Annotated in this window: 46 protein-coding genes; 25 read left to right on the forward strand and 21 right to left on the reverse strand. The window is 49.3% G+C overall.

Annotation, left to right across the window (positions count from 1 at the left end):
• Positions 1–246 precede the first annotated feature (246 nt).
• From BZG14_RS04430 to BZG14_RS04445, 4 genes are all read right to left on the reverse strand, one after another.
• The gene (locus BZG14_RS04430) at positions 247–1,143 is read right to left on the reverse strand and encodes a DMT family transporter (protein WP_077608108.1); all 897 of its coding nucleotides are present in this window, start codon (positions 1,141–1,143) and stop codon (positions 247–249) included.
• Between the two features lie 119 nt (positions 1,144–1,262).
• Positions 1,263–1,748, reverse strand: a complete 486-nt coding sequence (locus BZG14_RS04435) for a DUF2780 domain-containing protein (RefSeq protein ID WP_077487162.1) — start codon at positions 1,746–1,748, stop codon at positions 1,263–1,265.
• Between the two features lie 101 nt (positions 1,749–1,849).
• Complete coding sequence (locus BZG14_RS04440; protein ID WP_077608076.1) at positions 1,850–3,454, reverse strand: ABC-F family ATPase; 1,605 nt, start codon at positions 3,452–3,454, stop codon at positions 1,850–1,852.
• A 215-nt stretch (positions 3,455–3,669) separates the two neighbouring features.
• Positions 3,670–4,305, reverse strand: a complete 636-nt coding sequence (locus tag BZG14_RS04445; protein ID WP_077608077.1) for a GGDEF domain-containing protein — start codon at positions 4,303–4,305, stop codon at positions 3,670–3,672.
• A gap of 224 nt (positions 4,306–4,529) precedes the next feature.
• Here BZG14_RS04445 and BZG14_RS04450 point away from each other — a divergent pair, with 224 nt between their 5' ends.
• Genes BZG14_RS04450 through BZG14_RS04480 form a run of 7 tightly spaced genes read left to right on the forward strand, consistent with a single transcriptional unit; the run spans position 4,530 to position 13,951 of the window.
• The gene (locus BZG14_RS04450) at positions 4,530–5,507 is read left to right on the forward strand and encodes a helix-turn-helix transcriptional regulator (RefSeq protein ID WP_077608078.1); all 978 of its coding nucleotides are present in this window, start codon (positions 4,530–4,532) and stop codon (positions 5,505–5,507) included.
• A gap of 60 nt (positions 5,508–5,567) precedes the next feature.
• A complete protein-coding gene (locus BZG14_RS04455) occupies positions 5,568–8,336 on the forward strand; it encodes a molecular chaperone DnaK (protein ID WP_077608079.1) in 2,769 nt (922 codons plus the stop codon).
• Between the two features lie 11 nt (positions 8,337–8,347).
• Positions 8,348–8,995 carry a YqfQ family protein gene (locus BZG14_RS15860; protein ID WP_241824617.1) on the forward strand — a complete coding sequence of 216 codons (648 nt, stop codon included), beginning with the start codon at positions 8,348–8,350 and terminating at the stop codon, positions 8,993–8,995.
• 8 nt (positions 8,996–9,003) lie between these two features.
• Entirely contained in the window at positions 9,004–11,976 is a 2,973-nt protein-coding gene (locus BZG14_RS04465; protein ID WP_077608080.1) for an ATP-binding protein, read from the forward strand.
• Positions 11,977–11,984: 8 nt separating this feature from the next.
• The gene (locus BZG14_RS04470) at positions 11,985–12,647 is read left to right on the forward strand and encodes a hypothetical protein (protein ID WP_077608081.1); all 663 of its coding nucleotides are present in this window, start codon (positions 11,985–11,987) and stop codon (positions 12,645–12,647) included.
• A complete protein-coding gene (locus BZG14_RS04475; RefSeq protein WP_077608082.1) occupies positions 12,648–13,124 on the forward strand; it encodes a hypothetical protein in 477 nt (158 codons plus the stop codon).
• Complete coding sequence (locus BZG14_RS04480; protein ID WP_077608083.1) at positions 13,124–13,951, forward strand: coiled-coil domain-containing protein; 828 nt, start codon at positions 13,124–13,126, stop codon at positions 13,949–13,951. The genes BZG14_RS04475 and BZG14_RS04480 overlap by 1 nt, the downstream gene beginning before the upstream one ends.
• A 408-nt stretch (positions 13,952–14,359) precedes the next feature.
• On the opposite strand, the gene BZG14_RS04485 is transcribed toward BZG14_RS04480, so the two are convergent.
• Positions 14,360–15,007: a HEPN domain-containing protein gene (locus BZG14_RS04485; RefSeq protein WP_077608084.1), complete on the reverse strand. Its 648-nt coding sequence runs from the start codon at positions 15,005–15,007 to the stop codon at positions 14,360–14,362.
• Between the two features lie 61 nt (positions 15,008–15,068).
• Complete coding sequence (locus tag BZG14_RS04490) at positions 15,069–16,556, reverse strand: carboxypeptidase M32 (RefSeq protein WP_077608085.1); 1,488 nt, start codon at positions 16,554–16,556, stop codon at positions 15,069–15,071.
• A 111-nt stretch (positions 16,557–16,667) separates the two neighbouring features.
• On the opposite strand from BZG14_RS04490, the gene BZG14_RS04495 reads away from it, so the two are divergent.
• On the forward strand, positions 16,668–17,237 hold the full coding sequence (locus tag BZG14_RS04495) for a gamma-glutamylcyclotransferase family protein (protein ID WP_077608086.1): 570 nt from the start codon (positions 16,668–16,670) through the stop codon (positions 17,235–17,237).
• Positions 17,238–17,323: 86 nt separating this feature from the next.
• Here BZG14_RS04495 and BZG14_RS04500 read toward each other — a convergent pair whose 3' ends face one another.
• Both BZG14_RS04500 and BZG14_RS04505 read right to left on the reverse strand, forming a co-directional pair.
• Positions 17,324–18,346 (reverse strand): outer membrane beta-barrel protein, encoded by a 1,023-nt coding sequence (locus BZG14_RS04500; protein ID WP_077608087.1) that lies wholly within the window; start codon positions 18,344–18,346, stop codon positions 17,324–17,326.
• A gap of 274 nt (positions 18,347–18,620) precedes the next feature.
• The gene (locus BZG14_RS04505; RefSeq protein WP_069362462.1) at positions 18,621–19,322 is read right to left on the reverse strand and encodes a DUF2786 domain-containing protein; all 702 of its coding nucleotides are present in this window, start codon (positions 19,320–19,322) and stop codon (positions 18,621–18,623) included.
• Between the two features lie 124 nt (positions 19,323–19,446).
• Between BZG14_RS04505 and BZG14_RS04510 the strand changes: the two genes are divergently transcribed.
• The 3 genes from BZG14_RS04510 (at position 19,447) to BZG14_RS04520 (ending at position 23,157) form a co-directional block, all read left to right on the forward strand.
• Positions 19,447–20,334: a hypothetical protein gene (locus BZG14_RS04510; RefSeq protein ID WP_077608088.1), complete on the forward strand. Its 888-nt coding sequence runs from the start codon at positions 19,447–19,449 to the stop codon at positions 20,332–20,334.
• A 111-nt stretch (positions 20,335–20,445) separates the two neighbouring features.
• Positions 20,446–22,812, forward strand: coding sequence for a DNA polymerase II (locus BZG14_RS04515; protein WP_077608089.1), 2,367 nt, complete (start codon positions 20,446–20,448; stop codon positions 22,810–22,812).
• 60 nt (positions 22,813–22,872) lie between these two features.
• Positions 22,873–23,157, forward strand: coding sequence for a DUF1289 domain-containing protein (locus BZG14_RS04520; protein WP_077523038.1), 285 nt, complete (start codon positions 22,873–22,875; stop codon positions 23,155–23,157).
• A 166-nt stretch (positions 23,158–23,323) separates the two neighbouring features.
• Here the strand turns inward: BZG14_RS04520 and rplY are convergent, their stop codons facing one another.
• The 3 genes from rplY to BZG14_RS04535 all read right to left on the reverse strand — a co-directional run bounded on the left by rplY (position 23,324) and on the right by BZG14_RS04535 (position 26,125).
• The gene (rplY, locus tag BZG14_RS04525) at positions 23,324–23,605 is read right to left on the reverse strand and encodes a 50S ribosomal protein L25 (RefSeq protein WP_046073181.1); all 282 of its coding nucleotides are present in this window, start codon (positions 23,603–23,605) and stop codon (positions 23,324–23,326) included.
• Between the two features lie 191 nt (positions 23,606–23,796).
• On the reverse strand, positions 23,797–25,602 hold the full coding sequence (locus BZG14_RS04530) for a DEAD/DEAH box helicase (protein ID WP_077608090.1): 1,806 nt from the start codon (positions 25,600–25,602) through the stop codon (positions 23,797–23,799).
• A 61-nt stretch (positions 25,603–25,663) separates the two neighbouring features.
• Complete coding sequence (locus BZG14_RS04535; RefSeq protein WP_069362456.1) at positions 25,664–26,125, reverse strand: GNAT family N-acetyltransferase; 462 nt, start codon at positions 26,123–26,125, stop codon at positions 25,664–25,666.
• Between the two features lie 288 nt (positions 26,126–26,413).
• Between BZG14_RS04535 and rsuA the strand changes: the two genes are divergently transcribed.
• From rsuA to BZG14_RS04570, 7 genes are all read left to right on the forward strand, one after another.
• Positions 26,414–27,106 carry a 16S rRNA pseudouridine(516) synthase RsuA gene (rsuA, locus tag BZG14_RS04540; RefSeq protein ID WP_077608091.1) on the forward strand — a complete coding sequence of 231 codons (693 nt, stop codon included), beginning with the start codon at positions 26,414–26,416 and terminating at the stop codon, positions 27,104–27,106.
• Positions 27,107–27,324: 218 nt separating this feature from the next.
• Complete coding sequence (locus BZG14_RS04545) at positions 27,325–28,533, forward strand: Bcr/CflA family multidrug efflux MFS transporter (RefSeq protein WP_077459511.1); 1,209 nt, start codon at positions 27,325–27,327, stop codon at positions 28,531–28,533.
• Complete coding sequence (locus tag BZG14_RS04550) at positions 28,530–29,171, forward strand: DUF2913 family protein (RefSeq protein WP_077459510.1); 642 nt, start codon at positions 28,530–28,532, stop codon at positions 29,169–29,171. The genes BZG14_RS04545 and BZG14_RS04550 overlap by 4 nt, the downstream gene beginning before the upstream one ends.
• A 97-nt stretch (positions 29,172–29,268) precedes the next feature.
• Positions 29,269–30,642 (forward strand): MATE family efflux transporter, encoded by a 1,374-nt coding sequence (locus BZG14_RS04555; protein WP_241824618.1) that lies wholly within the window; start codon positions 29,269–29,271, stop codon positions 30,640–30,642.
• A gap of 150 nt (positions 30,643–30,792) precedes the next feature.
• On the forward strand, positions 30,793–31,464 hold the full coding sequence (locus BZG14_RS04560; protein WP_069362451.1) for an ABC transporter ATP-binding protein: 672 nt from the start codon (positions 30,793–30,795) through the stop codon (positions 31,462–31,464).
• On the forward strand, positions 31,445–33,910 hold the full coding sequence (locus BZG14_RS04565; RefSeq protein WP_077608093.1) for an ABC transporter permease: 2,466 nt from the start codon (positions 31,445–31,447) through the stop codon (positions 33,908–33,910). Before BZG14_RS04560 ends, BZG14_RS04565 begins: the two co-directional genes overlap by 20 nt.
• Positions 33,911–33,949: 39 nt before the next feature.
• Positions 33,950–35,038, forward strand: a complete 1,089-nt coding sequence (locus BZG14_RS04570) for a lipocalin-like domain-containing protein (RefSeq protein WP_077608094.1) — start codon at positions 33,950–33,952, stop codon at positions 35,036–35,038.
• Here BZG14_RS04570 and cra read toward each other — a convergent pair.
• A complete protein-coding gene (cra, locus tag BZG14_RS04575) occupies positions 35,035–36,048 on the reverse strand; it encodes a catabolite repressor/activator (protein ID WP_077608095.1) in 1,014 nt (337 codons plus the stop codon). The two genes, BZG14_RS04570 and cra, sit on opposite strands and share 4 nt — an antisense overlap.
• A 428-nt stretch (positions 36,049–36,476) precedes the next feature.
• On the opposite strand from cra, the gene fruB reads away from it, so the two are divergent.
• The 3 genes from fruB to fruA are packed head-to-tail and all read left to right on the forward strand — an operon-like array spanning position 36,477 to position 40,354.
• On the forward strand, positions 36,477–37,646 hold the full coding sequence (fruB, locus tag BZG14_RS04580) for a fused PTS fructose transporter subunit IIA/HPr protein (protein WP_077608096.1): 1,170 nt from the start codon (positions 36,477–36,479) through the stop codon (positions 37,644–37,646).
• Entirely contained in the window at positions 37,643–38,599 is a 957-nt protein-coding gene (pfkB, locus tag BZG14_RS04585; protein ID WP_077608097.1) for a 1-phosphofructokinase, read from the forward strand. The genes fruB and pfkB overlap by 4 nt, the downstream gene beginning before the upstream one ends.
• Before the next feature lie 27 nt (positions 38,600–38,626).
• Positions 38,627–40,354 (forward strand): PTS fructose transporter subunit IIBC, encoded by a 1,728-nt coding sequence (fruA, locus tag BZG14_RS04590; RefSeq protein ID WP_077608098.1) that lies wholly within the window; start codon positions 38,627–38,629, stop codon positions 40,352–40,354.
• A gap of 64 nt (positions 40,355–40,418) precedes the next feature.
• On the opposite strand, the gene BZG14_RS04595 is transcribed toward fruA, so the two are convergent.
• The 3 genes from BZG14_RS04595 to BZG14_RS04605 form a co-directional block, all read right to left on the reverse strand.
• Positions 40,419–41,867, reverse strand: a complete 1,449-nt coding sequence (locus BZG14_RS04595) for a glyceraldehyde-3-phosphate dehydrogenase (RefSeq protein ID WP_077608099.1) — start codon at positions 41,865–41,867, stop codon at positions 40,419–40,421.
• 405 nt (positions 41,868–42,272) lie between these two features.
• A complete protein-coding gene (locus tag BZG14_RS04600; RefSeq protein ID WP_069362443.1) occupies positions 42,273–42,959 on the reverse strand; it encodes a DUF3334 family protein in 687 nt (228 codons plus the stop codon).
• 128 nt (positions 42,960–43,087) lie between these two features.
• A complete protein-coding gene (locus BZG14_RS04605; protein ID WP_198532016.1) occupies positions 43,088–46,231 on the reverse strand; it encodes an ATP-binding protein in 3,144 nt (1,047 codons plus the stop codon).
• Between the two features lie 350 nt (positions 46,232–46,581).
• Here BZG14_RS04605 and BZG14_RS04610 point away from each other — a divergent pair, with 350 nt between their 5' ends.
• The 3 genes from BZG14_RS04610 (at position 46,582) to nagK (ending at position 48,807) form a co-directional block, all read left to right on the forward strand.
• The gene (locus BZG14_RS04610) at positions 46,582–46,926 is read left to right on the forward strand and encodes a DUF3802 family protein (RefSeq protein ID WP_069362441.1); all 345 of its coding nucleotides are present in this window, start codon (positions 46,582–46,584) and stop codon (positions 46,924–46,926) included.
• Between the two features lie 121 nt (positions 46,927–47,047).
• Positions 47,048–47,797, forward strand: a complete 750-nt coding sequence (locus BZG14_RS04615) for a tRNA-uridine aminocarboxypropyltransferase (protein WP_077608101.1) — start codon at positions 47,048–47,050, stop codon at positions 47,795–47,797.
• A 107-nt stretch (positions 47,798–47,904) separates the two neighbouring features.
• Positions 47,905–48,807 (forward strand): N-acetylglucosamine kinase, encoded by a 903-nt coding sequence (gene nagK, locus BZG14_RS04620; RefSeq protein WP_077608102.1) that lies wholly within the window; start codon positions 47,905–47,907, stop codon positions 48,805–48,807.
• A 44-nt stretch (positions 48,808–48,851) separates the two neighbouring features.
• Here the strand turns inward: nagK and BZG14_RS04625 are convergent, their stop codons facing one another.
• From BZG14_RS04625 to BZG14_RS04640, 4 genes are all read right to left on the reverse strand, one after another.
• A complete protein-coding gene (locus BZG14_RS04625) occupies positions 48,852–49,934 on the reverse strand; it encodes a ketoacyl-ACP synthase III (RefSeq protein WP_077608103.1) in 1,083 nt (360 codons plus the stop codon).
• A 123-nt stretch (positions 49,935–50,057) separates the two neighbouring features.
• Positions 50,058–51,428: an SLC13 family permease gene (locus BZG14_RS04630; RefSeq protein WP_077608104.1), complete on the reverse strand. Its 1,371-nt coding sequence runs from the start codon at positions 51,426–51,428 to the stop codon at positions 50,058–50,060.
• Between the two features lie 230 nt (positions 51,429–51,658).
• Positions 51,659–52,330, reverse strand: coding sequence for a SanA/YdcF family protein (locus BZG14_RS04635; protein ID WP_077608105.1), 672 nt, complete (start codon positions 52,328–52,330; stop codon positions 51,659–51,661).
• A gap of 119 nt (positions 52,331–52,449) precedes the next feature.
• Entirely contained in the window at positions 52,450–54,141 is a 1,692-nt protein-coding gene (locus BZG14_RS04640) for an NAD-dependent malic enzyme (RefSeq protein ID WP_077608106.1), read from the reverse strand.
• A gap of 480 nt (positions 54,142–54,621) precedes the next feature.
• Here BZG14_RS04640 and BZG14_RS04645 point away from each other — a divergent pair, with 480 nt between their 5' ends.
• Positions 54,622–55,359 (forward strand): substrate-binding periplasmic protein, encoded by a 738-nt coding sequence (locus BZG14_RS04645; RefSeq protein ID WP_077458728.1) that lies wholly within the window; start codon positions 54,622–54,624, stop codon positions 55,357–55,359.
• Between the two features lie 112 nt (positions 55,360–55,471).
• Here BZG14_RS04645 and BZG14_RS04650 read toward each other — a convergent pair whose 3' ends face one another.
• Positions 55,472–55,954, reverse strand: coding sequence for a YajQ family cyclic di-GMP-binding protein (locus tag BZG14_RS04650; RefSeq protein ID WP_069362433.1), 483 nt, complete (start codon positions 55,952–55,954; stop codon positions 55,472–55,474).
• A 52-nt stretch (positions 55,955–56,006) separates the two neighbouring features.
• A partial coding sequence (locus BZG14_RS04655) for a 3-deoxy-7-phosphoheptulonate synthase (protein ID WP_077608107.1) occupies positions 56,007–56,876 on the reverse strand: 870 nt, incomplete at its 5' end.

Here is a 56,876-nt window from a genome sequence, read left to right on the forward strand (position 1 = left end):
CCCCAGCACGGTGTTGGATATGTGGAAATTGCCAACGGGCGCCTGTCACGATCGAGGTTAATCGTTGGCCTCAATGTCGGATGGCGCAGTGCAACTGGCGCCAGTTGCACTGCGCGCGGTGCAAATCATACCAAGTTTGCACTATCGAGTTGGCGCTTATGCCATTGGTGAAGGAGACTTCGCAAACCAAAACTGGCCTCAAATGAGGCCAGTTTTGCTCGTATTAAACCTTTGAATGTGCGAGTGTTATACGATACGTCGCCGAAAGATGCGATGACCAACGGCATTGAATAATGCGCCTGCCACAATTAACCCACCACCGAGATAGGTCCAAATTGAGGGCACTTCATTAAATATCCATACCCCAATTAATGTCGAGAACACGATTTGCACATACGCATAGGCTGACGCTTCGCCAGCTTGTTGTGTTTGCATGGCTTTGGTGAGCCCATACTGGCCGATTTGAGTAAACACACCCACTAACACCAATAAGAATGTGAGCGGCAAACTTGGCATCACAAACTCTGGCCACATCAACACCACCGAGACCGGCAGGGCGACCATCGGGAAGTATAGGATGATTACCGAGCTGTCTTCGCTGCGGCTGAGTTTTCGGACAATTACGTAGGCCACAGAGCTCCCTAAAGCCCCCAGTAATGCGATAGCGACACTAAAGGGCGGAAGTGCGCTATCGATCGATGTATTGAGGTTGGGTTGAACCATCAGATAGAGGCCGCCCAAACACAGGGCAATGGATACTAAGGTGGCGCCTTGTAAGCGCTCTTTAAGCAGCACGAGCCCAAGGATAGCGGTAAATACCGGGTGGGTGTATTGCAGCACTGTGGCTTCGGCGAGCGGCAGTGTCGTAACCGCATAATACACACACATTAATGCCATGGTGCCCAATACGCCGCGCAATAAAAGTAGCGGTTTGTTGTTGCCCAAAGGCGATAGACCTTTGCGCCTGACATCGGTGTAGCTGATGATGAGTGAGACCAAGGCCCGCGATGCCACGATCTCAAACACTGGGATACCGTTGAGGCTCACATATTTTACACAGGCGGACATCAGCGCGAACCCGAATGCAGAGAGCAGCATATAGCGGATCCCAATGGGGATCGCAGAGAAAGATAAGGCAGGCATAATCACACGGCGTTGAACAACAAGGCGAACATGATAACGCGTCTCGCTATTTTTTGCTTGAGGATAGGGCAAATAAATACGCGGCCTTGATAGCCGCGTGTGATTACAAGGTTAGAAGGTTAAGGCCAAAGCTGGGTGAGTGAGCCGAGTAATTCCTGGCTAGCGCCCTGTTGTCCGAGGTATTTAAGAATAATCGGAACAAATTGCTGCAAGGTTGCCGCATTGACCCCTAGCTTTTCTGCCACGCTATACAGGCTATTGAGTGAGCTGATGTTGTTACTAACACCAGTGTCACCGAGTAACGAAGACAGCGAGCCTAAATCAGGGCGGAGACTAGCAAGCTCTTGCTGTTTAGTCCCCGTCAGACGATCGGCTGCCATTGCCAGCAACGCGCTGGCACCACCGGCGGCTTGTGTTGAACTCACATCCACTTTCTCGGTAATGGATTGGACAAGGGGAGATTGACTGGCTTGGTCATCCGCAAATTGGGTCGCCATTTGCGTCATCGTATCAGTGGTTTTATCGCCTTGGCCGAACAGAGCGTAGCTTGGTGTTGCGAACACAAGGCTTGAGAGCGAGAGCAAAGTCGCTACGTATTTAATCATCGATTATCCGTTAAACAGAAAAATGCGCCGTGCTCTAGGTATAGCGGGGATTGCCGCGGAAAGAAAGCCTTTCAGCGGCAAAGTTTTGGCGAGTCTCAGCGTTAAGCCACGGCACGCACTTTTTCTAAGTGGGCGAGGTACTCATCGTAGCTGCCGTTAAAGTGGATCAATTGCTGATCTTTTATCTCAATAATGTCGGTCGCCAATGAGGAAACAAATTCACGGTCGTGGCTGACAAAAATCAAAGTGCCAGGGAATTGCTCTAGGCCTTTATTGAGTGATTCGATGGCTTCCATATCCATGTGGTTGGTCGGCTCGTCCATCACAATCACATTGATATCTTGCATCATCAGCTTGCCGAACATCAGGCGGTTTTTCTCGCCCCCTGAGCAGCTTTTGGCCTTTTTGTTCACATCATCTGCTGAGAACAACAAGCGACCCAAAATGCCACGAACAATCAAATCATCATGCTTGGCCGTACGCCATTGCGACATCCAGTCAAACACGGTGAGATCGTTATCAAACTCGGCACTGTTATCTTGTGCACAGTAACCAATTGCGGCGTTTTCTGACCATTTGATTGTGCCTTCGCTTTGCGCAAGCTCGCCGACTAAACAACGCAACAGGGTGGTTTTACCCACACCATTTTCGCCAATGATCGCCAGGCGCGAGCCCGCTTCAAGCAAAAAGTGACCGTTTTTAAATAAAGCTGTCTCGTCAAAGGTATGGCCAACTTCGCGTAATTCGACCGCTTGACGGTGGAGTTTTTTGCTTTCGGTAAATTGAATGTAAGGATGCACACGGCTAGACGCTTTGACTTCATCAAGCTGGATCTTTTCCATGCGTTTGGCGCGTGAACTGGCTTGTTTGGCCTTAGAGGCGTTGGCACCAAAGCGGTTCACAAAGTCTTGCAGCTCACTAAGTTCAGCTTCTTTTTTAGCGTTGCTGGCGAGCAATTGTTCACGTGCCAAGCTAGATGCAGCGACGAAATCATCATAGTTACCGGGGTAAACACGAAGCTCACCAAAATCAATATCCGCCATATGGGTGCAGGTGGCGTTCAAGAAGTGGCGATCGTGGGAAATAATAATCATGGTGCACTGGCGCTGTTGCAGCTCACCGGCCAACCAATTGATGGTATGAATATCCAAGTTGTTGGTTGGCTCGTCCAGCAGCAAAATATCAGGATTGGCGAACAGGGCTTGAGCAAGTAGCACTCGTAATTTCCAGCCCGGCGCGACTTGTGACATCAAGCCAAAGTGCAGCTCTTCTTCAATCCCCGCTTGCAAAAGAATATCGCCGGCACGGCTCTCGGCGGTATAACCGTCCATTTCGGCAAACTGGCTTTCTAGCTCTGCGACGGCCATGCCATCTTCTTCGCTCATTTCCGGCAGGGAATAAATGCGCTCACGCTCTTGTTTGATTTCCCACAGCTTGCGATCGCCCATCATCACCGCATCAATCACTGAGTATTGCTCATAGGCAAATTGATCTTGGCTAAGCTCGCCCAAGGTTTGTCCTGGCGTGATGGACACATTGCCTGCGGTAGGCGTGAGCGCGCCACTCATGATTTTCATCAAGGTGGATTTGCCACAGCCGTTGGCTCCGATCAATCCGTAGCGGTTACCGTTACCAAATTTGGCAGAGATGTTTTCGAATAGCGGCTCGGCACCAAACTGCATGGTGATATTGGCGATTGAAATCAAAAGACGTTCCTAGCGAATGTGCTCAACCAGGGCGTGTAGTCATGCCAACAAGGCATCTGACTCACGGCCAAGCGAGAGGGTGTAAAGATAAATATGACTGAGCGCGCATTGTACAGAAGTGTGATTGAATTAACAGATTAATGGTGAAGAATCACAAGGCGATGCTGGTTATCACCTTGTGATGTAATGGCTTTTATCTTGTGATGTCTATGGTGTTAGGCCTTGCGAGTGAGCATACGTGTATCCGCTTGACGAATTAACTGATCCAACGCGGTTTTACTGCTGGTTAACTGAGGGGCATTATCCGCACGCATGTCGCTCACACCAAAACTAAAGCTCAAATAATGCGGGCGTTGATCAATCAGGAGTGGTGAATGAGCCAGTTGCATTACCAGTGACTGGGCCCAATCAGTGGCAGCCGCGTGTGTGGTGTTGGGCAATAACACCGCAAACTCATCCCCGCCAAAGCGCGCCGCGATCCCCTCGTGCGTATTATCGGCGAGCAGTGTAGCAAGGTGACAAATAGCCTGGTCACCCATCAGGTGGCCGTATTGATCATTCACCGCCTTCAACTTATTCATATCGATAAACACCAGTGCCAACTGGTGGCATTGAGGTTGGCTTAGCAGTGTATTGAAGCTGGTTTCGAGATGATACCGATTGGCAAGGCCTGTCATGTCATCGGTATTGAGCTTTTGTACCAAATGCCCCAACTGATCGACCAAGCGCTGGTTTTCGGTTTCTAACGCGGCAATTAATTGTTCACACTGACCCACCTGATAACGCAGTTGTTTAATGGTTTTGGTGTCATCGTTTATCAGCGTTTTGACTTGTTCTAGCACATCGTTCATGACTATATTCCTTTACGCACCCTAACCAGGTATGACGCCACTTTATCGGTACGGTGCGACAGAATGTGTCTGATTAAATCGGTTTAACTGATTGTTTTATATGCGACGCATTTTGCCTTTTTGTGATGGTAGGCTCAGTTATGAAATGGAACCGCGATCGCGGCTTGTTTGTGAAAATAGGCAGGTAAATAATAGTGGAAACATCATTAGACAGCGAAACATTTATGACAACCCGTCCGCCTAAAAGTGACTCGCTAAGGCTCGCATTCTTGTTGTTGCGCCACCTTTCACACCGGATCAAACAAACCGCAGGCGACCTACAAAAAGCCGTTGCCAGCGATGGGATAGAACGCAACATCCGTACCATTCAACGTAACTTAGAGATGCTTTGCGAGGAAGGGTTTGCCGAGTGTGATGATGCTAGCAAGCCTTATGGCTATCGGTTATCGCGCTATGCCCCAGAGCTGAGCAACGGCAAGTTATCCACGCAAGAGGCGTTATTGTTGTCGCTGGCTGAAAACTACCTCACCAACTTGTTGCCGGCTAATGTTACCGAATCACTCAGTACCATGTTTGCGGCAGCGCGCTGTGAATTGAACCCGACGGGTGATGCCGAAAAAGCCCGCGCCTGGACCAAGAAAGTGCGTGTGGTCAGCGAGACTCAGCCGTTACTTCCCCCCAAGATGAGTGACGAGGTTTTTAAAAATGTTACTGACGCACTCTACAACGACTATCCGCTAACCCTCGATTACTACAATGCCAAACAGCAACAAAAAACCGGCCAACGGGTTTATCCACTCGGCCTCGCGCAACAAGGCCCACGCTTATATTTAGTATGTCGGTTCGAAGGCTACGACAACGAGCGCAGCATAGCGGTTCACCGCATTAACCGTGCCAATGTGTCTAAATTCCCATTTACGCCGCCACCAGATTTTGATCTGAAAAAATACGACGACGATGGCCGGTTTGGTTTTGGAGAAGGCGAGCGCTGCTCACTGATCTTTAACATTAAAAAAAGCGCCGGCCACTATTTACAAGAAACGCCACTGTCTTCCGATCAAACCATGACCGAGCACGATGATCATTATCAAGTCACCGCCACGGTCATCCGCTCACAACAACTTACCCACTGGCTTGATGGATTTGGAGAGTTGGTGTGGGGCGTCGCGATGAAAGACACGATCGCTGTCTGTGAAGAATAAGCCTTGCATTGAATTGTATCGGAGAACACATTTCTCAGTATTAACAGAATCGAGGAAACGATGAATACAAAATTAGTATCGGAATGGAAGCTACCTAAAGCACTCGCTACGAAATTAAATATTACTAATAATCAACAAGAGAACTATGATGCACTCTTAATCGACGCTGTTGATTGTTTCTTAAGTAATCGAAAAGCAACCAACTCCATTGCCTCTTTACTTTATACCGGATTCTCCAAGGTAGAGAGTTTACTGGCCGCCGAACGGTGGGTGTGCCTTGATCGTGATATCTTCTTTGATAAAAAAGCCAAAGGTTTTTGGATGCTGACCTCTGAGCTCGACGATTTAGATCGTATTGACTCTGGGACTGAGTTAAGTTTCGTAGAAGAAGAAATACAAAAAAATTTTAGTGACCCATTAAATGAATGGTCAATACCGGATAAAGAAGAGTTGTTATGTCTAACTCGCTTGAGCCATGTGCCCTTTAAGGTACTTAAAGGTCGACCTCGAGTTACTGGGGATATTTGTCTTTATGGCAATATGGATAAATGCCAAGCTTTCGATACTGATGATGACCAATTAAGAGAGGGGGGTGCGGGTAAAATAGTCCCCTTTCTAGCTTACGAGAAAAGCGATGTATCAGCGCGGTCACTATTTATCACCCTAATTGAAAACGGCTTTATCCTTAACCGGTATAAAGATGATGTGGCATTAAGGGCTTTGATTAAAATCTTTCATTACAACAACGATGATGTCTATCCTTCTTATAAAAAAGATGCGATTGATAGTCTTGCGCGAGCAGTTAATGAAAAGGTTACAACTCCGTTACTCTTTGAAGAAAAAATTAGAGCCGATCTTAGCCCTTATCATCAAAAAATCATCGAAGATACTGACTTGGGGCATTGGAGTTTATGGCAAGATGAGCTCGATACCAGTGAAATGGAGGCAGTACCATTACCTAAAAAGCTAGTCGCGCGTGATCCTAAAAGCAGAATTAATGAAGGGGTCGTAGCGATTGATTTTGGTACCAAAAGCACGGTTGTGGCGTATCAAAAAGATAACGTTAACATTCATCCGATGCGGATTGGGACCGGAGATCTCAGCAAAGATATTGCGGCACATCACTATGAAAACCCAACCATTATGGAGTTTGTTAATCTCAACGCATTTTTAACCGCTTACCATCAAAAAGAGAACAAGCCCGATACGCGTTGGTGTGATCTGACGATTTCTCACACAGCGCAAAATTCGTTACAAGGCAGCGAGTCGAGCAAGTTTAATACCTTTCTTGATGCATTAAAGCAGTGGGCTGGTGATAAAAACCGAAACTTAAAGGTTGTCGGCCAGCATGGCAAGATCATCGATCTTCCGCCTTTCTTATCTCTTGAAGATGGAGATTTTAATCCCATTGAAATTTATGCCTATTACTTAGGGTTATATATCAATAACCTGAATAACGGTATTTTTATGGACTACATTTTGTCTTTCCCTGTCACCTATGAAGTGGCCATTCGCGACAAAATTATCCATAGCTTTAGAAATGGACTTAAAAAATCGCTGCCGGCCGAGCTGGGTAAAGAGACGATTAATACCATATCGGTGAAGAAAGGTGCCAGCGAGCCAGCGGCTTATGCACTGACGGCATTACAAGCTTACCATATCGAGCCAGAAGGCGATGAACGTGTTTTTTATAGCGTGTTCGATTTTGGTGGCGGTACAACAGATTTTGACTTTGGCATTTATCGTGAGCCAACAGATAAGAAGGACCGGCGTCGCTTTGACTATGTGATTGAGCACTTTGGCGCCGGCGGTGATAAGTTTTTAGGCGGTGAGAATTTACTCGAACTCCTTGCCTTTGAAGTGTTTAAGAAAAACAAAAATAGCTTATTAGAGCAGGGGATTCAATTTGAGAAACATCCAGAACGAGATGCGTTTGCGGGCAGTGAGCAACTGTTAAGCCGTTCGCAAGAGGCACGTACAAATACTAAACAGCTGTGCATTGCCTTGCGACCCTACTGGGAAGAGCATGACGACTTTTCGTTTGATGCATCAGGCGAATTGCAAGTGACACTCACAGATGTCAATGGTGTACAGCACTCTGCTTTTGGATTACAAATTGATGACCAAGAATTAAACGCCATTTTATCAAGCCGTATCGAGCGTGGTGTCGAAAACTTTTTCGATGCACTGCGACTAGCATTTAGTAATCGCCAACATATGCTATCGGATATTTCTAATGTGAAGATATTCCTGGCCGGTAATGCGAGTCAGTCGAGCTTCGTAAGGACACTTTTTGATAAACATATTGCGTTGCAACATCAAGAAATGGGGCTCGCTGAAGGTGAAAGCCGGTTTGAGCTTTTTCAGCCACTCGGTGTTGATAGCCAGGATCTTGAGAAGCCAACCGGTAAAACTGGGGTGGCTTTTGGGTTGATCGAATCGCGTGAAGGTGGCCGAATTAAAGTAATTGATCACAATGTGAATGACGATGATATTCGCTTTAAATATTACCTTGGCGAGAATAGAAAGAAAAAATTTAAGCCGCTTATCGAACGCGACGTTAGCTTTAATCAATGGATTGACTTTACTTTCGCGGATTACCAAACTTTTGAGATTTTTTATACAGATCAACCCAGTACCAGTACCGGCCAAGTGGCGATTTCTGATACGAGTATCAAAAAGAAAGTGATAAAGCTAGACACGACGGATGATGACGCCTTGGTGTTCATTCGTGTTGTCTCGCCCACTGCCATTGAGTACGTCATTGCGAACGAAGACGATATTCACAATGACATATACCTCAATGAAATTAACCGTATCGAACTTTAAGGAGAACGACGATGATTGCTTTATTACCTACGTTGATCCCATCAATCATGAGTGCAATAGCAAAAGTCGCGGCAACGGTCGGGCCTATGGTTGCTAAATACGGACCTATGGTGATTAAAACCGTGGGAGAAAATTTACCGAAAGTAATGAATGCTGTCGAGGCAGTTAATGTTGTCACTGGGGTATTTAACCCCAGTGATAGTGTCAGTAACCTGGGTGAAAAAGCACTGGCCGCAGATAAAAAGCCTGAAGATTTCGATAAAATCAATGATTATATTGACTATCTTAAACACGATGTTCAGGTTGAAGAGCAGAACTTGAATGAATCGTCAGTTGATACTGCCGTTCGCGATGTTGTTGGAACAACGATTGCCATTAAAGCCATTGCAGAAAATATAGACATGCAGATGTCAAACATATCACTGCCGCTGTTAAATACGGTTAGCAAACTAGATATTGGTCCGGCGCTGACACTTGCAATAATGAAGGCTTATGCGCAAACTGAATTAGAACCTGCTCATCTTGAGAAATACTTGGCGGATAAATTAAGTCTACAAGAAGCGCATCAACACAGTGATGTATTAGTAAGAGCACACCAGATCGCCAATCCCGACATGGACACGACACAAGCTGGAAATGCGGTCATGAATTTACGATAGGATCAACAATGAAAAAGTCACTGATTGAGCTGCTTGAAGAACATGCAGGTATTACACAAAAAAAGTTCTGGCTTGAAAAGCCCATTCATATTCTTGAACATGAGTTTTCCCTCTATCACATCAAAGAAGTGACATTTGATGAAGACTCACCACGAAAAGAAGCGTTCGAAAATGTACTGAATGCATTAACGGTTCAAGGTATTGTTTTTACCTATCTATTGCTGGGTACCAAAGACAGTGTTTATTTTTATTTTGGTATTGCTAAAAACAAACAGTATCAAGGTGATACTGTCTTAGATGTTGATGATATTGGTGAAAAAATACTCAAACCCTCCCTCGAAGGTAACTTTAGAGGCAGTGTTGTAGAAAAACTGGATAAAAATCAACGATCAGCAGTGAAAGATGCATTAGGAAGTTTTCCTCATATGTATCGACTGCAAGGGGTCCCCAGTGTGCATGAGGATAATGAGGAGTTCCAAGGTGTAGACCGACTCGTTGATATCATGTCTGGGGATGAGTTCTGCTTTGCCGTATTAGCTGATCCCTTGTCATTATTAGAAATTAATACAATTGAGTCAGAGCTTTATACCATTTATAACAAGCTGTTACCCCTAGCGAAAAAAACCGTTCAAGATGGAAAAAATGAGGCAAAGACAACTGGTGAAACCGAGGGAAGATCGGAGACAACATCAACCGGAAAAAATGATGGAATCACGATTACTCAAAATACAGGAAAGACTCACTCTATAACAGAAGGCACATCAACAACAGGCGGAGAAAAGCAGTCCTCCAATAGCTATACCACAAACGATCATGATAAATACAAAAGTGGTTCAGAAGCTAAAAATAAAGGAACGACGACTTCTACATCTGTAGCTAAAAACATAGGCAGTAATACATCAGAACAAAAAGGCACTTCATCGAGTGAGTCTCGAGAGTTTACCGATAAAGCCATTCAAGAATGGCTTAATTACATTGATGATGTGCTATTGCATCGCGTGCAAGTTGGCAAAAACAAAGGGCTTTATCTGTCGAATATCTATATGCTGGCCAAAAACAAGGCCAGTGCGATTAAATTAGGGAACACGGCTCGGTCGATATTTTCTGGCGAAGAAGCAAATAAGTCACCGCTCACAGTAACGCGTGTGACAAACAAAAAAGAGGTTTATGCTTTTAGAAACCTACAACTGCCGATATTAAAGAAAAATAATAACAGAGAAAACCCCGAAGCTTATAGGCAGTTAAACCTGTTACATGCTAAAAACCCATTAAACAGTTACGATTGCAATTGGCTTTCAACTAATGAGTTAAGTGTGGTGGCARGTCTACCACAAAAGGAAGTCGTTGGGTTAACCCTAAAAGAAGAAGTTGAGTTTGGTTTGAATATAGCGAAAGCGATTAGGGAACCTAACCAGCTTTATCTTGGTAATTTGGTTAAAAGTGGCTTAATTCAAGGTGTTGATGTTCATTTAGATAAAAATGAGTTAGATAAACATATCTTTATCGCGGGGGTAACAGGTAGCGGAAAAACCACCACCTGTCAGCGATTACTGGATTCTGCGGATATGCCTTTTTTGGTGATTGAACCGGCAAAAACTGAATACAGGGTGCTTGCTAAGAACAATGACGATATTCTTATTTTCACCTTAGGGAATAATAATATCGCACCATTTAAACTCAATCCATTTGAGTTCTTCCCACATGAGAATATCACCTCTCGTGTTGATATGATAAAAGCCAGTATTGAATCTTCATTCGATATGGAAGCAGCGATCCCTCAATTAATAGAAGCGGCAATTTATCAGTGCTATGAAGATAAAGGCTGGGATATTACTACCTCGAAGAACCGATTTTATGATGATCCTTTTTCTGATGGCGTCTATGCGTTCCCTACTTTAAGTGACTTGGTGTTGAAGACCGAAGAAGTGGTCGCTAGCCAAGGTTTTGATGACCGACTTAAGCAAGATTATATTGGATCCATCAAAGCCAGATTACAAGGCTTATTGATTGGGGCGAAAGGCATCATGCTCGATACCCCACGCTCGATTAACTTTAATGAACTGGTAAAAAGAAATGTCATTCTTGAGTTGGAAGAAATACGCAATCCGAATGAAAAATCATTGATCATGGGCTTCGTTTTATCGAATCTAAATGAAGCGATTAGATCTAATCATCGAGCCTATCAAAAAGAAGGGAAAAAATTTCGCCATATCACCTTAATTGAAGAAGCGCACCGTTTGTTGTCTAAGTTTGAAGTTGGTGATAGTCAGAATAAAAAGCAGGGTGTTGAAACCTTTGCGGATATGTTAGCTGAAGTGAGAAAGTACGGCGAATCTTTGATTATTGTCGATCAGATTCCTAATAAACTCACTCCCGAAGTACTTAAAAACACCAACACAAAAATTATCCATAAGCTATTTGCTAAAGACGATAAAGAGGCCGTAGGGAACACTATGGCGCTTACGGATGAACAAAAAGATTTCTTATCTAACTTAGAACCGGGGCGGGTGTTACTATCGAGCTCTGGGATGAGTAAACCACTGCAAGTACAAATAAAAGAGTATATCAGCACTACCAATGAAGAAGAGATTGATGAAGATGAAATTAGAAAGTTAGCACTTAACTTTTATATCAATAACTATCGCTCAGGCTTCATTCCTGGGCTAGAATTTCTCAATGTACCACCCAACGAGGACGATATTATTGATTTTTTACATGGTAAGGTGGCAATGGCGTGGTACCAGGCCGTAGGTCAAGACAAGAAAAAGGATGATTTAGTATATTATATCGACCGTTTTGGATGGGAGTTTATGTGTCATTTTATTAATGAAAATTGTTACAATACGGGTGATAACGCGGATGAACAGGAAAGACAATCATTGCTAAATGATTTTTTACACAGTTTGTATATAGATCGTGATGTACTTATTACATTGCGACATCATAATACTTTTAGAAAAGATCTAAAAGATAAAGTTTAGGAGGCGTTATGGGTTTTTTTAGTAGCTTGGGTTCAGCGTTATCTAGCATAGCGTCTAGCGCATGCAACGTAATCAGTAGTGTGGCGAGTAAAATTACAGATGCGGTTAGCACGACCGCGACGAAGATCGCTGAAATGGGAGTGGAACTAGCAGCAAAAGTCGGTGATACCATCAAGGCGATTGGTGTTAGTCTAGGTATTATTAACCCTAACTCCGATATGGCAGAGCTTGGCGAAAAAGCCATGATGGCTGATATGAAGCCAGATGACTTTGATACCATTAATGAATACATTAACTATCTTCAAGATGACGTGACCATTGATCGGGAAAAGTTTGATAATTTGGACGAGAAAGATCTATTGGCTCGCTCGTCGATTGGTGCATCGATTACATTAAAAGGCATTAATGAAAAGCTAGATACTGTTGTTACGCCTGATTTTCTGGCGGTAGTTGCGCAACAGGGTGTCGAATCAAAAGAAATTATCGAAACCATAAAAGTATATAAAGAAAAGCAGTTAGAAACGGGTGGCTATGGTCTTTACATCAAGGATGAGTTAAGTGTTAGTGAAAGTGGAAAACACGCGGATGCATTGGTCGCAGCCTACCAGAGGGTCGATCCCGATCTATCGGTGGAACAAATAGAAGACAAAGTGATGAGGTTAAAGTCTTAAATGACAGATTATATCGTTTCTGTAAAAGGTGACCAAGCGCAAGCCTATCGACTAATTTTGGGCCAGAGAGAAATTATTCGGTTTGAGGGAGAAGAGTATGTTTCGAAGGCTGATTTTTGGCACACCTTTAAGAAAAAAATTGAGTATGTCGAGGGCGAAAAAATCGCGATTGTCATGATTAGGGATGATCCAGAATTCAGTATCGACCCTGATGTGACCATCGCTGATCGCTTTAATAATGACTTAGAAGATGTCCGGGGTGTGATCGATGAATTTTGCTTACGGAACCGTGAAGCTTTGTGCTTCCCAAATTCGATCGATAAAGTGGATTATCGGAGCGTGAGTCAAGAGCGGCCCTATAACGAAGCGCCGATAGTTGATGATAACCTGTCCGATTCCGATAGCTCTTCTTCCGATGAAATCAGTATCCAGTCATTTTATCTTAAAAAAACGCGCAGCTATAAAAGGCAACAATAATGGCTATTCCCGAAAATGATTTATTATCTGCACTGGAAAATGAAACGGTAAAAAACAAAATTATTGCTATTGTTGATAGCGCTAAGCAGATCAGCACTAAGAAGCTGAGCGAAAAAGAAAATACCGTTAGCATTGAAGAATATAACTTTCTTAAGGAGAAAAATAAAGAGTTAATACTGGCACTGACTGAACAAAAAGAGCAGGTTGAGGTGTTAAGGAAAGAGCTTTCCGATCTGGTTAAAGCTTATGAAGATCTAGCGCAAAGAAAGAAAAATACAGAGGAGGATCTTAATGCTTATAAAGAAGATAATAAAAAACTGCTCGAGGTGTTGAGTGACAAGAAAGATGAGCTGAAAAGCAGGCAAGAACAACTAAGTGAGGTAAATGCCGCGTTAGATAAGTATAAGCATACCTTTGAAAGCGATATATTGCTCAGCCAACTGTATCACGAGTTAAGCGAAAAAACTCAGGGGTCGTTACGAGGTATTTTCAAGGATACCAGCACGCAGGGGTTAGTGGCTTGTGGTATCCAAGAAAAGAATATTTCTAATCTTTGGGATTATATAAAAAACGAAGTGGTTAACGGTGATAATGCCGATATAGACAGGGTTATTAAGATATTTGATGCTCTATTCGAACGCTTTATTTTGGCTTATCCGATGTTCTCGTTTCAGGAAGTAACTAAAGGTATAGAATTCGATACTCAACAGCACATCAAACACAATACGAGTAAGAATACCAGCGGTCCTATTCAACACGTATTGCTCAGAGGTTATATAAACACCAATACCAATAAAGTAATCAAGCCATCAGTGGTTTTTTTGTGAACTGTAAGGTTAAATATAACTAATTATGATGAGAAATTGTCTAATGAAAATAGTTATTCATGAGAGTTTTTAATATTAAAAGTCGGGAAAGATATGCCAATAAAACCACCTGGAAAATCAAATATAGCGTGTAAAGAATGTGGTTATATTCTATCCGATAGACAAGCATTTTTAATCAAGATGCGTGTAAAGAAGTTTGTATGTCCTAAATGTCGATCGGACAAGATTACGCTCATTATGTACTAACTAAAAAGACGTTTCATTATGCGCACTGATGGTCCTTTTTCGAGGCTGTGCAAATGCACTTTGCATCCAACCCCGTGTTTTAACGCTGATGAAAGGTACATATCTGAGCGTATGTACCTTATTAAACTGGAGCAACGTATTGCAACCAGTCAGTGTCCACACTCACACAAGCGGATACACAGGATCGCCCCAGGTGGCGGTGTTGCCGTCCATCATTATTTCGATGATCAAAGGTACGATTTTTTGCATCATGCATACGCAGTCTTTTAGCTGGGCGCGGTTGGCTTGGCTGCCGTGGGTGGCGCCGCCGTGGAGTAGTTGATTACGTAACGTATACAAACGGCTAAAAACAGCGGCTAATACTTTTGCGGTATCACTGTTTGCCAAGGCTTTGTGCGCGCGGGCTTTGGCGCTTTTACGTGCAGCTTGCCAGCTGTCTTCAGTGATATATCCAGCTTGATATTCCCAATAGGCTTGCAGGATATAATCATTATCGAGAATCACCCGGATCGGGCCTGAGAACTCTTGCCATACTAAATGGGTTAAACGTGCTTCTTTATCGAGGTGAATCAGTTTTTCTAGAAAGCCTTGATAGAGGTTTTTCTCGGTAAACTGACGTTTTTGCGCAAACTCTTGCGCATAAGCGGCGTTAAATGCAATCCATAAGAAAATAAACTGGCTGTCTGTATCATCCGTTTGCTCGGCTTGTTTTAGCCAGCTGAGAGCTCGGTGTACACGAATAGACAAATTTTCAGGATAATGCTCGCGCTCTTGGCGCTGCCTCGTTTTAAGTGTTTCATAGTTGGGCATAATGCCTCCCTTTGGTGGGGACCCCAAGGCCAGCTAGGCTGGCCATGGAGATGCTGTGAGCTTACAAATACCGCCCTTGAATATACTCGCGGAAGTGGGCGGGGTTGAGGGTTTCGCCGGTGGCGTCTTTAAGTAAGTTGTCGGTTGAAGTGGTGCTGGCGCGTTGCCAGATATGTTGGGACAACCAGTCAAAAATGGGTGAGAGGTTGCCGCTGGCGATTATACCGTCGACATCCAGTTGCTGGCGCATCGCTTGCATTAATTGCGCGGCATACAGGGCACCCAAGGTGTAGGTGGGGAAGTAACCAAAGCTGCCATCGGTCCAGTGAATGTCTTGCATGCAGCCGTTTTTATAGTTGCCGGCGGTGCTGAGGCCAAGGTATTGCTGCATCGCGGTGTCCCAGCGCTCAGGAATATGATCCACCTCCATTTTGCCGCTGATCAGATCGCGTTCAATGTCATAGCGCAGCATGATATGGGCAGGATAGGTGACCTCGTCGGCATCGACACGGATATAGCCAGGTGATACCTGAGTGAGCACGCGGTGGAGGTTTTCGACCTGAAACGCGGGATCATCCTGGCGGTTAAAGGCCTGTTTGGCTTGTTGGCAGATTAAAGTCGCGAAGGGGGCGCTGCGGGCGAGCTGCATTTCAAAAAACAGGCTTTGGCTTTCATGTACGCCCATCGAGCGCGCTTGTCCCACCGGCAAGCCTGCTAAGTCTTGAGGTAATCCTTGTTCATAGCGCGCATGGCCGGTTTCGTGGATCACGCCCATTAATGCCGAGGTGAAATCTTGCTCATCATAGCGGGTGGTGATGCGCACATCGGTGGGTACACCACCACAAAATGGATGCGTGCTGATATCGAGTCGACCATACTCAAAGCTAAACCCAAGCTGCTTCATCACGTGTTCACCCAAGGCTTTTTGTTGCGCTTGTGGGAAAGGGCCTTTAGGCGTGATCACCGGCTGTTGTGCTTGCTTGTCGACCACGGTTTGGATGGTCTCTGGTAGCCATTGTTTGAGGGCACCAAACACTTCATCAATACGCTCGGCGGTCATCCCGGGTTCGTACAAATCAAGGAGCGCATCATAAGGGGCACACAGCTTCTGGTCAGCGCGGATATGGGCTTCTTCACGCGCCAGGGCGACCACTTCTTTTAAATTTTTGGCAAACCCGTCCCAGTCATTATCTTGGCGTTGCTGACGCCAAGCATGCTCGCATTTAGCGCCCGCTAAAGACTTGGCTTTGACTAAGGTGTCGGGAAGTACGCTGGCTTGCTGCCATTGGCGCTTCATTTCTGCCACGCTTGCTTTTTGCGTGGCGCTTAGGTGGCGGGATTTTTCATCCACGTCCGCGAACCAGTCACCCAGCTCTGGCTGGGTCATTTGTTGATGACAGTAGAGGGCGAGTTCTGCCATGGCGTCGGCACGGGCGTGATTGCCGCCATCTGGCATCATGGTGGCTTGATCCCAACCGCAGATTGCGGCAAGGTGCTGAAAATGCGATAGACGTTTGAAGTGAGCTTCCAGCTTATCTAGTTGTTCCATAATCACTTTCCTTGTTTACAACGTTGCCGGATATTCTGGCAATTTCAGAGAGAAAAGCAAGGCAGCGCCTCTGGTTCTGCCAGTAAATGCAATAAAGGAGTTTGCAACGTCATGTATCTATTTGGGTACGGGAGTTTAATGAATCCGGCGTCACGGGCGCTGACCGGTGAATCTGGATGGACGTGCCCGGTTACCGTGACCGGGCTAAGTCGTCATTGGAGCAATGTCAGTGAGGCGTTTATTTCACCTTTGGTGGTGTTAGAAGGTGAAGGTCAATGCAATGGGGTGCTGGTCAGCATCGATCCACAGTCATTGCCCGACTTTGATCGGCGTGAGGCAGGCTATCAGCGTTTACAGTTAGCTGAATCAAACATCGCGCTGCCCGAAGACGTGACGCTTGATGGCCCCGTGTACGTGTATGTTGCCGATATGCAGCGTACCCCAGACGTAGACAAGCCGATTGCCCAATCCTATGTCGATACGGTTATGGCAGGGTGTTTGCGCTATTCGAGCGACTTTGCTCGCGCGTTTTTAACCACYACTCAGGGATGGGAAGGTGCTTATCATAATGATCGCGCTGAGCCCAGATACCCACGGGTGGCGGGAGTCAGCGATCAAGATAGAATCGACATTGATCGTTTGATGCAGATGCACTTGACAGGTTTTACGGCGCGCGGCTAATCATTCATTGATTGTTCATGACAAGAAAAGGCCACCGACAATGCGGTGGCCTTTTGCGTGTTTACATGATGCGATCGTCGATGTGATTAATTCATTTCCACATAAACAAATTCTGGCGAGGTAACTTCTACGCGGCGGTTTTTCGCGCGACCATCGGCAGTATCGTTACTGGCCGTCGGGGCGGATTCGCCTTTGCCCATCACGGTTAAGCGCTCAGCCGCAATGCCCGCGTCTAAGAAGACATCCGCAACGACTTGTGCACGCTCTTCAGAGAGTGTTTGGTTATAAGCGGCTGGCCCTTGGCTGTCGGTATGACCCACGATCGTTGCCGTCGCTTCGTCATACTTCAGCAAGCGGTCGACCAAGGGTTGCAAGGAGGCGATCGCTTGCTCAGAGAGACTGGCTTTATCAAAACCAAACATTTCAGTTTCGCCGGCCTCAGAGAGCACAATCGATTGCGGTTCGGCAACCGGCTCTGGTTCTTGAACGGGCTCAGGCTCTGCCATAACTGGCTCTTCAACCATCGGCTCTGGCATTGGCTGGTTGTCAGTGCGTCCGAAGTGATACGTCATGCCGACAGTCACGAAGTTGTTATCGACGCTTGAGAAGTAGCCATCATCCATATCGTTGATGTGCTGATATTCCAGGCGAACGTTGAGTTTTTCCGTCGCTTGGTGATCGACACCGAGTGCTCCCATCAGTGACACATCGTCACGAYCGCCGGCGTTGCTATTAAAGTCCCACATGGCGGCACCAAGCTTACCGTAAAGGGCCGTATCAGGTTTGAAGTGATAAGAAAACTTGGGCGCAAGTGTCAACGCAGTCAGATCGCCCGAGGCGCCAACAGTGGTACCTGATTGGTCAAATGCGGTATCAAAGCGGCCTAAATAATCATAGGTTCCCTCGAGCGCAAACCAATTGTTGAAATCATAGCCGGTAATAATACCCGCGCCGAGCTCTGAATCTCCGCAATCGGTGTCAGTCACACAGCTATCTTCTAAAAACGAAGGGCCAACGCGGCCACCCATGTATAGACCGCTGTCTTGCTGTGCATAAGCTGCTGGTGCGACGGCGAGTAAGAGGCCGAGACCTGTCACGACTTTTTTCATGCCACTCTCCTATTCAAGGATATGAAGTATCTTATTTTACGCATTGTGAATGCTTGTTATTCAGTCACCTTAGACCATGCGGTTGCAACTGCCAGCGAGTGGGGCAGGCTCAACATGGATAACGTGACGTGGATCCTAGGCTAGGCCTGAGAGGCGTGTAACACAATAGGCGAGAAGCGATTTGACCATGATTTGACGTGTTTAACACAGGTGTCTTATTGATGGGAAAGTGCTGACAGAGGCCGGACATAAGCCGGCCTGTGATTCATCAAGGTTATGACTTTCGGGTCCCCGTCAGGCGCTTTTGTGGGCCTTGCCCATTCACAGGGCGGCTGACTGAGATTTCGCGGCCCTTTTTCATCCCCCGCTCGTAATCATCTGTCATCGCCGCCATGGCTTCTTTCAATTGTTGCTTAAAGGTCTCGCGGTCAATATTGGCGAACTCTTTATCAATATAGTTTTTGATTTTGTCGTCGCTATCACGTGCGTCAAGCTGTGGGAGCTTATCGAGCGCGCCCTCAAGCCAGCCCGTGGTAAATGACTGTACGCGTCGCGTTACCTCTTGCGTACTGGTGCCGGTGCCTGCAAAGCTATTGCGAAACTGGCCGATATGCTCATTCATATCACGATAGACCACATCGAAAGCAAAAGCGGCAAAGATAGCGCGGTCTGCATCACCGATAAACTCAGCCTGTTTTAACCCCTTGTGATTGACGAGCACACACTCCACCCCAAACCTGCTATTAATACCGCGAATAATTTTTAAGATCGATTGGCTAATCGAAGCGGGTAACAGTTTTTCTGAGCGCGTTTTACCCATACTGATGAAGTCAATGTCGTCCTGATCGAGACCATGCTTACGCATCAGCCGCTCGGCCATTTTGATCGCCTGCGCTGCCTCATTCACATTGGCGGAATTGCTAAGCTCCAGGCATTTAGCAATTTTTTTGAGCGCTTTGCTTTTCGGATCTGACATGCATACTTCCCGGAAACGAACAAACGCGTATTGTATCGCGTCCGCGAGAGACAACAAAGGGTTGAAAGTATTGACGGTTGTGCTCGGTCTTATAGAAGGGATGAGTAACAAGGCGTGAATACGAATGAAAAAAGCGGGTGGTGTCATTGGCGCTTTAGTAGTGGTCGTGATTGCGGTGATCAATGCCGAGGTGGGCCGTCGTGCGATTAACCAATGGGTAGATCCGGCCAGTTACATTGGCCTTTGGTTGTTATCTGCCGCCGTCATGGCGTTGGCAGGGCAGCGACTTTACCCGCTAAAGGACGTGGCCGAGCGTTGGCGAGGAGAAGCATGCTTCTCACGTCAAATGCCGCCTTTTTCGACATGGCGTCTTGCAGGCTTGCTTTTCCTTGCGGTGACCAGTGCGGTATTCGCCTGCCGATTACTGGATATCGCCACCTTGGGCTTGGTGATGGTGGCGAGTGTGCAAGGTGTATTGGGGCTGGCATCTCGCTCCCCCCATCAACACCGACTATGGATGGGTTTAATGTTGATTTTCGCGGGGTTGGGGTACTTACTTGCCCCGGGCATGTATGCACCCAGCCCGTTAGGCATGATTCTTGGGCTGATGAGTGGTGGTGCATGGGCGAGTTTTTGGCTGCAAGTGACCCAACGTGCTCACCAAGCCGACGTCATCGTGGCGACCAGTTTACGGATGAGTTTATTGTTCGTGCTGCCCTTACTCATTTTTACTTTACCCAATGGGTTTCTCTCACTGCGCGGTGTTGGGTTCGCTGTCTTTGCTGGCGCATTGTTTGTGTTGGCTGCTGGCGTATTCTGGCACATGATAGCTTCAACTCAGAGGCTATTGGTACAACCAATCATCTGGGTGACCGTTTTGCTCGCCTTGATGGGTCTGGTCGCTTGGGATCAAAACAGCGTGATGAATATGCGCCTCACGAGCGCGGCTGCAGTTGTGGTGATTGGGTTGATTGTCATTGGTGGTGCCGGGCGCGCAGAGCATCCCGACTAATTTCTCAGAGCTGTTTATCTATACAGTAATTGGTGGGGTTTGTTACACTGAAAAGATGACTCACACAACGTAACCCTGATAACGCCTGTGTCCTCACTCTCTTCGTCCTACATGCAGCAAGGCTTTGTGATCACACGTCAACAGCGTGATCGCGGTCAAACCACGTCGATTATACTTTGGCTATCGACGCCAGATGGCCCGGTCAAGCTGTGCGTTGATGATCAGCAAAGCGTGTTTTTTGTACCTCAAGAAGAAAAAGCGCGCGTGGATGCTTTACTCCCATCGGTTGATCCTCACGCTTACTGTAAAGCAGTGTCATTATCCACCTTTCAACACACGCCCGTGGCGGCTTGTTATTTCAGTAGTGTGAAACGCGCGCAAGAGGGACAAAGGGTGATAAGCGGGGCGGCTATTCCTTTATATGAAGGCGATATTCGGCTCGCCGACCGCTATTTAATGGAGCGGTACATTTGTGGCAGCTTGTTGTTCACCGGGCAAACACGTCAACGCCAAGGTTACCTAGAGGTGACTCAAGGCAAGGCCAAACAGGCAGACTACACTCCGACGTTGCATCATGTTTCTCTCGATATTGAATGCTCACAAAAAGGCCAGCTTTATTCGGTGGGACTCGCGAGTGAAAAGGATAGCCGAGTGATCATGGTGGGTGCGCCTGAAGACAATGCCCCTGACTGGATAGAGTGGGTCGATAACGAGGAAGCGTTACTGGGCGCGCTAGAAAGATGGTTTGCCTATTACGATCCCGATGTGGTGGTGGGTTGGAATGTGATTGATTTTGACTTTCGCTTGCTTGTGAAGCGCGCCCAGGCCTATCAGCGCGATCTGCGCCTTGGTCGCGGTGGAGAGCGGGCTTATTGGCGGGATGGGGGAAGCAATAAACCTGGCTTTATCAGTTTGTCGGGACGGGTGGTGATTGATGGTATCGACGCACTAAAAACCGCGACTTATGGATTTCGCTCATGGGCACTGGAGGCGGTTGCACAAACGTTATTGGGAGAGGGAAAAGCGATTGATAATCCCCATGACCGGATGGCCTCTATCAATCGCATGTTTCACCACGATAAGGTGGCACTGGCGACCTACAACTTGCAAGACTGTGTATTAGTCAACCGCATATTTGCTCACACCCATTTACTGGATTTTCTTATTGAGCGATCGCGGTTAACAGGAGTAGAGCTTGACCGTGTCGGGGGGTCGGTAGCGGCCTTTACCAATTTGTTCTTGCCACGTTTGCATCGTTCGGGGTATGTGGCGCCGAATCTTGCCAGTGAGGGGTGGATCGCAAGCCCTGGCGGTTACGTGATGGACTCTAAACCGGGGCTGTACCACTCGGTATTGGTTTTGGATTTCAAATCCCTGTACCCCTCTATTATTCGTACCTTTCTTATCGATCCGCTGGGGCTTATCGAGGGATTAAAAGCACAAGAAACGGGTGAAGAGGCAAAGACGGTACCTGGCTTCCGTGGCGGCGTCTTTCACCGAGAAAAGCATTACCTTCCTGCCTTGATTGATGATTTATGGCAAGCTCGCGATCGGGCCAAAAAAGCCGGCGAAAAAGCCTTTTCACAAGCGATAAAAATTATCATGAATTCCTTCTATGGGGTGCTGGGCTCACAAGGGTGTCGGTTTTTTGATCATCGTTTGGCATCGTCGATCACCATGCGTGGCCACGAAATCATGAAAACCACCCGTGAATTGATTGAGGCGCAAGGCTTTGAGGTCATTTATGGCGATACGGACTCGACGTTTGTCTCTTTAGGGGGCGAGAAGTCGAGCGAGCAAGCTGATCAGATCGGGCAGCACTTGGTGAGTGAGGTGAATGGTTGGTGGCAAGCACACCTTAGTGACACATACGGTTTGGACTCGGCGTTAGACATTGAATACGAAACCCATTACCAACGCTTTCTCATGCCCACCATTCGCGGTCAGGAAACGGGCAGTAAAAAGCGCTACGCCGGCCGCGTAATAGACAGACAGTCTGGCGAATCGAGGTTGGTATTTAAAGGGTTAGAAACCGTTCGTACCGATTGGACGCCATTGGCACAAACCTTCCAAAAACAGTTATACCAACGTGTGTTTGATGGCGACGAGGTAGACGGGTTTATTCGTGAGATTGTCGAGCGTACCAACCAAGGTGAGCATGACGATGCATTGGTCTATCGCAAACGGCTTCGCCGACCCTTGGCGGAGTATCAAAAAAATGTGCCACCGCACGTGCGCGCGGCGCGGATGGCAGAGAGCGAAAACCAGAAACGGGGGCGGCCTGCGCAGTATCAGCGTGGTGGTTGGATAGAATACGTGATCACGGTCAATGGCCCCGAACCTTGTGATTACCTGCGTAGTCCAATTGACTATCAGCACTATATCGATAAACAGCTTAAGCCGATTGCCGACGGTATTTTGCCTTTTATTGGCAAAGAGTTTGATACCTTAGCCTTGCCGCAACTGGGCTTGTTTTAATCTAAATTTGCAATTTTGCTGTCCACCCGCTTGAATAAAGGAATCAGCAGGGAGGATGACGTGGAACAGCTCGATTTTTTCGAGGTGCCGAGTCCGTGCAAAGGCATCTGTCAGGTGAACAATAAAGGGTACTGTAAAGGGTGCTTTCGCAGTCGCGACGAGCGCTTTTATTGGTATGACTTCACCAATGAGCAAAAACGTAATGTTGTCCGCCTTTGCCATCAGCGCTATCTGCGCATCTTACGTGCGAAAAGAAAACAAGCGCAAGACGCCGCTTTGGGTGCTGAGCCCCTGCCTTACCAACCTTCCTTGTTTGATGAGCCAAACGACGATCTCTCATCTTAGTGATTGGCTTTCCTTTTCCTTGATTGAACGTTATTGATCATGGCGCCTTTTGTGGTGGTGTTCGTGAAGAAGATGACAAGGTAGGGGGAAGAGAGAGGACTCTCGAGCGATCAAAAAAGGCGCCACAAAGGCGCCTTCTCTCATCTCATCATGATCGCAAATGCGATTAGATGCGGATGAAGTCCATGTGCTCAACTTTTGGCTTGAACGCGTGGCGCTGGATGTCTTGTGGCTTAACTTTTACTTCTTGGCCATCGATAACCAGGATGATGCCTTCGTAGAACTCAGGCTTGTCCATTTGGTTAACAACCACTGGGTGGTCAAGTGCGATTGATACAGGCTCTTGGTTGCCACCGTAAACGATCGCAGGGAATTTCTTCTGATGACGTAGGCGGCGGCTCGCACCTTTACCCTTTTCTGTACGTACTTCAGCTTCGAACTTAAACATAATTAATAACTCTCTTTAGAGTGAAAACACAGTACTGAGCGTAGCGACCTAACTCAGTACCCAAAAACGAGCGCGGATATTAGCACCGCTTGGYCGCTAAAACAAGCCTTATCGGTGGGGGCATCAGTGCCCAAGCCGCCCATACTGTGCCTTTTCTCGTGGAATCGTTTATGGATTGACCCTCAGTGCGTTCAACTCGCGTCGGATTCGGCGAAAGCTTGCCCTCGGCTTTGCGCTAACAGGGCCGTTAGCCTGTCTTGGCTAATAAAGTTCTCCACATCAAAGATTTTCTGGCGCAGGTGCCAGAACCGGCCTTGTTTACGTGCAATCACAAAGTCGGGCGGACGAAATCGGTGCTGTGACGCGGCCACTTTGGTCGGGGCGGTGGCGTCGAAGGGGCGGTGCCGATCGACCAGGTGGGGTCGGACAAATCGTGCCAGGAAGTCTTGTTTTTGTTTTTTGCTGGCCAGCGGCCACACCTCGTGTAAATCGTTGCCCTCGTGGGTGTGATAGGTCACTTTAAGTTGTGGTTTTTGATAGCGGTTTTTTCCGGCGGTCAGTGTCATGTCGCTACACGCCACGACCAGCGCATCTTTCAATTTGAGTGCCTCTCGCAATTTCTTATCGGGGTCAATCAAAGGGGCATCGCATTGGTGACAGCGACGCGCGGCAATGTCGTTATCGGCGCCGCACTCATCGCAAAACTTGGCGCGAAAGCGGTAACCACAGATCTCGCGTTCGCCATCTTCATCCTCAAAATAGCCTTGGCACTGGCGGCCATAGTGTTCAATCAAGAAACCATTGTCCTCAAGTTTGCCCCAAAAGCTGTTATTAAACCCGCATGCCGGGCAGGGGATCGTCACCAGCTCACTGTCACTATCAGGTTTGGGCATGCCTATTTCTGGTTGGTACAAGTCGTAGACATTACCGGCGTAGTCGAGAATCAAACAATCTTGCTTTCYTGGCGCGAGGCGAAGGCCACGCCCGGCTATTTGCTGATAGAGACTGACCGATTCAGTGGGGCGTAAAATCGCTATCAAGTCTACATGAGGCGCATCAAAGCCGGTGGTTAGGACTGACACGTTCACTAAATATTTCAGTGCTTTTTGCTTGAACGCAGTGATCAAGCGATCGCGCTCTGTGCTGGGCGTGTCACCCACGATCAGCGCGGATGCTTGCGTTGGTAAATAAGACAAGACTTCTCGCGCATGATTCACCGTGGCGGCAAAGATCATCACCCCTTGCCTTTCCCGTGCATAGTCAACAATTTGTTCGACAATTTGCGGGGTTGCACGAGGGGCGTTGGCCACCACTTTTTCTAGATCGGCTTCGCGGTAATAGCCGTTTGCAGTGCGAGAAACCTGAGAAAAGTCATAGCTCAGTAATGGCGCATCCAAGACATGGGCAGGGGTAAGAAAGCCCTCATCAAGCAAGTGACTTATCGGCAGTTCGAACACGCAATCGCGAAAAAAGCGTGTCTCTGTGGTGCGCACCTTGCCACTGGTGTGGTACTGATATATCCACCCTTGTCCAAGCCGGTAAGGGGTGGCTGTGAGCCCCAACACTTTGAGGCCAGGGTTGACCGTTTGCAGATGCGCAATCACGCGGCGATAACTGCTGTCTTGGTTATCAGGCACACGATGGCACTCGTCAATGACCAGTAAGGAAAACTGATCGGCAAAGGCATCCAGATTTCGCACCACCGATTGAACGGAGGCGAAAACCACTTTGTCGTGAGACTCTTTACGGCCCAGCCCCGCGGAAAAGATCCCTCCGTTTAATCCATAGCCTTCATATTTGGCATGATTTTGTTCGACGAGCTCTTTAACGTGGGCAAGCACCAGTACTCGGCCTTTGGCGATACGCGCAAGCTCTGCGATCACCAAGCTTTTTCCCGCACCGGTCGGCAACACGGCGACAGCAGGAGACGCATGGCGAYGAAAATAATGCAGCACGGCCTTCACCGCGTCAGATTGATAGGGACGTAGGGTATACATAATGAAAAAACGGCCTAAGTGAGGCCGTTTAGTTTACTGACTTGTGACGTCAGGTACAGAATTAAAGTCGTTTAGTCATAATGCAGTGCTGGCGGCGAGGCTGGTAATCGAACTGCTCATAGAAAAGCCGAGCGCCTTTGTTACCAATATTGACCTCAAGGATGACGGCCACGCATTCTTTTTCTTTGGCTCGCGCTTCCACGTGTGGGATCACTTGCGACCCCACGCCTTGCCGTCGCCAGCTGTGTTGGATAAAGAATTGATCTATCACACCGACGCTCCCCCCGTTTTCCACGCTGAAGCTATAGGCGACGACTAAAAAGCCAATGGTTTCGGTTTCTCCCTCATGCTCAACATCAATCAGAAAAACGTCACCACGCTCTGGCTGTGAGAGCAAGGTGCTGAAGGTGGCCGCGACGGGAGTACGATCAAAAGGCAGCGCTTCGTGGTCGTGCTGTTCGTGTGACAGCGTCAATAAGGTTTCAAAGGCATCGGCGTCGGGGCGGCGAAGAGAGACAATCATGGTGTTTCCTTCTATATCACTGATTGGTCAAGACGACCGTATCATACTCGCCAAGCTGGCACGCTCAATCACCAACAATATTTTGATTGGCAGGTTGTGACAGACTCGGCGTCTCAGCAAAAAGCGTTGGGTTTTGCTTGCATTGTCATCTGTCCATCACGTGGACAATGACATCCAGTTTATCCCATCACGGACTGTTTTTCCGTCAGATATGATAAAACTTGATCTGTGTCTGAGCCGCAATGTGACGTATAATCCGCGGCAAACAAAGGTGCAATAAGCGGTAATATGCGATTAGATAAATTTTTATGTGAAACCCTAGGGGTGACACGCAAGCAAGCAGGGCGTGTGCTTAAAAGCGAACGGGTGACGGTTGATGGTGAGGTGATCAAGTCGGGGGCCGTCAAAGTGAACGAGCATGAAGAGGTGGCGTTTGAGGGACGACCGCTGACGTTATCAGGCCCGCGCTATTTTATGATGCACAAGCCTGCTGGCGTGGTGTGCTCGCATGAGGATGCGTTTAATCCGACGGTGTTTGTATTACTGGATGAAGTCAATGCGGAGAAGCTGCATATAGCGGGTCGCTTGGATGCGGATACAACCGGGCTGTTGCTATTGACTGATGACGGTCAGTGGTCACATCGTATTACCTCACCCAAGCATCAGTGCTCTAAAACCTATCGTGTGTGGCTGGTTGATCCGATTAGTCCTGAGACTGCTCCTGCGTTTAAAGAAGGGGTGATGCTACGAGGCGAGAAGCAAACCACGCTACCGGCAACCCTAGAGAAAGTGGGTGATTAYGAGGCTCTGCTCACCATTCAAGAGGGCAAGTATCATCAAGTCAAACGTATGTTTGCGGCGGTGGGCAATAAGGTCGACGCGCTGCATCGAGAATCCATCGGTAACTTGGTATTAGACGAACACTTGGAGCCGGGTGAATATCGTCCATTAACAGACGAAGAGATCGCGTTACTGGGTTAACGCAGGTGACTGGCTCGCTTCGTCATTGCAGGTTCTCGTTAAGCAACGGTAAGCACAGCATGGGCTGTGCTTTTTTTTGCCTTCAGCCTAAGGGGGGAGTGTGACGATGGTGTGATAAAAAGAAAGACATTATTTCCCACGGCGACACAATAAATTGTTACACTTTGACCACGCTCACGTTATTTCCTTTTTTCCTGTCTTTTACGTTAAGGAGAGTTATGTCGCAATCATCGGCTGTCACGTCGTCCCCGACGCAATTAAGCTGGCTTTTGATCTTGGTGCTTGGCGCGATTGCGGCGCTGACGCCGTTGGCGATTGATATGTACCTCCCTGCCATGCCAGCGATTGCCGCGGACTTAAATGCACCCAGCAGTGCGGTGAAATCAACCTTGGTCGCGTACACGGCCGGCTTTGCGATTGGACAGCTTTTTCATGGCCCAATATCTGACAGTTATGGCCGCAAACCGGTGATGCTGGCCGGTGTGGCACTGTTTTTCATTTGTGCCGTGGTCAGTGCGATGGCTCAAGATATAGACGTACTGACAGTTGTACGTGCAACGCAAGGGTTTGCCGGAGCCGCTGCCGCCGTCATTATCCAAGCCTTGGTCCGTGATATGTTTGAGCGCGAGGAATTTGCGCGCACCATGTCGTTCATCACCTTGGTCATGACGATTGCGCCTTTAGCTGCCCCGATGATTGGTGGTTATTTGCTGACCTGGTTTGACTGGCGCGCAATTTTTTGGGTGCTGGCCGGATGGGCGTGCTTTGTGACGCTTTGCATTATTGTCCGGATCCCTGAAACCTTACCTAAACACAATCGGCCGCCGATGCGGATTGGAGCGTCACTGCGTAACTATGCCCGTATGCTGAAAACACCGTTTGCTGTGGGCATGATCTTTTGTTCCGGGTTTTCCTTTGCTGGGATGTTCTCTTTTTTGACCGCAGGCTCATTTGTTTACATTGATTATTATGGCGTCAGCGCGAAGATGTTTGGCTACTTGTTTGCGTTAAACATTGTCTGTCTGATTGTGATGACCTTTATTAATGGCCGTTTGGTGCGCAAAATGGGCTCGCATTGGATGCTTCGCCTAGGGTTAGGCTTACAGCTGGTGGCTGGGATAGCCATTGCCGCGTTCCAATGGTTAGATATTGGGCTTTGGGGCACCGTGATTCCAGTGATGATGTACGTTGGCGTGATTTCAACTATCGGCAGCAACAGCATGGCGTGTTTGTTGGCTTGCTATCCGCAAATGGCGGGAACGGCCTCTTCATTGGCGGGGACGATGCGGTTTGGTATCGGCTCGTTGGTCGGTGCGGGTGTGGCGGTTGCCTCTGATGGTACGCCGTGGGGCATGGTTGGCGCGATAGCCCTTTGTGCGATACTCTCTGCCGCTTTCTATTGGCTATTAGCAAGCAAAGAACCATGAGTTATGTCACCGAAATTCAAACTGTGATGGCCGCTGCCTATGACGATCTCTCGGCTGCGATCGCCGCCAAAAAAGTGGCTAATGCGCCCCACGCGCGCGAAGCGTTTTTGGGCCGTTGGGTGGCACAAGCGGTGAAGCAGCAACGTTTTCATCACAGTGTCAAAGCGGACTTACAACGCTGGACCCAGCGCGCCCGCAGTGCCGGGACCCAAGCCGGGTTAGACACCGAGTTTGGTCAAATTCAACAGGTGTATGCCGAGTGGTTTCCCGTCGGTGAGCCCGTCAAGCCAGTGCACAAACAGCAATTGCAACAGTGGGTTGATTGTGCAATTGACGCGGGGTGGTGCGTGCATACGCAAGATACGATTGATCGAAAAGTGAAAATTATATCAGGTGGGCAGCATTCAATGGCCGTGTGCCCAGACGCGATGCAATCGGCTTTTGATGATGATCAGCACTTGGCTTCAGCACTGAGCGTGTATGTCCGAGGGCCAGAAGCTGAGGTAATACAATGGGCGCATCAGGCATGGATAGCACCGACGAAGGTGACGGCTTATAAATCGATCGTCAAATACCATGCTGAGTACCGTATTTGGCCCAACAATCAAGCCGATGGCTTAATGGTGATGCCGCGCTAATCGGCATTGATTCGCAGATAAGAAAACGCTCTCGGGCGTTTTTTTCTGTTTTAAAGGCACGTAAACTACATCGGTCCCCTCTAAGCTGGAGTCTCTTGTGAGCGTACTTTCCCGTCCTTTCTTTGATCCTGTGTTTTTAAAGCGTTTGCTGTTAATTGCCGTACCGATTGCACTACAAACCATGATGTTTTCGAGCCGCAGTTTGGTCGATATCTTGATGGTGGGACAATTAAGTGAAGCGGATGTCGCTGCCATTGGTATTGCCGGTAAAGCGATGTTTGTCTCCTCCTTACTGATCCTTGGTGCCATGACCGGCGGCTCTATGTTGGTGGCGCAATATTGGGGCGCGGGGGATCGACAAGGTTTTCGTGAAAAAACGGCGCTAACGGTGACTTTAACCAATGCCACGGCGGCGTTAAGTGCGTTTGTCTTCTGGGCTTATGCGGATGTCATTGTGGGATTTGCCAGTGACAATCCTACTGTTATTGCGTTGGGGAAAGATTACTTACAAATAGCTGGCTTATCACTGTTTTGTTTGGCCAGTGTCTCAGGGCTGGCTGCCGGGCTTCGTGCCATGCACAAGCCAGGCATTAGCACCTTTTTTAGCGGGGTCGGGATCAGTGTCAACGTGGTGCTCAACTGGGTTTTTATCTTCGGTAATCTGGGCGCGCCTGAGCTGGGTTCGAAAGGGGCAGCGGTTGCTACCGTCCTGAGTGGTATCGTCGAAGTTGTCGCTTTGTACGCTTATCTATATCGTCGCCAACATCTGGTTGCCTTCTCGTTATCTGATTGGAAAGCCTCGCTGACGCTTGTGGCAGTAAAGCGGTTTTTGTCGCTTTCGTTGCCAACGGCGTTTAACTTTTTAATGTGGTCGTCCGGTCTGTTCGTTTACCACGCGATTATCGGTCATGTTAACGAAGCCGGCCTGGCTGCTATTGCGGTTATCACTCCCGTCGAGTCACTCTCACTGTCGTTTTTGATTGGTACAGCCAATGCAGCGGCGGTGTTGGTCGGTAATAACCTGGGAGCCCAACAAACGGACACCGCTTATCACCAAGCCTGGCAGGTGGCGATATTTAATTTTATTGCCGGTGTGGCGATTGCATGCGTGATGCTGATGATTCAGCCCTGGGTGTTGAGTTTCTTCCCTGCATTAACGGGCGAGACGGCACAGATCACGGCTTACTTTTACTGGGCGATGTGTGCGTTGATTGTGGTGAAAACCATCCCCATGGCAATGATCGTTGGGGTACTGCGTGCTGGGGGTGATGTGCACTACTGCCTGGGACAAGATTTTGTTGCACAGTGGCTAATTGGTATTCCTGTGGTATTGACCGCCGCGGTGGTCTTTGAGTGGCCGGTTTATTGGGTTTATGCGCTTTTGGGAGTGGAAGAAGTGGTCAAATGGGTTGGGTCTTTGATTCGGGTGAAGTCAGGCGTTTGGCTCAATAATCTTGTTAATGACGGCTAAGGATCGGCGAAAAAGAAATTGGGAAGCTGCCCACCGTTTTTAACGCTTTTCTCAGCCTCTTAATTGGGGTACATTGCCAAATTAATCAAACAGTGTGACCTAGTTCTCGTTTATTGCTGTTTTTAAGACACTATAAGGGTGTGCATTGGCATGTTAGCAATTAAAGGGCTGTGTAAAGGTTATCAGGATGGGAGCGACTTCCATCCTGTGCTGCAAGGCGCCGCGATGTCGCTGTCGTCGACCAGTCAACTGGCGTTGATGGGCGAGAGTGGGTCGGGTAAAAGTACCTTGTTAAATGTGATTGCGGGGCTGGATAAACCCGATAGCGGTGAGATCTGGTTTGACGATACCCCTCTCCATCGGTTGAGCGAGGGGGCACGCACGCAGTTTCGACGCCAAAACATCGGCTTGATCTTCCAGCAATTTAATCTGCTTCCCACCCTCTCTATTGCGGATAACATTCGTTTCTGTCGCCAACTAAAAGGCTTGAAAGAAGACAGTTGTCTGTGGCGACAAATTGTTTCTCAGCTTGATTTAATGCCGTTGCTCAATCGTTACCCAGAAGAGGTGTCTGGTGGTCAGCAGCAGCGCGCCGCCATCGCACGCGCGTTATATATGTCGCCTAAACTGCTACTTGCCGATGAGCCAACGGGGAGTTTGGATGAGCGCAATGCGGATGCGGTGATGCGTTTGCTTATCACACTAACCAGTCAGCAGGAGGCCGGGCTGTTGCTGGTGACACACAGTGATACCGTGGCTAGCTATTTGCAAGGTAGTGTAGGGCTACAAGGAGGCGTGCTCAGTGTTCGGGCCCGTCGCTAGCGCTTTATGGGGGCATTATCGTCGCTATCCCTTTCAAGTCTTTCTCGTCTGGCTTGGGTTAACCCTGGGTGTCTCTTTGCTGGTTGGCGTGTTATCGATAAACCAACATGCGCAGCAAAGCTATCGCCAAGGTGAACAGCTTTTTAGCAACCCTTACCCTTTTAGCATTCATCATACCGAGCGAACACAACGCGTGCCGCATGCCTTTTACATTGGCTTGCGCCGTCAAGGCTTAACCCAATGTGTGCCGATTGATCGTCTCGATGTTGTGACACCGTCACTTAGTGATATCCATCTTATGGGGGTGGATACGATCGCGATGCTGCCATTTATCGCCAATCGGCGAGCAGATGAAGCCCCTTCATTGTCCCCTATGGATGCGATCTCAATGCCATATCCTGTCTATGTGGGAGAGGCCATGGCTGAACATAAAGGCTGGGAAGAGGGGCAAATGATTGATTTGCTGGATTACCCGCCGGTCGGCCCTTTACGTATTATCGATAATGATGCGCTGAGTATGGGCACTTACTTGGTGGCTGATATGGCGCTACTGCGTCATCTCTCTGCGCGTACTGGGTTTACCGAGGTGTTATGCGGCGATTTGTCTCAAGCGGAGCGACAAACGATTCGCGAAGCGTTACCCTCAGCCTTGACGTTGACCAAAACTCAATCAACCCAACTTGGCCCACTCACCCGTGCTTTTCACTTAAATTTGCTCGCGATGGGGTTATTGGCTTTTGTGGTGGGACTGTTTATTTTTTATCAGGCGATCTCCCTTTCCATGACTCAGCGTCAGCCCTTGGTCGGAACCTTGCGGCAGCTTGGCGTTGATGGACGCCAACTCTCAGCTGTCATGTCAACAGAGTTGTTGCTTTGGGTGCTACTCGGCGTGGTCAGTGGCAACGTCCTGGGTATGTTACTTGCCAACCAATTACTTCCCGCGGTCGCCACGACCTTGTCTGATTTGTACGGCGCAGACATTAATTTAGTGATGCATTGGCAGTGGCAATGGGGGCTCTACAGTTTACTGCTTGCTATTTTAGGGGCGGCGATGGCGTCCGCTTGGCCTTTGGTGCGCTTAGTCAACACCTCCCCGGGGCGCTTATCGCAACGGATGACCCTGATGCGTGGTACACATCGAGAATATGCCGTACAGGCTATTTTAGCGGTGTTGCTTGGCGTGGCGGCGTGGGGCGTGTCGTATTGGGAGACGAGTCAATGGCAAGGGTTTACCTTGATTGCCTTTACCATGCTAAGTGCTGCTTTAGCGCTGCCTTATTTGTGTGGCTGGCTGTTTCATACCAGTGCAGCAGTGTATGCGGGCGCGCGATGGCGATGGTTTTTCACCGATGCCGCGGCAAGTTTAAGTTACCGTGGTGTGGCGGCGATGGCGTTTATGCTCGCGGTTTCGGCACATATTGGTATGGAAACCATGGTCGGTAGCTTTCGCACCAGCACTGAGACTTGGCTGCAACAACGCTTGGCAGCGGACGTTTATGTTAGGCCGAGCCATGCTGCTCTCGCGGAGATGGAAACATGGTTGGTAAAAAATAAAGACGTGGCGCAATTTTGGACCACGTATCGGCGTGAGCTGACGGCAAACCAAGGGCGGCTTGAAGTGCTGTCGGTAGGAAACCGTCCGTCTGAGAAACAAACGTTGGCGATGAAGGCGGCTCAGCCTGATTATTGGGCGCAATTACATCAAGCGCGCACGGTATTACTCAGTGAAGCGTTAGCGGCTAAATTTGGCGTTGGCGTGGGAGAGAGCATCAATCTTCCCGCCCCAATGGGCGAGCACTGGCAGGTTGCTGGGATTTATTACGATTATGGCAACCCCTATGGCCAGCTAGTAGTGTCTACCCGTAGTGATGCCGGACAATGGCTAAAGCAGGGCCGATCATCGCTGGCAGTGATCCTCAATCAGGACACGCAAACCGAGCAGTTTGTTGATCGCATCAATCACCGTTTTTCGCTGACCACTGGGCAGGTGCAAAACCAAGCGGATATTATGCGTTATGCAATGCGTATCTTTGATCGTACCTTTACCGTGACGGAAAGCTTGTGTGCACTGATGTTGATTGTCGCGATATGTGGGTTGTTCTTTTCCACCTTGGCGACCGAGTTGTCGCGCCAACGGCAATATAGCTTGCTACGTTACCTTGGTCTGTCAGGGCGTGAGCTTATCGCGCTCGGGGGAGGGCAATTGGTGCTGCTTGGTCTCACCAGTGCGCTAATTGCCATCCCGTTGGGGCTTGTGCTGGCGGGTATGTTGATCCATGTTGTCCTGAAAGCATCGTTTGGGTGGACCATGACCATGAGCTTCTTCCCGATAAGCTATGCCACCACCATCGGGCTGTCCATGTTGGCGCTTATGGTCGCAGGGGCTTGGCCTGTTTATCGCATGCTAAAACGCACCGCGGCGGCGTCGTTGCGTGATGCGCAGTAAAAAAGAGGCAGTGAAGTGATTCAGCGATGGAAGCGGAAAATGATACGTTCATTGTTAGGGGGCGGCGTGATCTTCGCGCTCGGCGCGCTAGTATGGTGGGGTCAGCCGCCGTCATCGTCTCCTGATACCCGTGGAAATTTTGCCGTTTTTGGTTCGCAAAGTGGCTTTGCCTCTGTAACCCCAGACCATACGCCTACCTATCCCCAAGACATGGCGGCACACTCAGATTTTGCTACTGAATGGTGGTATTTGACCGCGACCTTAACCGACGCTAATGGACAAGCGTATGGCGTGCAATGGACATTGTTTCGCCGCGCGTTAGCTCCGGATCGCAAAGAAGGATGGGCGAGTCAGCAGCTGTATATGGCGCATGTCGCGATCACGAGCGATGATAAACAATGGGAGTCGGAGCGCTTTGCCCGTGGCGGGATTGATCAAGCAGGAGTGACGCTGTCACCTTTTCAGGCTTGGTTAGACGACTGGCAATGGCAGGGCGGTCAACAACCTTTTCCAGCCCGTGTGCGTGCGATATGGCCTGCGCAAGGTAAGCCAGTCGGCTTTACGTTGGAGGTGCGAGATAATGGACACCAGGTCAAGCACGGTGAAGGGGGATACAGTGTCCGTCATGCCAGTCAACCGTCGGCCTCGTATTATTTTTCTTTGCCACAGCTAACCATCAAGGGTGCGCTAACCATTGAAGGTGAAACCATCCCTGTGACAGGCAAAGGCTGGTTTGACAAGGAATGGTCGAGCGGCGCGATGGCCGCCGAACAAACGGGATGGGATTGGTTCGGGCTTAACTTAGATGATGGCCGTGCGTTAATGGTTACCCAAATACGCGGCAAGGAGCCGTTTATGTTTGGATCCTTACTGTATCCTGATGGCCAAGTCGTGACGCTGAGTCAGGATGATATTCGTATGCTACCAATCAGTCATGCCAAGATGGCGGAGGGCGCTAACTTGCCGGTTCGTTGGCAGATCAAAGTACCCAGTGAGGGCATTAGCCTGACTACGCAACCGCTTAATCCACAAAGCTGGATGGATTTGAGTTTTCCCTATTGGGAAGGGCCTGTGGAAGTGCATGGCAGTGCCACAGGCCGTGGCTTTATGGAAGCGACAGGCTATTAACCCAGTCCGACCCAAGCTTGCGTTTGATGGGGGCGCCAAATGGGTTGGCGTTCAACCGTGATAACTCCAGGCTGATTGTCTCCTTGTGCGGCCGACACCGCGAGACTGAGTGCCGCGTCGCTAATCGCTTCAAATTGTTGAGGGAGAGATTGCACCCCAAAAGGAAGAAAATCGAGGATGCGGCTATCTCCAAAAGTGGCAAAATACAGTGCAGTGGGGGCGATCCCTGTTTGCCGGATGGCGTCCAGTATTCCTTCACAAAGCGTGAAGGAGGTGGTGAGTAAGGCATCGGGTAAGTCACCGGCTTCAATCCACTCTGTCATCAGCCTTTGCCCCTCTGTACGGCTGAAAGCTTGACCGTAACGCACTTGTCCATCTACGCCTTGTGCCGCTAACGCACCACGAAAGCCGTTCTCCCTGTCTTGTGAGATGGCCAGCGAGGGGACGGCACCAATCAGTCCTGCTTGATAGACATCCGTTGGGGCAATTAACATCTCGGTGAGCTGGTAAGCGCCTTTTTCATCATCACTCAGTACATTCGCGAATTGGTTGGCATCCAGCCCACGGTCAATGGCAACGATGGGAGTGCCTTGCTGTTGTAATTTGGGGAAGAAGGTATTATCTGCAGGCAAACAAGAGGCCACGATTAACGCATCAATTTTCCTGGAGACGAGGGTTTCAGCCACTATTTTTTCTCGCTCTGGGTCGTCATCAGAGCCCGTGATAATAACCTGATAGCCTTGATCGTGGGCTTTTCGTTCAAAGAGTTTTGCCAACGTGGCGTAACTGGTGTTCGCTAAGTCAGGCACGACCAACCCCAGCGTTTGTGTAGTGCCTGCACGCAAGGCGGTGGCGGCGCGGTTCGGCTGATAATTGTGTTGTTCGACCACCGCCATCACGCGTGCTCGCGTTTTTTCACTGATCCGATAACGGTCGGCTTTGCCATTAATCACATAACTGGCCGTTGTGCGTGATACACCGGCAAGACGGGCAATTTCATCAAGCTTCATAAAGCGATCCTTAAGTAGGCCGATCGTTATTGATGGCTTTGTGAATGCGATCAAAGTTTACGCACTTCAGATCCATAATTTATTTGCATTATAAGCTAAAACGATTCAGCCTTAAAGCTGAAAGGTTTCAGCTTGTGTCAATTATTGGCGGCTGATCTCAAGATGCTGGAACGACGATGCGGCTCATCGCTTCCGGCGCTTATAAGTGGAAGAGATTGACCAAACGCCGGGAGCAATTTCTATCGCTTTACCTAAAAGCTGAATCGTTTCAGTTTTTAGGTAAAGCGAATGTGGCAAGTCAAACACGAACACTGCCAATCAACGGTGACTTGCGACCAACCAATATGTCCGCCATGTCTTAGTGATACTGATGTGGCCGACGACAACATCAACCCGTGCCGCGGCACTGAAAAAAGAGGAATGACCTCATGTTGGCACTCAACGCACACGATATTCATATGCAGCAACACGCGGCGTCTAAGCACGAGGCTATCAAAGCCATGGCCGCAGCACTCACCCAAAAAGGGCTAGTCGAAGCGGGCTATCAAGACGGAATGCTGGCGCGTGAAGCGCAAACCAGTACCTATCTGGGCAACGGTATTGCTATCCCGCATGGCACAACGGATACCCGCGATCAAGTTAAACAAACAGGGGTACAAGTGTTTCATTTTCCCCAGGGGGTTGACTGGGGAGAGGGAAACCTCGCTTACGTGGCCATTGGTATTGCTGCCAAATCAGACGAACACTTGAGTATCTTACGCCAGTTGACGCGTGTGCTGTCACAAGACGGCATCGAGCAACAATTAAAAACGATATCGGGATCAGAGCAACTGGTTACCTTACTCAATGGGCAAACGGCCGATACTCAGGCCTTCACGTTTAGCAGCGACATGGTGTTAACCGGCTTCCCAGCGTCAGATATCACTACCTTGCAAGCCGTGGGCGCGGGATTGCTCAAAAACCATCATTGTTTAAATAGCGATGGCGTCAGCCACGCTGTCGCGGGCCAGCCGGTGCACCTTGGTGAAGGGCATTGGTTGCTCGGTGTGGGAGACGGTGTACTGCAGACCGGGATGTCGGTGGTCATGCCCGCGACGTCACTGTCTCACCAATCCCAGTCGGTCAGTGCGCTTTGGTGTATCGCAGCCAACAACCGTGCGCATCTTCCTGTGCTCAATACTTTGATGCAATGGAAGCTTGATAAACAACTGGCGGCATGTGGCCGTTACTCGCCCCAAACGTTGGTTGATGCGTTGTCTGCTGAACCCGCCCCCGAACAACCTCATACAGAGGCGCCGTCTGAAGCGCTCACCGCAGAGGGGTCAACAGGCCTGTATACGGTGACGAATGCGCATGGTTTGCACGCTCGTCCTGGGGCGATGTTGGTCAATACAGCGAAAAAATTCAGTGCTGATATACAGGTTGCCAACGCGTCCACCCAGTCGGCGCCGGTTAACGCAAAAAGCTTGATGAAAGTGATCGCGCTTGGGGTGAAACATGGGCACCAGTTACAGTTTTCCGCCCAAGGAAGCGACGCCGAACAAGCGATTGCGGCACTGGGTGATGTCATTAAAGATGGGTTGGGAGAGAACGCATGAGTGCCATTCTGACCGTAACCTTCAATCCCGCACTCGACATGACAGGCTCAGTCAGTGCGTTGCAGCCTGGTGATGTCAATTTGGTGCAAAACTATACACTGCACCCGGCGGGAAAAGGCGTCAATGTCGCACGTGTCTTAACGGATTTGGGCGTGACGGTCGCGGCGTCAGGCTTTCTTGGTGCAGATAACCAAGACCCGTTTGCTCACCTTTTTAGCGAGCACGGCATTGCCGATCACTTTTTGCGCGTGCCGGGGGTGAGCCGCACCAACGTCAAGCTGGTTGAAAAAGCGGGACGTGTCACTGATTTGAATTTTCCTGGTATGGCGGTTGAACAGGCCGATATTGAGGCATTGACAGCACGCTTGCTCAGTCTGGCTGAGCACCATGAGTGGATCGTGCTAGCGGGCAGTTTGCCACCTGGTGTCTCGACCGAGCAGTTGACCACTTGGATCACCACCTTGCGCGATGCAGGGAAAAAAGTGGTTGTCGATACCAGCCAGCACGCCTTACGCGCCGCCGTTGAGGCAACACCTTGGTTGGTAAAGCCTAATGAAGCAGAACTGGCGCAATGCCTCAACGCGCCCATCAGTAATGAGCAAGCCGTGTTGCTGGCGCGCGGCGAGCAATTGTTTAACCAAGGGATCGCGAATGTGGTTATTTCTCGCGGCGTAGACGGGGTGCTCTGGCGCGATAAGGAAGGCTGGCTTAAGGCTGTGGCACCGGCGCAATCGGTGGTGAGTACCGTTGGGGCCGGAGATTCTTTAGTGGCAGGGCTGGTATCAGGATGCCAGACCGGCCTCAGCAAAGAAGCGGCGCTGTGTCGCGCGGTCGCTATCTCTGCGCTCGCGGTTACCCAAGTGGGGGTCGGTGTGCGCAATGATGAAGATGTGAACCAATTAATCGAAAAAATCAGCGTGTCGCCTGTTGAGCTGTCAGTGCACGCGGAATAAAACCAATCCATGAGTGGGGTAAAAGGTATGAATCTGGTGATTGTGACGGCGTGCCCAAGTGGCGTCGCCAATACCGTTATCGCGGCGGGCTTGTTAGAAAAGGCTGCCGAGGTTAAAGGATGGACGGCACAGATCGAGTGTCAGTCTAGTGTGCAACCAACACAGGCGGTATCGACTGCTGATATTGAAAACGCTGACCGTATTCTCTTGGTCGGTGAGCCAAAAGAGTCGGCTCGCTTTAACGGCAAGCCTGTCTATCAAGCAAGTTTAAATGAGGTAATGGCCGATCCCCAAGCGGTATTGGAGGCTGCCGCGGATTATGCACAGCCGTATCACGCGCAGACGCCAAGCGAGGGCGGAACCGTCAGCATTGTGGGTATTACCGCGTGTCCTACCGGTGTTGCACATACCTTTATGGCAGCGGAAGCGGTTGAAGAAGCGGCTAAAGCGAAAGGTTATCAGGTCAAAATTGAGACACGTGGGTCGGTGGGTGCGAAAAATGCGTTAACGGATCAGGAAATTGAAGCCGCGGATCTCGTGTTTATTGCCGCAGATATTGAGGTTGATTTGAGCCGGTTTGCGGGTAAACGTTTATATAAAACCAGTACGGGCATGGCGCTGAAAAAAGCATCGCAGACGCTCGATGATGCGCTTGCTAACGCTGAGGTCTACCAAACAACGCAAGCGAGTTCATCGAACGCCAGTGCTAACCAAGGCGAACGTACCGGGGTCTATAAGCACTTGATGACAGGCGTATCACATATGTTACCACTGGTTGTGGCCGGTGGCTTAGCTATTGCGCTCTCATTTGTATTCGGGATTGAAGCTTTTAAAGAGGAGGGAACACTTGCAGCCGCACTGATGGAAATTGGTGGTGGTAGTGCGTTCGCGCTGATGGTACCGGTACTGGCCGGGTTTATTGCCTTCTCAATTGCGGATCGCCCGGGCCTGGCACCAGGCTTGATTGGTGGCATGCTCGCCGCGTCCACCGGCGCTGGGTTTTTAGGGGGCATACTGGCGGGGTTTATCGCCGGCTACAGTGCTAAGTTTGTGGCAGACAAAGTCAGCTTGCCGGCTTCAATGGAAGCCCTTAAGCCCATTCTCGTGATCCCTTTATTAGCCAGTTTGTTTACCGGTTTGGTGATGATCTATGTCGTAGGCGGGCCTGTCTCTGTCGCCATGGAAAGCCTGACCAGCTTCTTGCAGGGGATGAACTCAACGAACGCAGTGATCCTAGGCGTGGTATTGGGTGCGATGATGTGTTTCGACCTTGGCGGTCCGGTCAACAAAGCGGCGTATACCTTTGGCGTCGGCTTGATTGAGAGTGGTACCTATATGCCGATGGCAGCGATCATGGCGGCCGGTATGGTGCCGGCGCTAGGGGTGGGACTATCAACCTTCTTAGCCAAACGTAAATTTAATGATGCCGAGCAAGAGGCGGGTAAAGCATCGTTTGTGCTCGGGCTATGTTTTATCTCAGAAGGGGCGATTCCCTTTGCGGCCAAAGACCCAATGCGAGTGATCCCATCTTGCATCGCAGGTGGTGCGCTGACAGGCGCAATTTCTATGTTGATTGGGGCAAAATTGATGGCACCACACGGTGGCCTCTTCGTGCTGTTAATCCCCAATGCCATCAGCCCTGTGTTTATGTACCTAGCTGCTATTGCCGCAGGTACCTTGGTAACTGGTTTGGTTTATGCGGTGCTTAAGCCCGTCAGCCAATCCTCACCGTTGACGGCGGCCGAGCAATCCTAATCTTATATTGAGTCGTTAACACGCAATAAAAAAGGCCCATTCGGGCCTTTTCGTTTTGGATGTCTTAAGAAAGTGCTTCTGGCGGTGGAACCATGGGATAGCGTACTCCCATCATTTGCTCCATACAGTGTACTACTTGACAGCTATAGCCGAACTCGTTGTCGTACCAAATGTACAGCACGCAACGGTTGCCCTCGGCGATGGTTGCTTGGCTATCCACCACACCGGCAAAGCGTGATCCCACCAAATCACTCGATACTAATTCGGTCGACTGAGTAAAATCAATTTGCCCCGATAGCGGCGAGTACAAAGCGACGTCTTGTAAATAGGCGTTGATTTCATCCTTGTGAGTGGGGTTATCTAAATTCAGGTTAGCGATAGCCATAGAGACATTGGGCGTGGGCACACGCACTGAGTTACCGGTTAATTTACCTTTAAGCTCAGGCAGTGCTTTGGCAACAGCACTCGCGGCACCGGTAGACGTGAGTACCATATTCAAAGACGCAGAGCGGCCACGGCGATCGCCTTTGTGATAGTTATCAATCAGGTTTTGATCATTGGTAAACGAGTGAACTGTCTCAATGTGTCCGCCATCAATACCAAATTTATCGTGCATGGCTTTGAGCACCGGGGTAATGGCGTTGGTGGTGCAGCTAGCGGCAGAGATAATTCGATCATCGTCGTTAATCACGTCATGATTGACACCGAATACCACATTTTTAAGATCGCCTTTACCCGGCGCGGTGAGAAGGACTTTCTTAGCGCCTTTGCTGTCAAGGTGTTGACTCAGGCCTTCTTCATCTCGCCACATACCTGTGTTATCGACTACCAATGCGTCATGAATACCGAATTGGGTGTAATCGACGTCCGTTGGGTTATTGGCATAAATGACTTGGATGAAATTACCATTGGCGATCAACGCGTTACGCGACTCATCAACAGTAATGCTGCCATTGAACGGGCCGTGAACAGAGTCGCGACGCAGCAGGCTGGCGCGCTTTTCCAGGTCGCCTTCTTTTCCGCCACGCACCACGATAGCGCGTAAGCGTAAGGGGTAGCCAGGACCGCTTTTTTCAATCAGTAATCGTGCGAGTAAGCGACCGATACGACCAAAGCCATACAGTACCACGTCTTTCGGATCAACGCCGTTGCCTGTCCCTAGCAAATGCCCAAGCTGGCTATGAAGAAAATCAGGAATGCCATTTTCACTGTCATGCTGTTGCCAGTATGTCCAGGCGAGCTGACCGATATCGATTTTACTGGGAGCAAGATCCAATTCAGCCATCACTTCGATTAATGGCAACGTCTGGCTGGGCGATAAGGTGCCCCCCGTATAGCGACGCGCCACGCGGTGTGCCTTAATGATATCAATGGTGCTCGCATTGATCAGTTGACGACCGAACAGTTGGACTTCGACGCCTTTTTGGCGATAAAGCTGGCTAAGCAGCGGATACATGGTTTCAGAGTGAGTTTGACTGGTTTGCCAATCGAGTAGGTAGCTTTCTGGACTCATGAATCGACCTTTTTCACGAATGATAGTGGGTGGGCAGGGTGCCCAGTAGGGTATTTGGCTGATCGTTGCCAGCCTTTTGATTATGCCGCGCAGTCTAAATGATGCGGCATTATTCACCTACTAAAAAAAAGTGGGCAGTGATAAGGCGTTATGACGGTGAGAGGTGGGTAGAATGACGACCACACGATCTAGCAAATGTGATCAAAGCTGTAACCTAAATGAAACAAATTACATTGGGCATTTATAACTGTGAGGTACTACGTCCGTTAAGTTTCTTAATAATCGGAAAGAAAAAAGTCAGTGGACGAAAAGAAAACACAAGCCACTCGGATCGTTGCCGAGAGGCTATGATAACTCGCGAGTCACTCGTGTTTCTGTCTTAGCGAAAGTCAAAAGAGGGAGACGTTAAATCCCTAGCTCATCAAGTAAGTCGTTGCTTCCGCTGTCTTTTTTATCGTTTTTGTCGTTAGATTTTTCTTCTAATTGGCGAACCGTCTCGGCTTCCAGAATGGAATCAGGATCAACTTCTTCCCCTTCTTCAAAGTCTTGAAGCTGGATAAATTCGGTACGTTCCATGGCAAGCTCAAGATAGAAGATATTGTTGTGCTCAGTGGTAAAGCTCACGCGGCGCGCCTGTGGCTTGTCGATGTTGCTATCCACTGACACGGTAAGATTTTTGTTAACCGCCATCATCTTCGGTTGGTTTTGGGTGATCGAGGTTTGGATTGAGCGCTTAATCTTGCCGGTGAAATCGCCAATAATCTGGTTCATGAGTTCACCGAGCACATCACCCACTTCATCTGCGGTGTGTAAGCTGGCCAACTCTTCTTCGGGGATCCCCATATGCTGCATGTAATTGCGGTAGATTTCTAACGCCGCGGCGGAGGAAAAGTTGATCACAACAAGCCCAGAGAAGCCACCATCAAACAGTACAAAACAGCCGAGGTCAGGCTTGAGACTGGTTTTGGCAATCTTTTGTACCATCGCGGCATGGTGCACGGGAGAGTCAGTCGCTTTGGTTAATACTGCCGTGGCGGACTGACACAGTTTGAGCAGAATGTCCTCGGAGGTGACTACTTTGGTTTTTCTCATTATTCACTACCGTCATGGTTGATAACACTTACTGTCAGTGTGGCACTGGATTGCGCAATTTGTACACCGATTTTCTGGATATCCGGATAAGGGATCACATTCATCCGTCTGTTATTGCGCCTATTCGATCATTGAGAAGCGCGAGGTAGTACCGCCAGCAACTGATCCAGTGCGGTGTTGATACGAGTGAGTGCCTGAATGAGTCCCTCTGTTTGCTGCTGGTTAGCGGCTTGTTCGGCCTCAAGGCAGGCTTGATGAAGGGCTGTCGCACCAATGCTGCCTGCGGCAGATTTTTGTTTGTGTGCGGCCTCTTTTAATGCTTGCCAGTGTTCAAAAGGGGGTTGTGATTGCGCGAGGGCGCGTAGGCTAGGGACGCTACGTTTAAGGAATACATCAACAATATCTTGATAGGCCTGCTGCTGCCCGCCATATAAGCGCTCAACCACCGTTGGATCAAGTACATGTGGCTCTTCGGCGCTGGCTGTCACAGGGGGTGGCGTCGACCTTGTCGTGGTGTGAGGACGGTTAATCCAATAGGTTAAGCGTTCGTCAAGCGGATCCAGCTCAATGGGCTTGGTAATGTAATCGTCCATGCCTGCCTCAAAACACCGCGCTTGTTCACCACTGAGCGCATTGGCGGTAATGGCGATAATAGGTACCCAACCCGATGCACCTTGGATCTCGCGTAAAGCTGCGGTGAGCGCATAACCATCCTTGTTGGGCATATGGCAGTCGGTGAGGACAAGATCTACCTGATGGTTCTGATATGCCGCGAGTGCCTGGTTACCATCATCCGCCATCACCACCTCATAGCCGAGGTAATGGAGTTGCTGAGTCAGCACCTGTTGGTTAGTGGAGTTGTCTTCTGCCACTAAAATACATCCACGAGTGCGTTCCGGCTCGCATGTTTTGGCGTCTGCCTCGTCGGGAAGAGGAAGCATTGCGTCAGATTCCGCTAACATGCTGATATCAGGGCTCTCAAGCCCGAGGCAGACGCGTAGACCGTGGACCAGACGACGATAGGTTAATGGCGAGGCAAACAGCTCGACAATGCGTTTATCAGAGTGGGTTGCCAGCGATAAGGTATGTTTGAGGGCAATCACATGCTCGACAGCGCGTTCAGTGATTAATGTGCTTGGCTCGGTGTGGGTGGTTATCAATAATCGGTGCTTCGTCGGTTGCTTTTCTGCGTTAGACGGTGCTGAGCCATGGTGATAAGCGATATCCAAGTGCGCCAGATAGCGGCACACTGCGTGATTGAGTGCGTCTTGATGAATATCCACTTTAACTGATAATTGTTGCGCCTGCTCGCGAGTAATCGGTAAATCGTCAGGTTCTGCTAATGGGTTCACCGTATAATCGATACGCACGGTAAACCGTGTGCCGACTCCCTGCTCACTCTCAATGTCAATATCACCGCCGAGGAGATCGATAATATTCTTACAAATGGCTAAGCCAAGCCCAGAGCCACCAAACTCACGGGTGGTCGACGACTCCGCCTGACTGAATGGCTGAAAGATAGTGTCGACTTTATCAGGCGCAATGCCGATGCCGTTATCGGTGATGGTAAACACCAGCAGGGCTTTTTGCGCGTCTTGGTTATCCATCGCGTCAATATTGACAGCGACAAAACCGGGTTGACGATGTTGGCCGCCGGAGAACTTAATCGCATTGCCAACAAGATTAAACAGTATCTGTTTTAATCGGTTGGGATCGCCCACCAGTTGTTCGGGGAGGTCAGGATTAATAAATAGTGACAGTGTCACCTTTTGCTTGTTGGCTTGATGGCTGAGGGTGTCCATCACTTGTTCTACGGTGTCGGACAAAGAAAAGGTGACGCGTTCAAATTGCAGCTTTCCGGCCTCGGTGCGAGAAAAGTCGAGGATGTCGTTAATGATGGAGAGCAAAGAAAGGGCGGATTCACGCACCGTACTCGTCAGGCTATATTGAGATGGCGTTAACGACGAGCGACGAAGCATATCGAGCATCCCAATCACGCCATTCATTGGCGTGCGGATTTCGTGACTCATGGTCGCAAGAAATTGCGCTTTCGCACGTGATGCGCTTTCGGCCCGCTCTTTTTCGGCCATTAACTGTTCGCGTGCTTGGTTACGAGAAATAATATGCGCGCGGAATATGACTAATCCATTAGCGATTTTGCCGACTTCATCCGTCCGATCTTGAAAATTGCGGGCCGGGGGCGTCATGTCGCCAGCCACAAGGCGCTGCATGGAGTCGGCGAGTTTGGCAATCGGCTGAGTGAATGTGCGGTGAATATAAAAGTACATCGCGCCACTGACGAACAAGATAAAAATCAGTAAATAGCCAAGGTTGAGTTGATTTGAGTGGAGTATTGCACGTAAATCAACCATAGACCGGGTTACCACTTTTCCTGTCTCTTGTGCGAACGTAGAGAGCGCATCCTCWAGCGCCTGGTATTCTTGGTCACTCAAGGTTCGCACTGCGGTAATGGCGGCGACTTTGGCACTGGGTTGATAGTTGTTAAAAATAGCGATACCACTGCGCTTTAAACTGGTGAAATGGTGGCGGATGCTCGACAGTTTGTTGAGTGAGGCAGGGTGATTGATCTCGAACTGCGTCAAGGAAAGATAGCGCTCAAAGGTTGCCATATCCTCCATAAAGCGCTGTCGGCTACTTTTTCGCCCATCTAAATACTGATTAAGCTCAGTCAGCATATCGCCATTTTCATCCACCAGTTCATCAAGGTATTGCAACACGGCAAGGTTATCAGGCTGTGTCAACGCTTGTGAGGCTTTTAATTCGGCAATCAAGTTATCGATAGGGCGAACCACATCAATGGATAGCCGCATCACCTGTTTACGCGCCCATTGCTCAGCGACGGGATCAAACTCTGTTAAGACTTTTTGATGAGCGATACGCTGGAAGCGCTCATAAAGCTGGCTGATCAAGGAAAGCCKCTGCTCTGCGTCGGGTTTTACTTCACGAAGGCGCGCCAGTAATTGCTCAAAATCTTGCTGACTTTCTAAAAAAACGGCGAGCGATTCATGACGGCCCATGACATATTTGAGCATGCTGGCATTCATATCACTGGCGGCCCGTTGCATGCGCATGGTGATGATCGCGCTCGGGRTTTCTTGATGAGTGGCGCGGCCGACATCGCGGTTAACCCGATCTTGCATGATGTAGCTCGAGACTGACAGGCCCAACACCATCAAGGTGATGAACGTCATAATCAACCCAATCTTACTGACGATACTCTTACCAAATGGGCGAGGGCGATTTACCTTCATGACGATTCCTACATCCTTGTCAACGATTGATTTGGGCGTGATCCGTGTTAAATTGCGCGTTGTGTTGTTTGCTTTCATCACGGTGAAGCCAGACTATACTGCAAAGAGACTGGCGTCAGTCGTTTGTATGATTTGGCCTTGCCGCTCTGCTCTCTCCTTGCTCGAGCCAGAATGAAAGGGAGGGGCGGTGAGAGCAGCCATCGTGTCATAGTACGATGGTTAGTTTATAGTATACAGTACGCTAAGCACTGCGAAGCGTGACTCGCTTTCTAATTTCGCCTTCAAGAGGCGCAAATAGCCGACGGGCACGATACAATAAAGATAGTTGAACAGTCTAAGGACAAGTAATCATGGTAGTAGATTCAGACGGGTATCAAGCACTGATCGAACATTTTGCGTTTAATCTCTCTGTGTTTGAAAAACCGGGTGAAGCCATTGGCGATGATACCGTTGCGGATATTGTGCACGATCTAGTCGCCTCTAACATTATGACCATTTGCGAGCAAAATCCTGGGCTTTCGTCTGCATTGCGCTTCACCATATTGCGAGAAGCAGATCGTGTAGTGGAAGATATGGAAGAAGTGCTGGCGGGTCGCTGGGAGCAACCAGTCACCGCCGAGCAGGTTGGCTTTCTCGAAGAGTACGTTGCCCTGGTGAAAAACTTGTTCGATGGTGCCATGGTCGAGTTACGCTAGTGACCCCCTGACGGTAACCGTCTAATGCCTGTATACCCGTGTACAATTGTGAGCGATCGAGACTGACAGCCAAGCTCAGGTCGGTATACTAGACGGCCCATTGACAACCTTAGATTTTACCATGTCCCCATCCGCTCCGCGTCACGCTATTCATCAGCTTTACTCCGCCCKTTTGGCACGTGCAACGCGTCCCTATCGCGCGCGTGGCGCTGGTGTAGACCGCTGTTCAGCATGTATGTTAGTTCGTCATTTCTGTGTGTGTGATTACCGTGCCGCCCGCCAGACCCATGCTGCGTTCATGTTACTGATGTACGACGACGAGGTACTAAAACCGAGTAACACAGGACGTTTGATTGCTGACTGCGTGGCGGATACCTACGCCTTTATCTGGTCTCGCACGCACCCTGATCCTGACATGCTGGCGTTGTTATCCCGCTCAGCTTTTCAACCGTATGTGGTCTTTCCTGCTCAGTACACGACCCCGACGCGCATGACCTCACCGGCACGTCTCCATGACAACGCGAAGCGGCCGCTATTTATCATCATTGACGGTACCTGGCGGGAGGCGAAAAAAATCTTTCGCAAAAGCCCTTGGCTTGATCACTTTCCGGTTTTAAGTATTGAGCCTCAGGCATTATCTCGTTATCGCGTGCGCGATGCTCACGGTGAAAATCAACTGGCAACAGCAGAAGTGGCTGCAGAAGTGCTTGCCGTGAATCAAGAGCGCAAGGCGGCAGAGTACTTAAACCAATGGTTCGATGTCTTTCGTGAGCGATACTTAGCAGGCAAACGACAACAACACCTTGCAGACGACAATGCGCTGACGCGCTTGCTTGATGACCAAACGCTGGCGAAAAATGCCGACACCTGAGTGAAAAGTCTGGTTGGAAAACAACGAAACTTGGGGCAAATCACGGACTTTTGCCTTGTTTTGCTGAATAATCTGGTTAAATAACGACAATTTAAGGTGGCTCAGCCATGTATTACGGCTTTGATGTGGGCGGCACGAAAATTGAATTTGGTGCCTTCGACAAACAACTCAATCGTGTCGCGACCGAGCGTCACCCAACCCCAACGCAAGATTACCCTGCCTTAATCGACACATTAGTGCGGTTGGTGGAAAAGTATGATGCGGAGCTAGGGCAAAAAGGAACCATTGGTATTGGGATCCCTGGCTCTCAAGCAGAAGATGGCACGGTGCTGACGGTCAATGTTCCCGCGGCAAATGGACAGTCTTTGCGAGATGATTTACAAGCACGTGTGGGGCGAGAAGTGCGGATTAGCAATGACGCCAATTGTTTTGCGTTGTCGGAAGCATGGGATGTGCAAGCGCAATCGRCGAAAACCGTTCTAGGGTTAATTTTGGGCACCGGCTTCGGTGGTGGATTAGTGATCAATGGCAAGGTCATTAATGGTAAAAACCAAATGGCAGGCGAAGTCGGGCACATGCGTATGCCGATTGATGCCTGGTTACGGTTGGGTGATAACCCGCCGATGTTTGATTGTGGCTGTGGCAATAAAGGCTGCCTGGACAATTATTTATCTGGGCGTGGGTTTGAACAGCTTTATGCTCACTTTTATCAGCCGTTGTCAGCGATCGAAATCATCGAACAGTATCGCCAAGGTGAGCCGGATGCGGTGGCATTTGTTGACTGCTTTTTTGATGTATTAGCCATGGCACTGGGAGGCTTGTTAACCGCGTTTGATCCAGACATGGTTGTGCTTGGTGGCGGTCTCTCTAACTTTGATGAGCTGTATCAAGCGATGCCTGAACGCTTACCGGCATACCTTCTGTCTGCGGCTAACGCCCCTGATATTGTGAAAGCGCAGCACGGTGATGCGGGAGGGGTGCGTGGCGCTGCCTTCTTACATTTAACCTGATGCCAATAACAAAGCCGACGCGAGTCGGCTTTGTGTGAGCGATTTTATTCTGGTTTTTTATGCTGACAATGGCGGATGGCGTTGTCGAGTAACTCAAGTGCCGTTTTGTCCGTTGGCGGTAACGCCGCATCAGACTCGGCGATCGGTGTTGTACGCTCGCCCCAACGGATTAATCCTGCGCCCCATGTCAGGCCAGCGCCAAATGCCGCGGTGAGCAGCTGGCTATGTGGCTTAACGGCCCCTTGCTCAACCGCTTCGCACAAGGCGATAGGGATGGTGGCTGCTGAGGTATTACCATAGCGCTGGATATTGATAAACGCCTTGTCTAACTCGATGCCAGCGTGCTCACATAAGGTTTCGATAATCCGTTTGTTGGCTTGATGCGGCACGACCAGATCAATACCGTCAGCATTGAGCYGATTCCGTGTTAATACCTGATTTGCCGCTGATCCCATGCCTTTGACCGCACGTTTAAAAATATCACGGCCGATAAAATCAAACGCAAAATAGCCATTAGCCGGGTCGAAGCGATCCATTGCCGTCCCAAAGGCAGGGATCGCGAGTACATCACGGCCTGCTGGATCACAACCAAGTTGCGCGTCAAGTAACCCCACTTCCTGCTCGCTTTTGCTTACCACGACGGCGCCGGAACCATCACCAAATAGCACGGCGGTATCGCGTTTGCTCCAATCCAAATACCAGGTTAAATGCTCTGCGCCGATAATGAGTGCATGCTGATAATGGCCAGCTTGGAGCATCTTGGTTGCGGTCTCTAACCCGTATAAAAAACCGGTACAAGCGGCATTCATATCAAATGCCGCGGCACGAAGTGCCCCCAAGTTGCCTTGCACTTTGGAGGCAATATTAGGGATCAGGGTATCTGGTGAGCAGGTCGCTACAATCAACAGATCGAGCTGGCTTGCTTCAATCCCTGCTGCCGCTAACGCGCGTTGGGCGGCAACAGTGGCGAGCTCAGAGGTTTCGACATGACTCACTCGGCGTGCTTCAATGCCTGTGCGTGAGCGAATCCATTCATCATTAGTCTCTAAAATTGTGCTGAGATCGTCATTGCTCAACACCGCGGGCGGAAGACACTTCCCCCAGCCTGTAATTTCTGCAAATGCCATAGTTAGTTACGGGTTGTTTAGCGTGGCGCTAGTGTAAACCTGAAACTCGGATGAAACAATTTTGATGGTCGATAAGGCGTGAAAAACACTACCTGGCGCAAACACCAGGTAGTGGGAGAGTGATTACCAGAATAGGCGAGTGAAAATCGCCAAGACCGCAATACAAACAATGTTGAGATATAAGCCAACACGCATCATATCACGTTGCTCTATATGCCCTGAGCCAAACACAATGGCGTTTGGTGGCGTAGCAACGGGCAGCATAAAGGCACACGACGCGGCAATCGCGATCAGCGCAGAAAGTGCGACTGGCGACACGCCCAATGCTTCGGCGATGGTGGCAAAAACCGGTACCAATAATGCGGCGCTGGCGGTATTGCTCGCAAACTCAGTCAAGAAGATCACGAATGCCACCACGCCTAGCATGGTGAAAAATAGCCCAGATCCTGTCAGTGCATTGCTCAGGTGGTTGGCGAGAAACAAACTCGTACCGGTTGCTTTGAGCACATTGCTCAAGCAAATTCCGCCGCCGAAGAGTAACAGCACGCCCCAGTCAGCGGTTTTTTCGACTTCTTTCCATTTTACAACCCGCGTCGCCCCCAGCAAGACAATCGCAGATAACGCCACAATGGTGTCAAATTTGCTCAGGCCACCGAGCATGGCATTCAATGGTTTACTGAAAATCCAAGCGCTGACGGTCAGTGCGAAAATCACAAGCGTGATCACGCGAGGTGTGCTCCAGGTGAAGTCACGCTGATCCGCTTCAAAACGGTGGTTAAGGTTCGGCTTGGTCAGTGCATACAAGACGATAACCGCGACGGGGAGCAATATCAGAGTGACAGGCAGGCCTAGCTTCATCCAGTCAGCAAAACTAAGTCCAGCTTCGGCGGCGGCTATTGCGTTTGGTGGGCTGCCAACAATGGTTGCTATGCCGCCGATGCTCGCGCAATAGGCAATACCTAAGAGCACAAACACATAAGTGCCATGATCCTTTTGGTTGTTCACCTTGTGTAAAATACCTAACACCAGTGGCAACATCATGGCGGTGGTCGCGGTGTTACTGATCCACATGGATAGAGCGGCTGTGACCCCAAACAKCGTCATCACGGCCACCGACATCTTTCCCTGTGCAATCGTGAGCACTTTATTGGCGATGGCTTGATCGAGGCCTTGGGCTTGCAGCGCGGCTGCCAAGGCAAAGCCACCGAGAAAGAGAAAAATGATGGGATTAGCAAAATTTGACATCGCCGCGGGTGTTTCAAACACGCCAAGCGCGACGGCCATAATGGGCACCAGGATCGCGGTGATGCTGACATGAATCGCTTCAGTCAGCCATAGCACGGCAATGAATATCAGTAGGCTCAGGCCGGTTGTGACATCTGTTTCAAACGGCAGAGTGTTATACAAGATGAAAAACAGGGCAATGTCAGCAAACAAGATCCACGCTTTTCTATCCAGCCCCGGCGCACGGGAGGAAAGGGTTTGCACATCCATAGGGCGTCCTTTTCTTAAACGTTATTGAGTGTTTTTATAATGTTTTACTTTGAGTTTTTAGGTGCTTGATAGGGACAGGGTTGCTGCCATTTGGGTGGCAGCTGGCCGTCAAGCGACGGCTAATATACGCCTAAATAGTCAGTGTGTTAATCGATTGCAGGCAGGTTTTTAAACAAATGATTAAAGTAATGTGAAAATTGTGATTGGGTCGGCACTGGTCGATACTGGGGTTAGTCCTTCGACGTTGAGACGCCACTGATTGGCTCTTTGGGGCCGGTAAACTTGGGTTTGACGTTGAGAATAAAGCTATCAAGTACCGCTTTGGTTCTCGCTAATACTTCCCTAGCGCGAATTTTGACCCCTGCCCAGCCTTGCGGACTCGGTACGGCGTAACAAATAGCATCAATATTGTTTACATCGGCGAGAAATAACGCACGCTCGCAATGAAACTGTTGGCTGATCACGGTGTAGCGCGCCAAACTGAAAACGGTTTTCGCACGGACAACAGAGTCCAGCGTTCGAAAGCCAGCATAGTCTAGGTGAATTGTCTCTTCTGGGATCCCTGCTTGACGTAAATCTCGCTTCATCGTCCAAGGCTCATTATACGAGCGGTGCGCGTTGTCGCCACTGAGCAAAAGGTGCTGAATCTTACCTGCATGGTATAACGACTCCGCCGCTTCAATCCGGTAGGTGTAATAAGGATTGGGGGTTTTACCAATGTACTTGCTGGTTCCCAGAACCAAGCCGACTTGCCGAGCGGGTAGCGTCTCAGCGTGTTGATAGATCCGGCCTTTGGCGTTAACTGTGATCGCGATATCACTGGCAGCCATCACGATAGCGGTGACCACAGTAAACCCAATCAATGTGAAAATCGCCTGACGAAAAAGGCGCTGGAAAGCCATGGTGCGTTTTATTACCTTTGCGAGCATTAAGCCGCACTCGGGGTTACGTGTGCGGGCAAGTAGGTGGAATAATAGCAAAAAAAGCGCCTGGATAGACGCTTTTTTCTGTTAGGTTCGCGTTAAAAAGAGGTCCGTTTATAAGCACGATATTGCGGTGACCAAAAGCTCTCTTCAATACGCTTTTTAAGCGCCTCGTCAGACAGTTCTGATGCCACCCCCTCAGTGATCGCTTCTTTTGCTACCGCAAACGCGATGCGTTTTGATACCTGAGTGATATCTTCTAACGATGGTAGTAGGGCGCCTGTGCCACGCTTCGCTAACGGCGAGCACTCAGCTAAAGCACGTGACGAGGCCATCAGCATGCCATCTGTCACCCGGGAGGCGGCGACGGCCAACACGCCCAGCCCGATGCCTGGGAAAATGTAGCTGTTATTACATTGTGCAATAGGAAAGGTCTTGCCATTGTCTAAACGGACTGGCTCGAACGGGCTGCCGGTGGCAACCAGTGCTTGACCCTCTGTCCAGCGCAGAATATCAAAGGGCGTCGCCTCGACACGGCTGGTCGGATTAGAGAGAGGGAAAACAATAGGACGTGGGCAATTGGCATGCATTTCTTTCACCACGTCYTCGGTAAATAATCCAGGTGCGCCAGAGACACCGACCAACACGGTCGGTTTCGCATTACGCACGACATCGAGCAATGAAATGTTACTGTCTTCTAACTGCCAGTGGCTGAGCGCCTCGCTCTTTTGCACCAGTCGTTGCTGAAAGTCGAGTAAGTTAGGCATGGCATCGATTAACAGTCCCCAGCGATCGACCATGTAGACACGTGCGCGGGCTTCTTGGTCGGAAATCCCTTCAGAGACCATTTGCGCGATGATCGCTTCGGCAATACCACAGCCCGCTGATCCCGCGCCCAAAAATGTGATGCGTTGTTCGGAGAGCTTGGTGCCTGCCGCCTTACACGCCGCAATCAAGGAGCCAACCGTTACCGCGGCGGTGCCTTGAATATCGTCATTAAAGCAGCAGACGCGATCCTTATAGCGCTCCAGGATCGGCATAGCATTTTTTTGCGCAAAGTCCTCAAATTGAATCAAGGCATCTGGCCAGCGACGCTGCACCGCTTGGATAAACTCTTCAATAAAGGCATCGTATTCTTGTCCACTGATACGGGTGTGACGCCAGCCCATGTACATGGGATCGGAAAGACGTTGTGGGTTGTTGGTACCGACATCCAGCACGATCGGGAGTGTGTAGGCTGGACTAATCCCGCCACAAGCCGTGTAAAGCGATAACTTACCAATCGGGATGCCCATGCCGCCAATGCCTTGATCGCCCAGGCCAAGAATACGCTCCCCATCGGTGACCACAATCACTTTGACGTTGTGACGTGATGCGTTGTTAAGCACATCATCAATGCGATCACGGTTAGGGTAGGAAATGAAAAGCCCGCGGCCTCGACGATAGATATTGGAGAAGTTCTCACAGGCTGCCCCTACTGTCGGGGTATAGATGATAGGCATCATCTCGGTGATGTGATTGGAAACCAACCGGTAAAAAAGCGTTTCGTTGGTATCTTGGATGTTGCGTAGATAAATATGCTTGTCGATATCGTTCTCGAAACGTTGATATTGCTGATAAGCGCGCTCCGTCTGTTCTTCGATTGTTTCGATGGCGTCAGGCAATAAGCCTTCGAGGTTGAAAAACTTACGCTCTTCGACGCTGAATGCGCTGCCTTTATTCAACAATGGTGTTTCTAGCAAGGCCGGTCCCGCATAGGGAATATAGAGAGGACGTTTTTGGTTATTCATGAATGATCAGACTCGATATTGTCTTTTAATTAGGTCGATGATGAGTATTGGGCGTTATCTGGTGCCTTCGTGGCAAAAATGATCCCTTGCGAAACGCTTTAACGGCGTTGGTCTGCGATAACCCATAACTACGCTGTAATTGGGGACAAAGTTTAGGCATGAATGGTGACCTAATTCAACTTTTTTACTTGATTGTGCGGGTTTGGCAGAGGCATATGAGGGCACGTTTAAATTCGTAATCAGCGCTGAAGGGCTCTTTTTTGTCTTTTTATTCAAACGTTTGTGTATAGAAAAAACGGAAGTTAGATCACAACCTCTAGCAAAACTGCGCACGGGATATGGAAGCTGACTACACTAAAAGTAGTAAGTGAATCGCGATAAGGTCATGCCTTGTTCGGTGCCACTTACCCTATTTGGTACGAGCGAATAATAATAATGTTGGCTAGGCATGTTTAATGGAAGGTTAAAAGAGGTAGTCCAATGAAGTCACTCATTGCCGCCAGCTTGCTGGTTTTTTCAACCACCACAGTCGCTGCAAACTTAGGCGAACTGGATTACATCACTGAGGTGTATCCGCCGTTCAACTATGAAGAGCGCGGTGAATTAAAGGGGATTGCGGTTGATTTTCTCGAAGCTGCGACAGAAGCAGCGGGCGATCCGGTGAGCCGAGATCAAGTGAAAATTCAGCCATGGGCCCGTGGTTATGCCACAGCACTGTCTGAGCCCAATACGGTACTGTTTTCAACCACGCGGACGGATGAACGGGAAGATAAATTTAAATGGGTTGGGCCGATTACAGACACTAAAATTGTGGTCTGGGCGCCTAAAAGTAAAGGGATCACTATCGACAATGCGAGTGACTTTGCCAATTATAAAGTAGGCGTTGTACGCGATGACGTCGGCGAGCACTTGTTACGCTCAATGGGGGTCGATGAAGACGCGCTGCGCTTGTCGCCAAAAGCGGATTTACTCGCTAAACAATTGGCGGCGGGCCGTGTCGATATGTGGGCTTACGAGGAAAACGTCAGTGCCTTTATTATGAGCCAAAACAATATTGATACCAGCCAGTTTGAAGTGGTTCATGTCTTGGATGAGTCTCAGCTCTACTATAGCTTTAGTAACAACACGCCAGACAGCTATATTGAAAAGCTACAAGCGGGCATTGACCAAGCGACCGCAGATGGCACGCTTGAGGCCATCAAAAGCAAGTACAAGTAACGCAGTGCGAGTGTTGTCACGAAAAAGCGCTTAGCGACACACGTACCGCCGGATAAAACGGGCCTAAGTCTAATAGGCCCGTTTTTTATTGTATCGATAAAAGGGCTTTGGGTTAGTCGCGAAAGTTTTCAAATTGGAAAGGCTGCTCAAAGTCACTTTCCTTGATTAATTGAATCACGGCCTGTAGATCATCACGCTTTTTGCCGGTGACACGGACTTGCTCGCCTTGAATCTGGGTTTGCACTTTCATCTTGGCATCTTTAATCGCTTTGGTGATCTTCTTGGCGACAGGCGTTTCAATACCGTTTTTAAACTTCACTTGTTGATAAAAGGTTTTGCCAGAGTGGACCATGTCTTGGGTTTCCATTGCGCGTGCGTCAACGCCACGCTTGGCGAGGTTACTGCGTAACATGTCCATCATTTGGTTGACCTGAAAATCTGCTTCAGCCGTTACTTTCACGGTTTCTTTATCAAGTTCGAAGCTGGCCTCGACACCCCGAAAGTCGAAGCGAGTTGCAAGCTCTCGGTTGGCATTATCCACTGCGTTTTTTAGCTCAACGTTGTCAATTTCAGAGACAATATCAAATGAAGGCATAGTCTTTTCCTAATTGGGGCATGAGTCAGTCACGCCGATAAATCGTCAGTCATTATGAGTTGTTGCGCGCCGCGACGGCATCAGCCAGTTGTGCAAGCAAGCGCTCGGTATCGGCCCAACCCAGACAGGGGTCAGTGATCGACTGGCCATAAACACGTGATTGGACGTTACCCATGGCTTGATTACCTTCTTGTAAGAAGCTCTCAGCCATGATGCCAGCAATCGCTTGTTCGCCATGACGGATCTGTTCAGCCACATCGGCACACACATCCAGTTGGCGGCGATGCTGTTTTTGGCAGTTACCGTGGCTGAAGTCTATCACAAGCTTGCGAGGCAATTTGAAATCGCTCAGCGTTTGCGCAGCGGCTTTCACATCGTCGGCGCCATAGTTCGGTTGATGACCGCCTCGCAAAATGACATGCCCATCTGGGTTGCCTGCGGTGCGATAAATGGTCATGCTGCCATTTTTATCGGGCGAGCAGAAAAGGTGTGACTCTCTGCTTGCGCGAATGGCATCGACCGCAATACGGATGTTACCGTCAGTGCCATTTTTAAATCCTACCGGGCTCGATAGCGCAGAGGCCATCTCGCGATGGATTTGTGACTCCGTGGTACGGGCACCAATCGCGCCCCAGCTGATCAAGTCGGCAATGTACTGACCCGTGATCATGTCTAGGAATTCAGTGGCGGTCGGGAGACCCATTTTGTTGATATCTAACAGTAGCTCTCGTGCGGTGAATAGCCCTGCACGTATGTCTCCGCTACCGTCAAGGTGCGGGTCATTGATGAGACCTTTCCAACCAACCACAGTACGTGGTTTCTCAAAATAGGTGCGCATCACCACCAATAATTGATCGGTGTATTTGTCCGCCAGGGTTTTAAGTTTTTCCGCATAATCACGGGCCGCATCGGGATCATGGAC

The organism is Salinivibrio sp. IB282 (assembly GCF_001995685.1).
Lineage (GTDB): Bacteria > Pseudomonadota > Gammaproteobacteria > Enterobacterales > Vibrionaceae > Salinivibrio > Salinivibrio kushneri.

Bases quoted from the DNA above. Each gene is read 5' to 3' on its own strand.
- BZG14_RS04490 (WP_077608085.1), bottom strand. From the start codon at position 16,556: ATGGAACAACTAGATAAGCTGGAAGCTCACTTCAAACGTCTATCGCAT.
- BZG14_RS04635 (WP_077608105.1), bottom strand. From the start codon at position 52,330: ATGGCTTTCCAGCGCCTTTTTCGTCAGGCGATTTTCACATTGATTGGG.
- pfkB (WP_077608097.1), top strand. From the start codon at position 37,643: ATGAGTGCCATTCTGACCGTAACCTTCAATCCCGCACTCGACATGACA.
- fruB (WP_077608096.1), top strand. From the start codon at position 36,477: ATGTTGGCACTCAACGCACACGATATTCATATGCAGCAACACGCGGCG.
- BZG14_RS04510 (WP_077608088.1), top strand. From the start codon at position 19,447: ATGAAAAAAGCGGGTGGTGTCATTGGCGCTTTAGTAGTGGTCGTGATT.
- BZG14_RS04560 (WP_069362451.1), top strand. From the start codon at position 30,793: ATGTTAGCAATTAAAGGGCTGTGTAAAGGTTATCAGGATGGGAGCGAC.
- BZG14_RS15860 (WP_241824617.1), top strand. From the start codon at position 8,348: ATGATTGCTTTATTACCTACGTTGATCCCATCAATCATGAGTGCAATA.
- BZG14_RS04470 (WP_077608081.1), top strand. From the start codon at position 11,985: ATGGGTTTTTTTAGTAGCTTGGGTTCAGCGTTATCTAGCATAGCGTCT.
- BZG14_RS04455 (WP_077608079.1), top strand. From the start codon at position 5,568: ATGAATACAAAATTAGTATCGGAATGGAAGCTACCTAAAGCACTCGCT.
- BZG14_RS04545 (WP_077459511.1), top strand. From the start codon at position 27,325: ATGTCGCAATCATCGGCTGTCACGTCGTCCCCGACGCAATTAAGCTGG.
- BZG14_RS04475 (WP_077608082.1), top strand. From the start codon at position 12,648: ATGACAGATTATATCGTTTCTGTAAAAGGTGACCAAGCGCAAGCCTAT.
- BZG14_RS04435 (WP_077487162.1), bottom strand. From the start codon at position 1,748: ATGATTAAATACGTAGCGACTTTGCTCTCGCTCTCAAGCCTTGTGTTC.
- BZG14_RS04600 (WP_069362443.1), bottom strand. From the start codon at position 42,959: ATGAGAAAAACCAAAGTAGTCACCTCCGAGGACATTCTGCTCAAACTG.
- BZG14_RS04445 (WP_077608077.1), bottom strand. From the start codon at position 4,305: ATGAACGATGTGCTAGAACAAGTCAAAACGCTGATAAACGATGACACC.
- BZG14_RS04550 (WP_077459510.1), top strand. From the start codon at position 28,530: ATGAGTTATGTCACCGAAATTCAAACTGTGATGGCCGCTGCCTATGAC.
- rplY (WP_046073181.1), bottom strand. From the start codon at position 23,605: ATGTTTAAGTTCGAAGCTGAAGTACGTACAGAAAAGGGTAAAGGTGCG.
- BZG14_RS04535 (WP_069362456.1), bottom strand. From the start codon at position 26,125: ATGATTGTCTCTCTTCGCCGCCCCGACGCCGATGCCTTTGAAACCTTA.
- BZG14_RS04430 (WP_077608108.1), bottom strand. From the start codon at position 1,143: ATGCCTGCCTTATCTTTCTCTGCGATCCCCATTGGGATCCGCTATATG.
- BZG14_RS04515 (WP_077608089.1), top strand. From the start codon at position 20,446: ATGCAGCAAGGCTTTGTGATCACACGTCAACAGCGTGATCGCGGTCAA.
- BZG14_RS04505 (WP_069362462.1), bottom strand. From the start codon at position 19,322: ATGTCAGATCCGAAAAGCAAAGCGCTCAAAAAAATTGCTAAATGCCTG.
- BZG14_RS04595 (WP_077608099.1), bottom strand. From the start codon at position 41,867: ATGAGTCCAGAAAGCTACCTACTCGATTGGCAAACCAGTCAAACTCAC.
- BZG14_RS04450 (WP_077608078.1), top strand. From the start codon at position 4,530: ATGACAACCCGTCCGCCTAAAAGTGACTCGCTAAGGCTCGCATTCTTG.
- fruA (WP_077608098.1), top strand. From the start codon at position 38,627: ATGAATCTGGTGATTGTGACGGCGTGCCCAAGTGGCGTCGCCAATACC.
- BZG14_RS04480 (WP_077608083.1), top strand. From the start codon at position 13,124: ATGGCTATTCCCGAAAATGATTTATTATCTGCACTGGAAAATGAAACG.
- BZG14_RS04645 (WP_077458728.1), top strand. From the start codon at position 54,622: ATGAAGTCACTCATTGCCGCCAGCTTGCTGGTTTTTTCAACCACCACA.
- BZG14_RS04650 (WP_069362433.1), bottom strand. From the start codon at position 55,954: ATGCCTTCATTTGATATTGTCTCTGAAATTGACAACGTTGAGCTAAAA.
- BZG14_RS04485 (WP_077608084.1), bottom strand. From the start codon at position 15,007: ATGCCCAACTATGAAACACTTAAAACGAGGCAGCGCCAAGAGCGCGAG.
- cra (WP_077608095.1), bottom strand. From the start codon at position 36,048: ATGAAGCTTGATGAAATTGCCCGTCTTGCCGGTGTATCACGCACAACG.
- BZG14_RS04570 (WP_077608094.1), top strand. From the start codon at position 33,950: ATGATACGTTCATTGTTAGGGGGCGGCGTGATCTTCGCGCTCGGCGCG.
- BZG14_RS04610 (WP_069362441.1), top strand. From the start codon at position 46,582: ATGGTAGTAGATTCAGACGGGTATCAAGCACTGATCGAACATTTTGCG.